Annotated in this window: 46 protein-coding genes and 2 pseudogenes (2 of these 48 only partly in view); 18 read left to right on the forward strand and 30 right to left on the reverse strand. The window is 56.2% G+C overall.

All coding sequences use genetic code 11. The features are described from left to right. The 3 genes from purC to dapA form a co-directional block, all read right to left on the reverse strand. Positions 1–148 carry the beginning of a phosphoribosylaminoimidazolesuccinocarboxamide synthase gene (gene purC, locus MKleb_RS20150; protein WP_004104417.1) on the reverse strand. The gene continues 566 nt to the left of window position 1, outside the view, so the window shows 148 of its 714 coding nt (coding positions 1–148); its start codon is at positions 146–148; the stop codon falls past the left edge of the window. A 108-nt stretch (positions 149–256) separates the two neighbouring features. Next, the gene (gene bamC, locus MKleb_RS20155; RefSeq protein WP_004853085.1) at positions 257–1,291 is read right to left on the reverse strand and encodes an outer membrane protein assembly factor BamC; all 1,035 of its coding nucleotides are present in this window, start codon (positions 1,289–1,291) and stop codon (positions 257–259) included. A gap of 16 nt (positions 1,292–1,307) precedes the next feature. Then, complete coding sequence (dapA, locus tag MKleb_RS20160; protein WP_004853086.1) at positions 1,308–2,186, reverse strand: 4-hydroxy-tetrahydrodipicolinate synthase; 879 nt, start codon at positions 2,184–2,186, stop codon at positions 1,308–1,310. 153 nt (positions 2,187–2,339) lie between these two features. Between dapA and MKleb_RS20165 the strand changes: the two genes are divergently transcribed. Next, complete coding sequence (locus MKleb_RS20165; protein ID WP_004123480.1) at positions 2,340–2,909, forward strand: glycine cleavage system transcriptional repressor; 570 nt, start codon at positions 2,340–2,342, stop codon at positions 2,907–2,909. A gap of 3 nt (positions 2,910–2,912) precedes the next feature. Further along, complete coding sequence (gene bcp / locus MKleb_RS20170) at positions 2,913–3,383, forward strand: thioredoxin-dependent thiol peroxidase (protein ID WP_004104423.1); 471 nt, start codon at positions 2,913–2,915, stop codon at positions 3,381–3,383. A 78-nt stretch (positions 3,384–3,461) separates the two neighbouring features. Here the strand turns inward: bcp and MKleb_RS20175 are convergent, their stop codons facing one another. Beyond that, a complete protein-coding gene (locus tag MKleb_RS20175) occupies positions 3,462–4,529 on the reverse strand; it encodes an AI-2E family transporter (RefSeq protein WP_004123481.1) in 1,068 nt (355 codons plus the stop codon). A gap of 229 nt (positions 4,530–4,758) precedes the next feature. On the opposite strand from MKleb_RS20175, the gene bepA reads away from it, so the two are divergent. After that, positions 4,759–6,222: a beta-barrel assembly-enhancing protease gene (gene bepA / locus MKleb_RS20180; RefSeq protein WP_004853093.1), complete on the forward strand. Its 1,464-nt coding sequence runs from the start codon at positions 4,759–4,761 to the stop codon at positions 6,220–6,222. A 9-nt stretch (positions 6,223–6,231) separates the two neighbouring features. After that, positions 6,232–6,591, forward strand: a complete 360-nt coding sequence (gene arsC / locus MKleb_RS20185) for an arsenate reductase (glutaredoxin) (protein WP_004853095.1) — start codon at positions 6,232–6,234, stop codon at positions 6,589–6,591. Between the two features lie 26 nt (positions 6,592–6,617). On the opposite strand, the gene MKleb_RS20190 is transcribed toward arsC, so the two are convergent. From MKleb_RS20190 to bglK, 5 genes are all read right to left on the reverse strand, one after another. Beyond that, positions 6,618–7,319 (reverse strand): DnaA inactivator Hda, encoded by a 702-nt coding sequence (locus MKleb_RS20190; RefSeq protein WP_211800913.1) that lies wholly within the window; start codon positions 7,317–7,319, stop codon positions 6,618–6,620. A gap of 95 nt (positions 7,320–7,414) precedes the next feature. Next, a complete protein-coding gene (gene uraA / locus MKleb_RS20195; protein WP_004853099.1) occupies positions 7,415–8,704 on the reverse strand; it encodes a uracil permease in 1,290 nt (429 codons plus the stop codon). A gap of 95 nt (positions 8,705–8,799) precedes the next feature. Further along, complete coding sequence (gene upp / locus MKleb_RS20200; protein ID WP_217076155.1) at positions 8,800–9,426, reverse strand: uracil phosphoribosyltransferase; 627 nt, start codon at positions 9,424–9,426, stop codon at positions 8,800–8,802. Between the two features lie 182 nt (positions 9,427–9,608). Next, positions 9,609–11,039: a 6-phospho-beta-glucosidase gene (locus MKleb_RS20205; protein ID WP_014230344.1), complete on the reverse strand. Its 1,431-nt coding sequence runs from the start codon at positions 11,037–11,039 to the stop codon at positions 9,609–9,611. Between the two features lie 9 nt (positions 11,040–11,048). Continuing rightward, entirely contained in the window at positions 11,049–11,942 is an 894-nt protein-coding gene (gene bglK, locus MKleb_RS20210; protein ID WP_217076156.1) for a beta-glucoside kinase BglK, read from the reverse strand. A 265-nt stretch (positions 11,943–12,207) separates the two neighbouring features. Here bglK and purM point away from each other — a divergent pair, with 265 nt between their 5' ends. Beyond that, a complete protein-coding gene (gene purM, locus MKleb_RS20215; protein WP_004853107.1) occupies positions 12,208–13,245 on the forward strand; it encodes a phosphoribosylformylglycinamidine cyclo-ligase in 1,038 nt (345 codons plus the stop codon). Next, complete coding sequence (purN, locus tag MKleb_RS20220; RefSeq protein ID WP_014230347.1) at positions 13,242–13,883, forward strand: phosphoribosylglycinamide formyltransferase; 642 nt, start codon at positions 13,242–13,244, stop codon at positions 13,881–13,883. The genes purM and purN overlap by 4 nt, the downstream gene beginning before the upstream one ends. A gap of 43 nt (positions 13,884–13,926) precedes the next feature. On the opposite strand, the pseudogene MKleb_RS20225 reads toward purN, so the two are convergent. Continuing rightward, a pseudogene (locus MKleb_RS20225) lies at positions 13,927–15,286 on the reverse strand (glycoside hydrolase family 28 protein). Between the two features lie 422 nt (positions 15,287–15,708). Here MKleb_RS20225 and MKleb_RS20230 point away from each other — a divergent pair. Together MKleb_RS20230 and MKleb_RS20235 are read left to right on the forward strand one after the other, a co-directional pair. Next, on the forward strand, positions 15,709–17,163 hold the full coding sequence (locus tag MKleb_RS20230) for an MFS transporter (protein ID WP_025106613.1): 1,455 nt from the start codon (positions 15,709–15,711) through the stop codon (positions 17,161–17,163). Beyond that, positions 17,138–18,235 carry a beta-galactosidase BglB gene (locus MKleb_RS20235; protein ID WP_025106612.1) on the forward strand — a complete coding sequence of 366 codons (1,098 nt, stop codon included), beginning with the start codon at positions 17,138–17,140 and terminating at the stop codon, positions 18,233–18,235. The genes MKleb_RS20230 and MKleb_RS20235 overlap by 26 nt, the downstream gene beginning before the upstream one ends. A gap of 3 nt (positions 18,236–18,238) precedes the next feature. Here MKleb_RS20235 and MKleb_RS20240 read toward each other — a convergent pair whose 3' ends face one another. Beyond that, on the reverse strand, positions 18,239–19,912 hold the full coding sequence (locus MKleb_RS20240; RefSeq protein WP_217076157.1) for a hypothetical protein: 1,674 nt from the start codon (positions 19,910–19,912) through the stop codon (positions 18,239–18,241). A gap of 177 nt (positions 19,913–20,089) precedes the next feature. Here MKleb_RS20240 and ppk1 point away from each other — a divergent pair, with 177 nt between their 5' ends. Together ppk1 and ppx are read left to right on the forward strand one after the other, a co-directional pair. Next, entirely contained in the window at positions 20,090–22,150 is a 2,061-nt protein-coding gene (ppk1, locus tag MKleb_RS20245) for a polyphosphate kinase 1 (RefSeq protein ID WP_217076159.1), read from the forward strand. Between the two features lie 3 nt (positions 22,151–22,153). Beyond that, positions 22,154–23,695: an exopolyphosphatase gene (ppx, locus tag MKleb_RS20250; protein ID WP_004853121.1), complete on the forward strand. Its 1,542-nt coding sequence runs from the start codon at positions 22,154–22,156 to the stop codon at positions 23,693–23,695. A gap of 39 nt (positions 23,696–23,734) precedes the next feature. Here the strand turns inward: ppx and MKleb_RS20255 are convergent, their stop codons facing one another. After that, the gene (locus tag MKleb_RS20255) at positions 23,735–25,954 is read right to left on the reverse strand and encodes an EAL domain-containing protein (RefSeq protein ID WP_025106610.1); all 2,220 of its coding nucleotides are present in this window, start codon (positions 25,952–25,954) and stop codon (positions 23,735–23,737) included. A gap of 370 nt (positions 25,955–26,324) precedes the next feature. On the opposite strand from MKleb_RS20255, the gene MKleb_RS20260 reads away from it, so the two are divergent. Next, positions 26,325–26,516, forward strand: a complete 192-nt coding sequence (locus MKleb_RS20260) for a YfgG family protein (RefSeq protein ID WP_009654356.1) — start codon at positions 26,325–26,327, stop codon at positions 26,514–26,516. 14 nt (positions 26,517–26,530) lie between these two features. Here the strand turns inward: MKleb_RS20260 and MKleb_RS20265 are convergent, their stop codons facing one another. Next, positions 26,531–27,418, reverse strand: coding sequence for a LysR family transcriptional regulator (locus tag MKleb_RS20265; protein ID WP_014230353.1), 888 nt, complete (start codon positions 27,416–27,418; stop codon positions 26,531–26,533). Positions 27,419–27,516: 98 nt separating this feature from the next. Between MKleb_RS20265 and MKleb_RS20270 the strand changes: the two genes are divergently transcribed. Beyond that, positions 27,517–28,713 (forward strand): MFS transporter, encoded by a 1,197-nt coding sequence (locus MKleb_RS20270; protein WP_025106609.1) that lies wholly within the window; start codon positions 27,517–27,519, stop codon positions 28,711–28,713. 136 nt (positions 28,714–28,849) lie between these two features. On the opposite strand, the gene guaA is transcribed toward MKleb_RS20270, so the two are convergent. Both guaA and guaB read right to left on the reverse strand, forming a co-directional pair. Then, positions 28,850–30,427 carry a glutamine-hydrolyzing GMP synthase gene (gene guaA / locus MKleb_RS20275; protein ID WP_004853173.1) on the reverse strand — a complete coding sequence of 526 codons (1,578 nt, stop codon included), beginning with the start codon at positions 30,425–30,427 and terminating at the stop codon, positions 28,850–28,852. A 68-nt stretch (positions 30,428–30,495) separates the two neighbouring features. Continuing rightward, a complete protein-coding gene (guaB, locus tag MKleb_RS20280; RefSeq protein ID WP_014230355.1) occupies positions 30,496–31,962 on the reverse strand; it encodes an IMP dehydrogenase in 1,467 nt (488 codons plus the stop codon). A gap of 158 nt (positions 31,963–32,120) precedes the next feature. On the opposite strand from guaB, the pseudogene xseA reads away from it, so the two are divergent. From xseA to MKleb_RS20295, 3 genes and pseudogenes are all read left to right on the forward strand, one after another. Then, positions 32,121–33,507 (forward strand): annotated as a pseudogene (gene xseA / locus MKleb_RS20285) (exodeoxyribonuclease VII large subunit); the annotation flags it as partial. A 68-nt stretch (positions 33,508–33,575) separates the two neighbouring features. Then, positions 33,576–34,604: a M4 family metallopeptidase gene (locus tag MKleb_RS20290; RefSeq protein WP_217076161.1), complete on the forward strand. Its 1,029-nt coding sequence runs from the start codon at positions 33,576–33,578 to the stop codon at positions 34,602–34,604. Further along, positions 34,601–34,945, forward strand: coding sequence for a protealysin inhibitor emfourin (locus tag MKleb_RS20295; RefSeq protein ID WP_009654386.1), 345 nt, complete (start codon positions 34,601–34,603; stop codon positions 34,943–34,945). Before MKleb_RS20290 ends, MKleb_RS20295 begins: the two co-directional genes overlap by 4 nt. Here the strand turns inward: MKleb_RS20295 and MKleb_RS20300 are convergent. The 13 genes from MKleb_RS20300 to MKleb_RS20360 form a co-directional block, all read right to left on the reverse strand. Beyond that, a complete protein-coding gene (locus MKleb_RS20300; protein WP_004853184.1) occupies positions 34,942–35,157 on the reverse strand; it encodes a zinc ribbon domain-containing protein in 216 nt (71 codons plus the stop codon). The two genes, MKleb_RS20295 and MKleb_RS20300, sit on opposite strands and share 4 nt — an antisense overlap. A 119-nt stretch (positions 35,158–35,276) precedes the next feature. Then, a complete protein-coding gene (locus MKleb_RS20305) occupies positions 35,277–35,669 on the reverse strand; it encodes a cell envelope integrity TolA C-terminal domain-containing protein (RefSeq protein WP_014839197.1) in 393 nt (130 codons plus the stop codon). A 58-nt stretch (positions 35,670–35,727) separates the two neighbouring features. Next, the gene (locus tag MKleb_RS20310; RefSeq protein ID WP_025106606.1) at positions 35,728–36,105 is read right to left on the reverse strand and encodes a TonB family protein; all 378 of its coding nucleotides are present in this window, start codon (positions 36,103–36,105) and stop codon (positions 35,728–35,730) included. Positions 36,106–36,263: 158 nt separating this feature from the next. Beyond that, positions 36,264–37,742 (reverse strand): ribosome biogenesis GTPase Der, encoded by a 1,479-nt coding sequence (gene der / locus MKleb_RS20315; protein WP_014230361.1) that lies wholly within the window; start codon positions 37,740–37,742, stop codon positions 36,264–36,266. A gap of 115 nt (positions 37,743–37,857) precedes the next feature. Then, the gene (bamB, locus tag MKleb_RS20320) at positions 37,858–39,036 is read right to left on the reverse strand and encodes an outer membrane protein assembly factor BamB (RefSeq protein WP_004104478.1); all 1,179 of its coding nucleotides are present in this window, start codon (positions 39,034–39,036) and stop codon (positions 37,858–37,860) included. Positions 39,037–39,046: 10 nt separating this feature from the next. Further along, positions 39,047–39,667: a YfgM family protein gene (locus tag MKleb_RS20325; RefSeq protein WP_025106605.1), complete on the reverse strand. Its 621-nt coding sequence runs from the start codon at positions 39,665–39,667 to the stop codon at positions 39,047–39,049. 34 nt (positions 39,668–39,701) lie between these two features. After that, positions 39,702–40,976: a histidine--tRNA ligase gene (gene hisS, locus MKleb_RS20330; protein ID WP_025106604.1), complete on the reverse strand. Its 1,275-nt coding sequence runs from the start codon at positions 40,974–40,976 to the stop codon at positions 39,702–39,704. Positions 40,977–41,067: 91 nt separating this feature from the next. Further along, entirely contained in the window at positions 41,068–42,189 is a 1,122-nt protein-coding gene (gene ispG, locus MKleb_RS20335; RefSeq protein ID WP_004104485.1) for a flavodoxin-dependent (E)-4-hydroxy-3-methylbut-2-enyl-diphosphate synthase, read from the reverse strand. Positions 42,190–42,215: 26 nt separating this feature from the next. Beyond that, positions 42,216–43,187: a cytoskeleton protein RodZ gene (gene rodZ, locus MKleb_RS20340; protein WP_025106603.1), complete on the reverse strand. Its 972-nt coding sequence runs from the start codon at positions 43,185–43,187 to the stop codon at positions 42,216–42,218. A gap of 277 nt (positions 43,188–43,464) precedes the next feature. Then, positions 43,465–44,631: a dual-specificity RNA methyltransferase RlmN gene (locus tag MKleb_RS20345; protein WP_004123586.1), complete on the reverse strand. Its 1,167-nt coding sequence runs from the start codon at positions 44,629–44,631 to the stop codon at positions 43,465–43,467. Positions 44,632–45,042: 411 nt separating this feature from the next. Beyond that, a complete protein-coding gene (ndk, locus tag MKleb_RS20350) occupies positions 45,043–45,474 on the reverse strand; it encodes a nucleoside-diphosphate kinase (protein WP_004114414.1) in 432 nt (143 codons plus the stop codon). A 170-nt stretch (positions 45,475–45,644) separates the two neighbouring features. Then, positions 45,645–47,969 (reverse strand): peptidoglycan glycosyltransferase PbpC, encoded by a 2,325-nt coding sequence (pbpC, locus tag MKleb_RS20355; protein WP_217076163.1) that lies wholly within the window; start codon positions 47,967–47,969, stop codon positions 45,645–45,647. Continuing rightward, positions 47,970–52,916, reverse strand: coding sequence for an alpha-2-macroglobulin family protein (locus MKleb_RS20360; protein ID WP_108703519.1), 4,947 nt, complete (start codon positions 52,914–52,916; stop codon positions 47,970–47,972). 400 nt (positions 52,917–53,316) lie between these two features. Here MKleb_RS20360 and MKleb_RS20365 point away from each other — a divergent pair, with 400 nt between their 5' ends. From MKleb_RS20365 to sseA, 3 genes are all read left to right on the forward strand, one after another. Next, positions 53,317–54,528, forward strand: a complete 1,212-nt coding sequence (locus MKleb_RS20365) for a hypothetical protein (RefSeq protein ID WP_025106600.1) — start codon at positions 53,317–53,319, stop codon at positions 54,526–54,528. 35 nt (positions 54,529–54,563) lie between these two features. Continuing rightward, positions 54,564–55,748, forward strand: coding sequence for a M20 family metallopeptidase (locus MKleb_RS20370; RefSeq protein WP_025106599.1), 1,185 nt, complete (start codon positions 54,564–54,566; stop codon positions 55,746–55,748). Positions 55,749–55,872: 124 nt separating this feature from the next. After that, entirely contained in the window at positions 55,873–56,718 is an 846-nt protein-coding gene (gene sseA, locus MKleb_RS20375; protein WP_014230369.1) for a 3-mercaptopyruvate sulfurtransferase, read from the forward strand. A gap of 39 nt (positions 56,719–56,757) precedes the next feature. Here sseA and sseB read toward each other — a convergent pair whose 3' ends face one another. Beyond that, complete coding sequence (gene sseB, locus MKleb_RS20380) at positions 56,758–57,534, reverse strand: enhanced serine sensitivity protein SseB (protein ID WP_025106598.1); 777 nt, start codon at positions 57,532–57,534, stop codon at positions 56,758–56,760. Between the two features lie 111 nt (positions 57,535–57,645). Then, positions 57,646–57,671, reverse strand: partial view of an aminopeptidase PepB gene (gene pepB, locus MKleb_RS20385; RefSeq protein WP_025106597.1) — the 3' portion only. It continues 1,261 nt past the right edge of the window; only the last 26 of its 1,287 coding nucleotides appear in the window; its start codon lies beyond the right edge, outside the window; it ends in the stop codon at positions 57,646–57,648.

Below are 57,671 nucleotides of genomic sequence, written 5' to 3' on the forward strand. Positions count from 1 at the left end.
TCACCATGCCTTTACGATCGAACTGCTCAATGCGAGCGCCGTCCCCTGCTGACGTATCGTTACGGAATTCGAGTATCAACAGATCCGGGTTTTCGGTGCTGTATACCGTCTTCGCTTTACCACGATACAACTCAGCTTGCTTTTGCATCTTTGTCACTCCAGTGATGATTAACGATAAAAATTTGTGCTTTTCTGCCGACGCACACGTTTGCGTCACTATACATTAAAAAGGGCCGGATTGCTCCAGCCCTGTTAATTACTTACTTAATGCGGCCTGGAATACGGCGACCAGGGCATCATTTTGCGACTGCGTCAGCGTATGGCCTTTCGGGTCGATGAACTGCAGACTGCTGCGGTTATCGAGGTCCCCGACCTGCAGTTTATAATCGCCGGAAACCAGCTGCGGGTCGCGGGCGCCCAGATCGGTCCAGCCGCTGTCGGAAAGCGGTTTGTAGGTGACGGAGAAGCTGCCCTGAGAACGAGAGCTATCGGTGACCTTCATGCCCACTTTTTCCAGCGCGCCCGGCAGGCGTTGCCACACCAGGTTAAACGGCGCGCGAACGATCAGCATCGGCAGGCCGGTATCATCAGCGCCGCTCTGCACGTCGAAGGTCGCCCCGGCGTTTTTCTGCGCGGCGTTCTGCGCGCTGGTGGCGTTCAGATCCAGACCTTCGGAGATGACGTTCAGCATGGCGGTACTGTAGCGCTGCAGCGAAGCCGGATCGGCAACAGGTTTACCCGCCTGCTCCAGATTCACCAGCTTCACGATCACCGCCTGCTGATAGCCCTGCTGCTTAACTGAGATTTGATAGCGACCACGATACTGCTGGTCTTCATCGAGGCGATTCCATTCGACCCAGTCGGTATTCAGCGTCTGGCTGGCATCGTCGCGTTTCGCGATAGTGTAGTTTTTCGACTGCACGATGCTTGCCACCTGCGCCCACAGCGAACCGCTGCGCCCGTTTTCCACCATCAGCGTCGCGGTATCACCGTTAAACTGCGTACGCGCGCCGCTGACCAGCGCCAGTGGCTGGGCCGGCGGACGAATGTCCAGGGCTTTGCCAGTGTTACCGGTGCTGGTCGCAACCGGAATATTATAATCACCCACCTGAATCGGCAGGATCATCCCTGCTGGCGCGTGAAGTTCACTAAGCGGCGTAGCCTGCAAATAGGCCTCGTCGCCGCTCACCTGACGCTTGTAGCGCGAGTCAGAACTACAGGCCGCGAGGAGTAGAACCAGCGAAACACCCGCAACCTTCGCCAGGCGCGACTTCTGTACTGAGTAAGCCATCAAATCTCCCTAAACTTTACAGCAAACCGGCATGCTTCAGCGCTGCGGTCACAACCTTAATACCGTTTTCGGTAATCGGGGTCATCGGCAGGCGTAGCGTATCGGTCGCCACAAGACCCAACGCCTTACAGGCCCATTTGACCGGAATAGGGTTGGGTTCGACAAATAATTTGGTATGCAATGGCATCAGACGCTGGTTAATCGCACGAGCTTCGGCAAATTGACCTGCTAGCGCCAGTCGGCACATCTCGGCCATTTCGCGCGCCGCAACGTTTGTCGTTACGGAAATCACGCCATGACCGCCAAGCTGCATAAAGTCCATTCCGGTCGCGTCATCGCCGCTCAGCAGAATAAAGTCATCTGAAACCAGCTCTTTGATCTGATGAACGCGGCTTAAGTTCCCCGTCGCTTCCTTAATACCGATAATATTTTTAATTTCCGCCAGACGACCAACGGTTTCAGGCAGCATATCGCAACCGGTACGGGACGGCACATTATACAGGATTTGCGGCAGGTCAGTATGTTCTGCGATAGCTTTAAAGTGTTGGAACAGCCCTTCCTGGGTCGGACGGTTGTAATACGGCGTTACCGTCAGGCAGCCAACCACGCCGCTATCGTTAAATCGCTTGGTCAGGCTAATCGCCTCTGCGGTTGCATTTGCACCGGTACCGGCAATGACCGGGATACGCCCGTCGGCCAGCTCCAGCGTCTGCATCACCACATCACCATGCTCTTCATGGCTCAATGTTGCGGACTCTCCGGTAGTCCCTACCGAAACGATCGCCGAGGTTCCGCTGGCGACATGATAATCAATCAGTTTTTTCAGGCTTGACCGGCAGACGTTGCCGTTTTCATCCATTGGCGTGACAAGCGCTACAATACTTCCCGTAAACATGGGCCATCCTCAGAGCATAAGTGGGACAAGATTCTCAATGTTACGTTTGGAGTCGTAATAAAAGCAAGAGACCCGATGCCATCAGGGATGTTGTATGCCGGTTTTTTTTATGCTTTCCTAACGTTACCTCACCTTTTTAAAGGAAGAACAGGTTTGACAGCCTCATTACAACACTATCTGGTTATTACCGCGTTGGGTGCTGACCGCCCAGGCATCGTGAATACGATCACTCGTCACGTCAGCAGCTGCGGCTGTAATATTGAAGACAGTCGGCTGGCCATGCTTGGCGATGAGTTTACGTTTATCATGCTGCTTTCCGGCTCGTGGAATGCAATTAACCTGATTGAATCCACTCTGCCGCTGAAAGGCGCCGAGCTGGATCTGCTTATCGTGATGAAGCGTACAACCGCGAGACCGCCTCAGGCGATGCAGAACACCGTCTGGGTTCAGGTTGAGGTGCCGGATTCGCCGCATATCATTGAGCGGTTTACGGCGCTGTGCGATACGTGGAAAATGAACATTGCCGAGCTGGTTTCCCGCACTCAGCCCGGAGCGAACGACGAGTCAGCACAGCTTTTTATTCAAATCACCGCCCACAGCCCGACTACGCAAAATGCATCAAATATCGAACAAGCGTTCAAAGCCCTATGTACAGAACTGAATGCACAAGGCAGTATTAACATTGTTAATTATTCACAGCATGATGAACAGGATGGAGTTTGAGTGATGAACCCACTGAAAGCCGGTGATATTGCACCGAAATTTAGCTTACCGGACCAGGACGGCGAGGAAGTAAATTTGACCGACTTCCAGGGACAGCGTGTTCTGGTTTATTTTTATCCGAAAGCCATGACCCCGGGCTGCACCGTACAGGCGTGCGGTTTACGCGATAATATGGACGACCTGAAAAAAGCAGGCGTTGAAGTACTGGGTATCAGTACGGATAAACCAGAAAAACTCTCCCGTTTCGCCGAAAAAGAGCTGCTGAACTTCACTCTGCTGTCTGATGAAGATCATCAGGTATGCGAGCAGTTTGGTATCTGGGGTGAAAAAACCTTTATGGGGAAAACCTACGACGGTATCCATCGTATTAGCTTCCTCATCGACGCCAACGGCAAAATCGAACATGTGTTTGATGATTTCAAAACCAGCAATCACCACGACGTGGTGCTGAACTGGCTGAAAGAAAACGCCTGACGCTAAGATAAACGCAAGACGCCGGGTCGTTCTCAACCACCCGGCGTCTTTTTTTAGGGCATTCCTTGCGGCTTAGCGCTAATGCTCGTCTTCCACTATCAGGCCATCCGGCCAGGCGTGCACCACCGCTTTGATGAGCGTCGCCAGCGGAATAGCGAAGAACACGCCCCAGAATCCCCACAGACCGCCAAAAATAACCACCGACAGAATAATCACCAGCGGATGCAGGTTAACGGCTTCCGAGAAGAGTACCGGCACCAGCAGGTTGCCATCCAGCGCCTGAATAATCAGGTACACCGCAAACAGGCTCCAGAACTCGGTTCCCGCGCCAAACTGGAACAGCGCCACGCCCACCACCGGAATGGTGACCACAAACGCGCCGATATAGGGGATTAATACCGAGAACCCTACCAGCACCGCCAGCAGCAGCGAATAGTTGAGGCCAAAAAGGATAAAGCCAATCCACGTCGCCACGCCGACGACGATCATTTCCAGCACCTTACCGCGAATATAGTTGGTAATTTGCTGGTTCATCTCTTTCCATACCTGCCCGGCCAGGCCGCGGTTGCGCGGCAGCACCCGGCGTACGGCGTTAAGCATCTGCTCTTTATCTTTCAGCAGAAAGAAAACCATCAGCGGCACCAGCACCAGATAGACCGCCAGGGTCAGCAGCCCGACCAGAGAGGCCAGCGAATATTTCACCACCGAGTCGCCGACGGTTAACATGCGGCTGCGCATATTCTCCGCCATCGCGTCGATAATGCCGGCATCCATGAGGGCCGGATAACGGCGCGGCACCGTGGCGGCGAAATCGGAAAGCTTATTCAGCATCCCGGGCATATCGCGAATCAGATAAATGCCCTGCTGCCAGGCAACCGGCATCACCACAAACGCCATCAGCAGCAGAATGCCGACGAACAGAATCAGAACGACCGAGGTGGCCCAGGTACGTGAAAACCCGATACGCTCCAGTCTGACGGTGGGCCACTCCAGCAGATAGGCCAGAACAATCGACACTAACAAAGGTGCCAGCAGGCCGCTGAAGAAAAACATAATGCCGAACCCAGCCAGCAAAATGACCAGCAGCGCTATCGCCTCCGGGTCGCTGAACCGACGACGGTACCACTGCATTAACATCTGGAGCATAAAACCCTTCCCTGAAGAGCGGAGCTGTAACAATCTCAGGAATTGTATCGAAATGTCACAAAAAAGACTTCGCTTTTTATGGGTAAAACCACAAACATTACTGGCCGGATGAATATCATATTTGCAACGCCGCGAACGACGGCTAAACTCGCTGGACCTGCTTGCGGTCAGGGAACATTACGCCGCACAATCGGTCAAACTGGCACACCTACATTACAGGACAGAGGTTATGTTCAGGCAGTTGAAGAAAACGCTGGTGGCGACCGTCATAGCGTCGCTGACGCTGGGTTCAATATTACCTGCTTTTGCCGATACCGCAGACACTCTGCCGGACATGGGCACCTCCGCAGGAAGCACGCTCTCCATCGGCCAGGAAATGCAGATGGGAGATTACTACGTGCGCCAGCTGCGCGGCAGCGCGCCGTTAATCAACGATCCGCTGCTGGTGCAGTATATTAACGGTTTAGGCATGCGCCTGGTGTCGCACGCCAATTCCGTTCGCACCCCGTTCCACTTTTATCTGATTAATAACGATCAAATAAACGCCTTTGCTTTCTTCGGCGGTAACGTCGTACTGCACTCGGCCCTGTTCCGCTACTCGGATAATGAAAGCGAGCTGGCGTCGGTAATGGCGCACGAAATTTCTCACGTCACCCAGCGCCATCTCGCCCGCGCGATGGAAGACCAAAAGCGTAACGCTCCGCTGACCTGGGTCGGCGCGCTGGGCTCGATTCTGCTGGCGATGGCCAGCCCGCAGGCCGGGATGGCCGCGCTGACCGGCACCCTGGCGGGCAGCCAGCAGGGGCTGATCAGCTTTACCCGTCAAAACGAAGAAGAGGCCGACCGCATTGGCATTCAGGTCCTTCAGCGCTCCGGGTTCGACCCGCAGGCGATGCCGGCGTTTATGGGTAAGCTGCTCGACGAGTCGCGCTACTCCACCCGGCCGCCGGAAATGCTGCTGACCCACCCCTTACCGGAAAGCCGTCTCGCCGACGCCCGCAACCGTGCGAACCAGATGCGCCCGGTTGTCGTGCAGTCCTCCGCTGACTTCTACCTGGCGAAGGCCAGAACGCTGGGCATGTACACCTCCGGCGACAATAAGCTGGGCAACGACCTGCTGAGCAGCTGGGAAAAAGGCAATATTCGCGAGCAGCACGCCGCCCAGTACGGCCGCGCGCTGCTGGCCATGGGCAATAACAATTACGATCTGGCGCGCAAAACGCTGCAGCCGCTGCTTAGCGCCGAACCGCAGAACGCCTGGTACCTTGACCTGGCGACCGATATCGATCTCGGGCAAAAGAGAGCCACAGACGCGATTAATCGCCTGAAGGGCGCCCGCGAGCTGCGTACTAATCCGGTGCTGCAGCTCAACCTCGCCAACGCACTGCTGGAAGGCGGGCAGCCGGGGGAAGCGGCGACGATCCTTAACCGCTATACCTTCAATAATAAAGATGACGTCAATGGTTGGGATTTGCTGGCGCAAGCGGAAGCTAAACTGGGAAATCGCGATCAGGAGCTGGCAGCCCGAGCGGAAGGCATGGCGCTGGTTGGCCGACTCGATCAGGCCATTACCCTGCTCAGCAGCGCCAGCTCACAGGTAAAATTAGGCAGCCTGCAGCAGGCCCGCTACGATGCGCGTATCGATCAGCTGCGTCAGCTGCAGGAACGCTTCAAACCGTACCAGAAAATGTAAGGAGACCTCATGTCCGATACGGTCAAAATCTATCACAACCCGCGCTGCTCCAAGAGTCGCGACACGCTGAGCCTGCTGAAGGCTAACGGCATCGACCCCGAAGTGGTGCTCTATCTGGAGACGCCGCCGGATGCCGCCACGCTGCGCCAGCTGCTGAAGATGTTGGGGATGGCCAGCGCGCGCGACTTAATGCGCCAGAAAGAAGATCTCTATAAATCCCTCGATCTCGCTAACCCGCAGCTGAGCGAAGATGCGCTGATCCAGGCGATGGTTGATAATCCAAAGCTGATTGAACGGCCTATCGTCGTTAGCCACGGCGAGGCCCGTATCGGTCGCCCGCCGGAGCAGGTTCTGGAAATCGTTAACTAAGTTGTTGATCCTCAGGCCGCGGCCCGCTAAAGCTTGAGGATCTCTTTCACGAAAGGAATGGTCAGCTTGCGCTGGGCGGTAATGGAAGCGCGATCGAGCTGATCGAGCGTCATAAACAGCGAACGCATTTCGCGATCCAGCCGCTTAAGCAGGAACCGACAGACGTCTTCCGGCATTTCGAAACCGCGCAGTCTGGCGCGAAGCTGAAGCGCCTGGAGTTTGTCTTCATCCGACAGCGGCTGCAGCTTGTAGATTTGCCCCCAGTCAAGACGCGAAGCCAGATCCGGCAGGCCAAGCTTGAGCTGGCGCGGCGGTCGGTCGCCGGTAATCAACAGCCGGGTTTTACCGGACTCGAGAATGCGGTTGTAGAGGTCGAAAATCGCCATTTCCCACAGTTCATCGCCCGCTACGCACTCAATATTATCGATACAAACCAGCGACAGGTGCTCCATCCCGTCCAGCACTTCAGGAACAAACCACGTCCGTTTATCCAGAGGTACGTAGCCCACCGCATCGCCGCGCTGAGAGAGCTCCGCGCAGGCCGCGTGCAGGAGATGGCTGCGCCCCGCCCCTTCGCGTGACCAGATGTAGATGTATCCGCTATGTTCCTGCCGCAGCACGTTCTGAAGGGCGGCAAGAAGAGAAGGGTTATCGCCCGGCCAGAAACTCGCGAAAGTTTCATCATCGGGAAGATACAGTGGCAAAGAGAGCTGTGCCGGTGCGTTCAGATGGACCTCAACATAGGCTTGCAGAAAAACGCGGAGAGTTTAGCACAGAAATACGCAAGGAGAGAACCGGGCAGGATCGCCGCCCGGTATAAGGATCAATGTTTTGCTTCTTCGCTATCCGCAGCGTCGAGAACCACCTCTTCCGGACGCAGCACGCTAATCAGTTTGAAGATCAGGCTCAGCCCGACGCCAACGATGGTCGCCAGCGCCATGCCTTTCAGCTCGGCGGCGCCGATATGCACTTTTGCCCCGCTGACGCCGATGATCAGGATAACGGAGGTCAGAATCAGGTTCTGCGCCTTGTTGTAATCAACTTTAGATTCGATCAGCACGCGGATACCCGAAGCGCCGATAACCCCGTACAGCAGCAGCGAGACGCCGCCCATTACCGGCAGCGGGATAATCTGGATCGCCGCCGCCAGCTTGCCGACGCAGGAGAGCAGAATCGCGATGATCGCCGCGCCGCCGATAACCCAGGTGCTGTAGACGCGGGTGATCGCCATCACGCCAATGTTCTCGCCGTAGGTGGTGTTTGGCGTGGAGCCAAAGAAGCCGGAGATCACCGTAGACAGGCCGTTGGCAAACATTGAACGATGCAGGCCCGGATCGCGGATCAGATCTTTTTTGACGATATTGGCCGTGACTACCAGATGTCCAACGTGCTCGGCGATCACCACCAGCGCGGCGGGGAGAATGGTGAAAATCGCAAACCATTCAAAGCGCGGGGTGTAGAAGGTCGGCAGCGCGAACCAGTGGGCCTCGGCGATGGGCGTGGTATCGACGACGCCCATCACGAAGGAGAGCGCGTAGCCGACCAGGACGCCGATTAAAATCGGGATAATCGCCAGGAAACCGCGGAACAGCACCGAACCGAAAACCGTCACCGCCAGCGTCACCATCGAAATAATAATGGTTTTGCTGTCCGGCGATTGCCCGTCAGCGGGCAGCAGACCGGCCATATTCGCCGCCACGCCCGCCAGCTCCAGGCCGATAACCGCGACAATCGCGCCCATCGCTGCCGGTGGGAACATCACGTCCAGCCAGCCGGTTCCGGCCTTTTTGACAATAAAGGAGACGATGCAAAACAGCACGCCGCACATGATAAAGCCGCCGAGAGCGACTTCGTAGCCCAGCGGCAGCAGAAGCAGCACCGGGGAGATAAACGCAAAGCTCGATCCGAGATAAGCCGGAATTTTGCCTTTGCAGATGAAAAGATATAACAGCGTTCCGATGCCGTTAAACAGCAGTACCGTGGCCGGGTTGATATGGAACAGAACGGGCACCAGTACCGTTGCGCCAAACATGGCGAACAGATGTTGCAAACTAAGCGGGATTGTCTGTAAAAGCGGCGGTCTTTCACTCACCCCGATAGCACGGCGCGTCATGGCATTTTCCTCTGAGAGTCGTTTGTTGATTGCTGTTGGTGTGTTTTATTCAAAAAAAAGCCGACTCTCAAAGTCGGCTTTTTCTACTTCATCATTTATTTCGTACCAAAAATCTTATCGCCGGCGTCGCCGAGCCCCGGAATAATGTATCCGTGCTCGTTCAGGCCCTGGTCGATGGACGCGGTGTACAGCTCAACGTCCGGATGCGCTTTCTCCAGCGCGGCGATGCCTTCCGGCGCCGCCACCAGAACCAGCACCTTAATGCTGGAGCAGCCCGCTTTTTTCAGCAGGTCGATGGTGGCGATCATGGAGCCGCCGGTCGCCAGCATCGGGTCAACCACCAGCGCCATGCGTTCGTCGATGTTGGATACCAGCTTCTGGAAGTAAGGCACCGGCTCAAGGGTCTCTTCGTTACGATAGATGCCCACCACGCTGATACGCGCGCTCGGCACGTGCTCAAGCACGCCTTCCATCATCCCCAGACCCGCGCGCAGAATCGGCACTACGGTAATTTTCTTGCCTTTGATCTGCTCAATTTCTCCCGGGCCGTTCCAGCCTTCGATGGTGACTTTTTCGGTCGCCAGATCGGAAGTAGCTTCATAAGTCAGTAAGCTGCCAACTTCTGAGGCGAGTTCACGGAAGCGTTTGGTGCTGATGTCGTGCTCACGCATCAGGCCCAGCTTGTGTTTGACGAGTGGGTGTTTCACTTCCACGATCTTCATTCTCTTTCTCCTCTGAGGGGCAGCCACAAAAAAAATCGCCGGATTATACCGCCTTTTTCCTTTTACGCCATAGCCGATATGTTTGACCGGGATCAACCAAAATGCTTTACGCTGCCTGAGCCAGTATAAGACAAAATAAAAAAACCCCGCGAAGGCGGGGCTGAATGGGGCTTTACGGCCGTTTATAGCTTTTCGCCGTTGCTGCCGATAACCTGCTGATACCAGGCAAAAGATTTCTTACGGCTACGCGCCAGCGTGCCGTTGCCCTCATTATCTTTATCCACGTAGATAAAGCCGTAGCGTTTTTTCATCTCACCGGTTCCCGCGGAAACCAGGTCGATACAGCCCCACGGGGTATAGCCCATCAGGTCGACGCCATCCTCAACAACCGCTTTTTTCATTTCGGCGATATGGGCGGAAAGGTAGTCAATACGATACTGGTCATCCACCGAGCCGTCCGCTTCGCGCACGTCGATGGCGCCAAAGCCGTTCTCCACAATAAACAGCGGCAGCTGGTAATGATCCCAGAACCAGTTCAGGGAGTAGCGCAGCCCGACCGGATCAATCTGCCAGCCCCAGTCTGACTTCTGCACGTACGGGTTGGAAACCAGGCTCTTGCTTTCATCGTAATCCAGCTGCGGATTATCATCCGTTGCTTTCGTGGCGAACGACATATAGTAGCTAAAGCCGATATAGTCGACGCAGCCCTGAGTCAGCGCCACGCGGTCTTCTTCGGTGATGTCCAGCGCAAAACCGCGACGCTCGAAGTAGTTCAGCAGGTGCTGCGGATAGCGGCCGCGCACGTGAACGTCGGTAAACCAGTAGCGGCGATGCATGGCGTTCATCGCCATCATCATATCGTTGGGCGCGCAGCTCAGCGGGTAAATCGGACACATGGCTATCATGCAGCCAATCTGCAATGACGGGTTAATTTCGCGGGCGGCTTTAACCGCCAGCGCGCTGGCGACCAGCTCATAGTGCGCCGCCTGAAACATGACCGGCTCGCGGTCCTCCCCCGGCAGATATTTCAGTCCGGAGTTGGTGAACGGCGCAAAATCTTCGTGGAAGTTGGCCTGGTTATTGATCTCATTGAAGGTCATCCAGTACTTCACTTTGTGCTGGTAGCGGGTAAATACCACCCGGGCAAAGCGGACGAAGAAATCAATCAGTTTACGGTTACGCCAGCCGCCGTACTCCGTCACCAGATGGTACGGCATTTCGAAGTGGGAGAGCGTAATCACCGGCTCAATACCGTGCTTCAGGCACTCATCGAACAGGTCGTCGTAAAACTGCAGCCCGGCCTCGTTAGGTTCTTGCTCATCGCCCAGCGGAAAGATGCGCGTCCAGGCAATAGAGGTGCGGAAGCATTTGAAGCCCATTTCGGCAAACAGCCGAATGTCGTCTTTATAGCGATGATAAAAATCGATCGCTTCGTGGTTGGGGTAGTTTTTCCCCGGCAGCACGCCATCGGTGATTTCGCGCGGTACGCCGTGCGCGCCTGCGGTCATCACGTCGGCGACGCTCACCCCTTTACCGCCCTCTTTCCAGCCGCCTTCCAGCTGATGCGCCGCCACCGCGCCGCCCCACAGAAAACCTTCTTTAAATCCGGACATGTTCTCTCCCTATGCGCAGTCGCCGCTCTGCGACCGGTAATGCTGATTGAAATGGTAAACCGCGCCTACCAGCCCGGCATCGTTGCCGTGGCTGACGGTGTCGATATATTCCGCAATGCCAAACCAGGCCAGATGTTCGCGCAGCAGCGCCAGAAAGCCCGGTCGTTCCACAATCCCGCCGCCGATCAAAATCGTTTGCGGGTCGAATAAGTTGACGAGGTTGTAAAGCCCGGTACCCAGGCCGTTAAAGAATTCAGCGACCAGACGTCGACAGGTGGCGTCGCCCGCATCGTAGCGGTCAAAAATCTCTTCGCCAGTGACGTCATCCAGCGCCTTGCCGATATGTTCAGCGTAGCGATGGCGCAGCACGCGCAGCGTGCAGTTTTCGTTCATCGAATAGCGCCGCACATCGCGGGTGCCCGGACGCGCGGTTTGCATATAGCCGAACTCGCCGGCGCGGAAGCGCGCGCCGTGGACCAGCTGGTTATTACAAAAAATCGCCCCGCCGATGCCGGTGCCGATGGTCAGGACCAGAAAGTTGCTCATGTCGGCGGCTTTACCCCGCCAGCGCTCGGCCAGCAGCACGCAGTTAGCATCATTCTCAATGGCCACGGGCAGCCGCACCTGCTGCTCAAGCCAGCGCTTGATGGCGAAGTTATCGAATTTACGGATGGCGCCGCCCATTTCGATAAAGCCGGTGTGCGGGTTAACGTAGCCGGGCGCGCTGATTGCCACCCCTTCACACGCCGGGTGAGCGGCGATCCACGCCAGCATCGCCTGCAGGATTTGGTCGCCGTCGCTGTCGACGATGTTCTGCTTTCCTTTCTCCAGCAGCGTGCCTTCGCGCGTCATTACCCCCATTTTTAACGCCGTGCCACCGATATCAAATGCGGCAATGTTCATCCTCAGCTTTCCTCCAGAATCCATCACATTCGCGGTTTATCTCTCCAGGAATCAGGAAAGAAACCGGTTTCACTGGCATGATGATTATTCCCGACAACGCTGGCAAGCAGAAGAATGTACCCGGTTTCATTTTCGTGAACAGTATCAAATTTGCGCACTTAACGGCCGTTTTACATCGGCTGCAAAGCAGGCTCGCAAACGTTTGCTATCCCTGTTAGAATTGCGCCGTTTTTTATTGCTACCGCAAACGCGTGGAGACTTCGCAGTGACCGATAAAACCTCTCTCAGCTATAAAGATGCCGGCGTGGATATTGATGCAGGCAACGCTCTCGTCGACCGTATTAAGGGCGTGGTGAAGAAAACCCGCCGCCCGGAAGTGATGGGTGGACTGGGCGGATTCGGCGCGCTGTGCGCGCTGCCGCAGAAGTATCGCGAACCGGTTCTGGTCTCCGGCACCGACGGCGTCGGCACCAAGCTGCGTCTGGCGATGGACCTCAAGCGTCACGACACTATCGGTATCGACCTGGTCGCTATGTGCGTAAACGACCTCGTGGTTCAGGGCGCAGAGCCGCTGTTCTTCCTTGATTACTACGCGACCGGCAAACTGGATGTCGATACTGCGTCGAGCGTAATCAGCGGCATTGCCGAAGGTTGTCTGCAGTCAGGCTGCGCGCTGGTGGGCGGCGAGACGGCGGAAATGCCGGGCATGTACCACGGCGAAGATTATGACGTGGCCGGTTTCTGCGTTGGGGTGGTAGAAAAATCAGAAATTATCGACGGCAGCAAAGTGGCCGATGGCGACGTGCTGGTGGCGCTGGCTTCCAGCGGCCCGCACTCTAACGGCTACTCTCTGGTGCGCAAAATTATCGAAGTCAGCGGCGTTGACCCGCAAACCACCGATCTCAACGGTAAGCCGCTGGCCGACCATCTGCTGGCGCCGACCCGCATTTATGTGAAATCCGTACTCGACCTGATCGCCAACGTTGACGTGCACGCCATCGCCCACCTGACCGGCGGCGGCTTCTGGGAAAACATCCCGCGCGTGCTGCCGGACAACACCCAGGCGGTCATTGATGAATCCTCCTGGCAGTGGCCGGACGTGTTCAACTGGCTGCAAACCGCGGGTAACGTTAGCAGCCACGAAATGTATCGCACCTTTAACTGCGGCGTCGGCATGGTCATCGCGCTGCCGGCGGAAGCGGCGGATAAAGCCATTGCCTTCCTGAACGACAAAGGTGAAAGCGCGTGGAAAATAGGGTATATCAAAGCCTCTGATTCCGAACAGCGTGTGGTCATTGAATGAAAAACATCGTGGTGCTGATTTCCGGTAACGGTAGCAACCTGCAGGCGATTATTGACGCCTGCGCCCGGAAAAAAATCAACGGCACCCTGCGTGCAGTCTTCAGCAACAAGGCCGACGCGTTCGGCCTTGAGCGCGCACGCGCGGCCAATATTCCGGCTCACGCGCTCGCCGCCAGCCAGTTTGCCAACCGGGAAGCTTTCGACCGAGAGCTGATGCACGAGATCGATGCTTACGCGCCGGATCTGGTGGTTCTCGCCGGCTACATGCGTATTCTTAGCCCGGCTTTTGTCGCCCACTACCAGGGGCGCATGCTGAATATCCACCCTTCCCTGCTGCCAAAATATCCGGGGCTGCACACCCATCGTCAGGCGCTGGAAAATGGCGATGAGGAGCACGGGACGTCGGTGCATTTTGTGACCGATGAGCTGGACGGAGGTCCGGTGGTTCTGCAGGCAAAGGTACCGGTTTTCGCTGAAGATACCGAGGACGACATTACCGCCCGCGTACAGGCGCAGGAACACGATATCTATCCCCTTGCTATCAGCTGGTTTGTCGACGGCCGCCTGCGCGCGGAAGGAAACGAAGCCTGGCTTGATGATGTTCCTCTTCCACCGCAGGGATATGCGGCAGAAGAGTAAACTTCCCCGCCTCTGGCGTCCGCTGGAGGCGTTTTTCATTAGCTCAGGTTTCCCGCACGGATGACCGCTCGCATTTTTCCAGACACAGCGCTTGCGTATTCCAGCCTGCCGGTAGGGGAACTGGACGCTGCCAATCAAGTTCTGTGATGACTAAATCGGAAACCCCCTGCGCAAACAGGACGGGTAGCCCTCCGGGATAGGGTTCGACTCCCCAGGCCTTTCCCGTTTCTGGGTTGAGGCACCAGGCGTTATCGATACCCATTCCTGTTGGCGAAAAAGGATTACACGGCGGACGAATATCATAATTCCCCTGCCAACCGTGGCAATGCAGTCGCTGGGTAAGCTGAATACTCTCGAGTCGTATTCGGTTGATCATGGAAGGGGTTTCACTGTGCATATTGATGGCGCCTTCACATTCTCCGCAAAGCCCACGAAACTGGATTTGCGTAATCTCACCGGGCTCGATCTGCGGATTCCTGCGGCGCGCGGAGAGGAAAATCGGGTCCGCCTCCCCCCAGTGACAGGCTGGCGCCGCCACACACTCAAAAGTCATGCTGGTAAAGAGCATTCTTCGTAGCCGACCGCCATCTCGTGAAATCAGGCCGATACCGCGATTCGAATCATAGATAGTGCAGTTGCTGACCACAATATCTTCAATATCTTGCCAGGTTTCCGTGCCGATTTTAAAAGCACAGCTTTTTGAGCGCAGGGTACAATTGACGATCGTCACCTGACGTAGAGGACGTTGGATAGCCGCCGGTTTATCGGTGGTTTTCAGACAAATTGCATCGTCCGCCGCACTAAAAAAACTATTAGCAACGTGTACCTGCTGACAGCTATCGATATCCAGCGCATCAGTATTTGCCATTGTCAGATCGTTATCGACGGTAATGCCATCAATCACCACCTGTGAACATGAAACAAGATGAATTGTCCACATCGGCGCATGGTGTATACAGATATTTTCCAGCCTGACCCGCTGGCAATTTTCCAGAAGAATCATGCGCGGCCGCTGTTCGGCGGGCGTGCGATAGCCCATATCATCAACCGATGAGGAGAACCAACCATCGGCATTACCGTAAATAGTACCGCCCCCACAAATCGAGATATTTTCGGCATCCTGGGCATAGAGGAAAGCCCGGTCTGAGCACTCTGCGCGGCTTAAGGCCACCGCCTGGGTGAAGTCAGCATAATTATCGCTGACGATGAGTTCTGCACCGGGTGACAACCACAGGCAGGTGTTTGACCCCATGCGTAACCCGCCAAGGTAATATTTTCCACTTTCCACCACCAGCGTACCGCCGCCCGCTTGCGATAAGGTATCCAGCGCTTTTTGAAAAAATCTCAGTGTCGCGAGTAATACCATCTGCGTGCGGGCGCCAGTTTGAAAGAAAAATGTTCATAGGATTTCCTGAGATGAAATGGGAATGCTATCTGAACACAGTCATTATCGATCGCCGTAGGGCAAAACAGCATCGACATAAGTAATCTGTCGCCGTTCTCACAACGTCCTTTTTTCCCGCAGTTCATCTGTGATTTCGGACACATTTCTTCTCGCTCCTTCCGCAGAAATAGCGATGGCTATCACATTTCATTTTTTCGCCCGTCCTAATACTGCCGGCCATATCACGCTATTTATTTCATTTAATCCGCTTTCTCCGCCCCGCTCTCAGTTCTTAACAAAAGCGCCTTAATGACGATTCCGCAAAATTTTCACCTCTTTTACTGTGCTACTTCCTCTTTACTGACAGAAGAGACAGGAAAAATGACGAGGACAGTAACGGCACCACGGGAAGTAAAAACACGCAATATTCTCTGCTGGGGGATGGGCGATATCTTCGGCAGCGGGGCAATGACGATCACCGGGCTTTGGCTGCTTTATTTTTATATTGAAGTGGCGGGCCTTTCTCCCGCCGCCGCCGCATCCATCTTTGCGATCGCCAAAATTTGGGATGGCATCACCGACCCGATCATGGGTTATATCACCGACAATATTCGCACGCGCTGGGGGCGACGCCGAATATTCTTTATTATCGGCGCGCCGCTCTCCTTTTGCTTTGCCCTGATGTGGGTAAGCGGTTTTGGCTATTCCTGGTATCTTGGTACTTATTTGTTATTCAGCACCGTTTTTACCCTCTTGATGGTGCCCTACGATACGCTGCCTGCGGAGATGACCTCGCGTTACGATCTGCGTTCAAAAATGTCTGGCGCGCGGATGCTATTTGCCCAGGCGACAGCGTTTTTATCTGCACTTATCCCAGGACAAATTTTGGCGCACGTCGCCGATAAATCGCAGGCATTTTTATATATCGGCCTGGTCTTTTCCGTACTCTTCGCCCTACCGTGGATCTTCGTTTGGCGGGGAACCTGGGAACGGGAGAATCTCCCGCCGCCTTCGACTCAGCGCGGGATGGGGAAAACAATTATTTCGCTGTATCGAGAAATGGCTTCAACTTTCCGTTTACGTACTTTTCGCATTCACATCATGATGTACGTTGGCGGAGCCGTCGCCCTGGATATTTTCGGCTCGCTGTTTATGCACTATCTTACATATGTACTTCAGGTCGGCGCATCCTTAGCTTCCCAGGCAATGAGCCTGATGACGCTATTTCAATTTTTTGCCATCCCTTTCTTTACCTGGCTTTGTATTCGCATCGGCAACGGCAACGCCTACAAACTGGCAATTGCACTGATTATGTGCGCTCTACTGTGGTTCAGCCAGCTTTCCGCCTCCATTAGCCATTTATCAGGGTTCTTATTCGGCGGGGCCATCGTGATGGGCATCGCACGCGGCGGAACCTATCTTATCCCATGGAACGTCTACAACTTTTTACCTGATGTGGATGAAGCTTATACCGGCGTCAGACGTGAAGGCATTTACGCGGGCGTCATGATGCTAACGCGCAAATTTTCCCAGGCCCTGGCCCTGTTTATTGTTGGACTGGCGCTGGAGGCGTTTGGCTTTACCAAAGGCGCAGAGTCGCAAGATGCCGCCGCGCTAAACGGCATCTGGTGGGTATTCCTTATCGGACCGGGTTTACTCACTCTGCTGGCGATGTACGGCGCGTTTCGCTTTCGTCTAAGCCAGGAGTGTCATAAGACGCTTACCTTCGAGCTAGAGCGTCTGCGGTCTGGCGGTAAACCCGAAGATGCATCAACGCAGGTACGACAAACCGTAGAGTTACTTACCGGGCATCCGCATATGAATACCCACTGGCAGCATACAGCTGAAACGACAGCGCAAAGGAATCACTATGTCGCAGAAAATAAGCCATCCTGAAATCATCCGTCTTATCGAAAAACTGATCGATAGCCTCACCGCAATTCAGGATGACAATGGTCAATTCCTGCAGCGCCTGCCTGACGGGCGCGTGATTGATACAAAAGGCTGGGCTGGATGGGAATGGACACATGGTATCGGCTTGTTTGGTCTCTACCGCTACCATGAACTTACCGGCTCATCTCGCGCCAGGCAGATTATTGACGACTGGTTCAGCGCCCGTTTCGCCGAAGGAACGCCGGAGAAGAATATTAATACCGCGATCCCTTTTTTGACGCTTTCCAGTCGCTACCAGCAGGACGCTCGTCACGAATGGCGCGCGTATCTGGAAGTGTGGGGTGATGCGCTTTATCGTCAGATTCCGCGCACTGATGAAGGCTGCATGCAGCATGTCACCTACGAAAACGCGCATTATCAGCAAATCTGGGATGACACCTTGATGATGGCGGTCCTGCCTCTGGCCAGGATTGGGCTTTTATTGCAAAAACCTTACTGGGTAGAAGAAGCAAAATTTCAATTTCTACAGCACATTCACTACCTTACGGATAGAAAAAGTGGTTTATGGTTTCACGGCTGGAATTTCGACGGCAGGCATCATTTTGCCGGTGCCCGATGGGCTCGTGGCAATAGCTGGATAACACTGGCGATTCCTGAACTACTGGAAATGCTCAATCTTGATGAGCATGACGCCTTCTATCGCCAGCTCTGTAACATCCTGCAGGGCCAGGTATCCGCCCTCGCCCGCTGTCAATGTGAAAACGGGCTATGGCCGACGCTATTAGATGATGCAACAAGCTACGCTGAAGCCTCAGCAACAGGGGGATTTGCAGCCGGTATCCTGAAAGCGATACGTCTCGGCTACCTGGACGACAGCTATCTACCCGTTGCCGAACGAGCAATCGCAGGCATTATTGAGCATATCTCGCCGGAGGGAGAATTAACCCAGGTTTCATTTGGCACGGCAATGGGACACGACCTTGACCATTACCGACGAATCCCCCTAACTGCGATGCCATATGGCCAGGCGCTGGCGATGCTCAGCCTGGTCGAGGCTTTATACCGCACGCGTTAATACCTAATGCCTGAGTGCCGATAGTTCGCTACTCAGGCTATCAGCCAGGCTACGAACCCGACCCGCATCGAACATGATATAAAACCCAGGCGATGCTTCGTTCATCTGCTGGCAAAGCATCTCCATTTCGGATGCCCCCTGATACAACGCCTGCACGTTGATATGGCAGATTTCTCTCATACTCCAGCTATTCTCCACCTCACGAGCAAAATGCAGCGTAAAAAAAGCTTTCTGTGCATGCGTGAACAGCTGACAGTAGAGTGCGAGCCCCCGCCATTCATTCTGCCAGAGCCGATAGAGCGCCGTGGGAAACGCGGCATTCTCGGCAAACTCCAGCGCCTGCGCGCATAGCTTCAGGGCATCTGCCGCTACCTCATCCTTCTCTTGCGCAATTCGCGTGAGGTTTTCCATCGATATTTGCGGATTGTCACGCGTGAAGTGGATATCCTGGGCCGACCCCGGCAGCCAGTGATTACGCGCCAGCTGGCTGTACAAACTCCTTACTGCCTGACCATAGCTTTCCGGTAGCTGACTATGGCGGTGAAAAACGTGATCGCGAACATAAATCGCCTGGTAAAGCACCTCCGTTGCCTGCTCAAGTAGCTGCTGAAAACGGCGGGCGACTGTAACATCGGGGCACCAGCCGTAACGCTCAGCCAGCCAGAGATCCAACAGCTGCTCCTGGGTCTTTCCCGCACCATGACCTAACAGCTGGCTACAGGCAAACAGATTGCATTCGCTTAACGTTTCCGGTATCCAGTGGTTATCAACGCTCTCCCAACTGGTTTTGCATATCGCACCGGTGATTCTGGGATTCGCGCTTTGGCACCACAGCAGTCGGCCTTTTAACTCATCAATGCGCAAGAAAGGCATAACGCCCCAGCCCACCTCTTCGCCTGCTAAATCAATATCAACCCAGACGTCTCGCATAGTGACCTGAAGCAGTGCGGGATTATTTGGAAATGCTGGCCAGAAACGTTCTGGCGTTAACTTGATCGATACCGAAACGCTTGGCGGAAGCGGCTCGATAGCATCGAGAACGGTACCAAGATCATCATTACTTGCAGGGAAAACCCGCAAAACCAGATGTTTATTTTGTGCGGTAACCACCTGGCTGAGCGCTTGAAAACAACGGCGATAGAGCACAAAGCTTTGCGACGGTTGCCGGGTATTTTCAGGCTCATCCCTGGCGTTTATATCCCATTTAGGGCGCGTAATCGGCAATAAACCATCGGTGCTGGAAAGCGCAATAATTAGCCCTGTTAAAGCTGGAATTCCCTGACAAACGCCGCGAATTTTGTCTGTCAGCCAGCGGCTCCAGAAATCCACATCAAAAAGGATCCCTTGCTGGTTATCCAGTAGATACTTATGCGACAACAGCAATTCCGTTGGGAAATCCAGCTCTTTTGCCTGTAAATAAAATCGCAGCCCCTGTTCGCGGCAATACATGGCGAGACGATTAAGGTAGATACAGCGCGCTCTCTGCTGGCTGGAAACGCTATCGTTATAGTGAAAAGGCGTATATCCCTTCGGGGACACCAGCTTACCGAAGAGATCTGCCTGCCCCACCACGATAGTATTAAAGCCATGCTGAGAGGCATACCTGACCAGATTGCATACCGATGACCAGTTCCATATATCCTGATTATTCAGTTCTAACGCTCGCGTCTCCCACATGGTTTTGCTCCTGAATCTCACCTTGCCTTGAACATAACGTAAGTCGCGAAAATCGTCTGTTTTTCTTCGCTATATACTGAAAGAAAACAGTCATACTTCTTTGACATAATTGGACATTCAGTGGCAAAGCTCGCCATAATGAAATAGCAACATACATCTACCGGAGTGTGAGCTGTAATGGGCCAGGAAAAGCTATACATCGAAAAAGAACTCAGCTGGTTATCCTTTAACGAGCGAGTACTTCAGGAAGCGGCGGACAAAAGCAACCCGCTGATCGGGCGCATGCGCTTTTTAGGGATTTACTCCAATAACCTCGATGAATTTTATAAAGTGCGCTTTGCCGAGCTGAAGCGCCGCATCATCATCAGCGAAGAACAAGGCAGTACCGCACACTCTCGCCATCTGCTGGGCAAAATTCAGGCCCGCGTGCTCAAGGCCGATCAGGAGTTTGACGGCTTATACAACGAGCTGCTGTTGGAAATGGCGCGTAACCAGATTTTCCTGATCAACGAACGCCAGCTCTCCGTCAACCAGCAGTCCTGGCTGCGTAACTACTTCAAGCTGTATCTTCGTCAGCACATCACGCCAATCCTGATTAACCGCGAAACGGATCTGGTGCAGTTCCTGAAGGATGATTACACCTACCTGGCCGTCGAGATTATTCGCGGGGATACCATCAATTACGCGCTGCTTGAAATTCCGTCAGACAAGGTGCCGCGTTTTGTGAACCTGCCGCCGGAAGCGCCTCGCCGCCGCAAGCCGATGATTCTGTTAGATAATATCCTGCGCTACTGCCTGGATGATATCTTCAAGGGCTTTTTTGATTACGACGCGCTGAACGCCTACTCGATGAAAATGACCCGTGACGCCGAATACGATCTGGTGCACGAGATGGAATCGAGCCTGATGGAGCTGATGTCCTCCAGCCTGAAACAGCGCCTGACCGCCGAGCCGGTGCGCTTCGTTTATCAGCGCGATATGCCCGACGCGATGGTCGAAATGCTGCGCGATAAGCTCTCCATCTCCAACTACGATTCAATGCTGCCGGGCGGTCGTTACCACAACTTTAAAGACTTTATCGGCTTCCCGAACGTCGGCAAAGCCAATCTGGTCAACAAACCGATGCCGCGTCTGCGTCATCTGTGGTTTGATAAATTCCGCAACGGCTTTGACGCAATCCGCGAACGCGACGTGCTGCTTTACTACCCGTACCATACGTTTGAACACGTCCTTGAGCTGCTGCGCCAGGCCTCTTTCGACCCAAGCGTGCTGGCTATCAAAATCAACATCTACCGCGTCGCGAAAGATTCACGGATTATCGACTCGATGATTCACGCCGCCCACAACGGTAAGAAAGTGACGGTGGTCGTGGAGCTGCAGGCGCGTTTCGATGAAGAAGCCAATATTCATTGGGCTAAACGCCTGACCGAAGCTGGCGTGCACGTTATCTTCTCCGCGCCGGGCCTCAAGATCCACGCCAAGCTGTTCCTGGTTTCGCGCAAAGAGGGCGATGAAGTCGTGCGCTATGCGCATATCGGCACCGGCAACTTCAACGAAAAAACCGCGCGTCTTTACACCGACTACTCGCTGCTGACCGCCGATGCGCGCATCACCAATGAAGTCCGCCGGGTATTTAACTTTATCGAAAACCCCTACCGCCCGGTCAGCTTCGATTATCTGCTGGTGTCGCCGCAAAACTCGCGTCGCCTGCTTTATGAGATGATCGATCGTGAAATCGCCAACGCGCAAAATGGTCAGCCGTCGGGCATTATGCTGAAGCTGAACAACCTGGTCGATAAGGGGCTGGTAGACCGTCTCTACGCCGCTTCCAGCTCCGGCGTGCCGGTTAATTTGCTTATTCGCGGTATGTGCTCGCTGATCCCCGGTCTGGAAGGAATCAGCGAAAATATTCGCGTGACCAGCATTGTTGACCGTTTCCTTGAGCATGACCGCGTTTATTGCTTTGAAAACGGCGGCGATAAGCAGGTTTGGCTATCGTCCGCGGACTGGATGACGCGCAATATTGACTATCGTATCGAAGTGGCCGCGCCGCTGCTGGATCCGCGCCTGAAACAGCGGGTGCTGGATATTTTCGATCTCCTCTTCAACGATACGGTGAAAGCACGCTATCTTGATAAAGAACTGAGTAATCGCTACGTGCCGCGCGGCAATCGCCGCAAAGTGCGCGCACAGATGGCGATATACGACTACCTCAAATCACTTGAACAGCCCGATTAACCTATGCCAATAAACGAAAATGCCCCTCGGCCGCAGGAGTTCGCTGCGGTCGACCTCGGTTCGAACAGTTTTCATATGGTGATCGCCCGTGTCGTTGACGGGGCAATGCAGATCATCGGTCGTCTGAAGCAGCGCGTACATCTGGCCGACGGCCTGGATGAAAACTCTGTACTGAGCGAAGAGGCTATTGCGCGCGGGCTGAACTGCCTGTCGCTGTTCGCCGAGCGCCTGCAGGGTTTTGACCCATCAAGCGTCTGTATCGTCGGCACGCACACGCTGCGCCAGGCGACAAACGCCGCAGAGTTCCTCAAGCGCGCGGAGCAGGTCATCCCCTACCCGATCGAAATCATTCCCGGCAACGAAGAAGCGCGTCTGATTTTTATGGGCGTGGAGCACACGCAGCCGGAGCGAGGCCGTAAGCTGGTCATCGATATCGGCGGCGGCTCTACCGAGCTGGTTATCGGCGAGGATTTCGAGCCTCGTCTGGTGGAAAGCCGCCGTATGGGCTGCGTGAGCTTCTCTCAGGCCTACTTTGCTGGCGGCGTCATCAACAAAGAGAATTTCCAGCGCGCGCGTCTTTCCGCCGTGCAGAAGCTGGAAACTCTGGCCTGGCAGTTCCGCATCCAGGGGTGGAACGTCGCTCTGGGCGCATCGGGCACCATTAAAGCCGCTCACGAAGTGCTGGTGGCCATGGGCGAGAAAGACGGCTTCATCACTCCCGAGCGCCTCGAGATGCTGGTCGAAGAGCTGCTGAAGTATAAAAACTTCGACTCGCTAAGCCTGCCCGGGCTGTCTGAAGATCGGAAAGCCGTTTTTGCGCCCGGTCTGGCTATCCTGTGCGGGGTGTTTGACGCGCTGGCGATTAAAGAGCTGCGCTTGTCCGACGGCGCGCTGCGCGAAGGCGTACTGTACGAGATGGAAGGACGTTTCCGTCACCAGGATATCCGTAGCCGCACCGCGCAGAGCCTGGCGAACCAGTACAATATCGATCGCGAGCAGGCGCGTCGGGTGCTGGAGACCACCACGCATATTTATGAGCAATGGCAGGAGCAGAATCCCAAGCTCGCGAACCCCCATCTGGCGGCGCTGCTGAAATGGGCGACCATGCTGCATGAAGTCGGCTTGAATATTAACCACAGCGGCATGCACCGTCATTCGGCTTATATCCTGCAAAACAGCGATCTGCCGGGCTTTAATCAGGAACAGCAGATGCTGATGGCCACCTTAGTTCGCTATCACCGTAAAGCGATTAAGCTGGATGATTTACCGCGTTTCACGCTGTTTAAGAAGAAGCAGTTTCTGCCGTTAATTCAGCTGCTGCGCCTTGGCGTGCTGCTGAATAACCAGCGTCAGGCAACGACAACGCCGCCGAGCCTTACGCTGAAAACCGAGGCAAACCACTGGACGCTGACCTTCCCGCACGACTGGTTTAGCCAGAATGCGCTGGTGCTGCTCGACCTGGAAAAAGAGCAGGAATACTGGGAAGGGGTACCTGACTGGTGGCTGAAAATCAGCGAAGAAGAGAAGCCTGACGCGGCAAGCTAGTTTCGCGCATATGGGCCGGACGTCCGGCCCATTCGCTTATCAATCCTCAACCAGCGCCTCAAGCGGGGCCGGTTTGCCGATATCATAGCCCTGCATATAATCAATCCCCAGCGAAACCACAGCCTGCCGAATCTCGGGCGTTTCGACATATTCGGCCACCACCTGCATATTTTTCATCCTCGCCAGAAGGCAAATAGAGGCAACGGCCTGATAGTCCAGACTGCTGGTCACCAGATTACGAATAAAACTACCGTCGATTTTCAGCAGATCCGCATTCATCGTTTTCAGCCGCGCGTAGCTGGCATAGCCGGTGCCAAAGTCATCAATCGCTACCCGACAGCCCAGGTCCTGAAGCTGCGCCAGGGTTTTCCGCGCCTGCTCGGGATTGGTCAGTGAATGGTTCTCCGTCAGCTCAAAAATAATCTGCCAGGGCTCAATGTCATAATGCTCCAGCAGCGTTTTTACCTGCTGATGAAAATAGCTGTTACTCACTGAAAACGGCGAGATATTTATCGCCAGGCGCATTCCAGGAAGCTTTTTGCGCCGCTTGTCCATAAAGATCAGCGTATGTTCGAGGACCCAGCTATCGATACGCGCCGACAGTCCAAACTCGTGCGCCACCGGTAAAAAGACATCCGGCATGATGATTTCATCGTTGTCGTTCAGCATTCTCAGCAGAACTTCATGATAGCTATCCCCCCGGATGCCGACGATCGGTTGTGCCATCAGAACGAAGCGATCGTGCTCCAGCGCCTTCACCAGCTGATTCATTATCATGACTTTGTCTTTCAGCTCCTGCTGCGTATTAATGGCGCCGCGACGCTGTAAATTTTCAGGACTTCCGGTCGCCAGGGAAAGGTCAGCCGCGCCGCTGAGTTCTCCAAGCAGTAAATGCAGATGCATCACCGGAGAGCGAACGTTGCAATAGCTGAATCCCACGGGCGGCTGCAGCGGCATACCGTTCCAGACAAAGCGAAACTTTTTGAGATGGTCAAACAGCAGGGGGACTCGCTGCTGATGGTCTTCACTGTGCAGATGGATAACCAGCTCGTGCCCGGCCATCTGATAGATATCCTCCCCGGGCTGCAATAGATCGCCAAGCGACTCGGCCAGCAGCTGCTTGTACTGAATGCGCAACAGAACGCCGTAATGGCGGCCCAATATTTCCAGCTCGGGAATGCGTAAGAAGCACAGTACTGACCAGGAGGATTTATTTAACGCCCGGCTCAGCGCGCGGATATTGGGCAAGCGTACAACCGGATCAATGAAGGCCATCCGCCGCATACGCGCATAAAAAATTCTCTGCTGCGTCGCCAGCATCGCCATATAGGCGATAATAAATGAAAACACCAGATAGCTTGAGGAGATAATAGCCAGCTGATTACTGTAAATCGGTGAATGCGGGAGATATTGATAATGAAAGTGGATAATAACAATTAATATAGGGGACCAGACCAATGAAATGAAGCGATAGCCAAAACGCATCGCCCCCCACAGCATCACCGGCATAAGCAAGGACAAGGTATAATTTGTACTAAAAATAGTGCTCGTACTACTTAGCGGCATTAATAGCAAAACTAATAAAATTAACAGCACTACCGCCCATAAAATAAACTCAAAGTACTTTATTTTCGGATCGATCTGCAGGCGAATCTGAGAAACAAAACCCCGAATATAGAGCGGGTTGCGGATAATTCGAATCAGAAAGTAGCATAGCGGCACGCCGGTCAGGCATCCGGCCATCAGGGCCTGAAAGGTGATAAGCGAACGCAAACTTAAGGGGTTGACCCCGATCAACCCGGTCGCGCGAGGATGGATCCCCAAATACTCGGCGAGCTGGGAAAGGATAAGAAAGATCAGCGATGGCAGCAACATTTGCCAGAACAATCGCTGAGGCATCAGTCGCACATTGCCATGCGAGATTTGCTGTCTTCGCGGGACAAAAACGCGATACCCGCCCCAGCAAAGGACGGTCGGAATAAGAAAATGGAAAATCACGCCGATGGAATCTTCCAGCGCCATGCCGCGCGTAATGGAAAGCAGCAAACCGACAACGATCCCCGGTAAAGCAGCCCAGCCGAAAAACAGCATCAGGCTCAGCACTAACGCCAGAGGTAAATAGTAAAGATAAACTTCATTACCATTCAGTACAGCAACGGTGTTCGCCCATCTTGCCAGGGGGAGTAAAAGGATGGGTAAGATGAGCGGCAGCGACCACCATTTATCCCGATATCGTCTGTAAAGTTTAATAATGTTCATAGATGCTCTACGGATAACCCTAAATCCTGCAGGGTATATTCAGGCAGGCATCCAACCAACCGTCATAATCGCGCAAGGAATAACAACGCGGAACTGGCTGGTGATTTTAGTTGTCGGTGAGAATAGACGATTGATATAAATCAAAAAATCACGTCGCTAATATTAATAATGTCTTTTTTTTAACATCAATTTGCGATAAGCAGAAAGCATGTAAATACGAGGATTATCTTATATAACATTAATTAATGTTTTACCCCTGGGATTTTTACATCCTCATCAATTGACCCTTCCGCGTTACTGTGCCTTAATACGCACATCGCCCATCCTTTGGGTATACTTTAAGGAACCTTTTGTGAGTCAGGCACCCAGTATGCGTAAACGACATCGATTTAACCGTCGCATGACCCGTATCGTACTGCTTATCAGCTTTATCTTCTTCTTTGGACGCTTTGTCTACTCCTCCATCGGTGCCTGGTACCATCATCAGGACAAAAAGCAATCGCAGCAATCCACTATCACCGTTGAACCTTCAGATCCGCTAAAAACGCCGGTACAAAAATAAGCGCGGTACGCTGTTCAGCAACCGGCCTGAGAGAGCAAACGCAGCACTTCAGCGATGCCTTTGCTGATGATTTTATCCTGCCGCATGACGATGCCTAACTGCCGATACAGGCGCGGAGTCAACGATTGCACGTTCAGGCCGACGCGATCCTGCGGATCCTCTACCGCCATACGCGGCACGATGCTGTATCCCAGCCCCGCTCGCACCATGCGCTTAATCGCCTCAATGCTGCCTAACTGCATGACTGGCACGACCATCAGTCCATTATGGCGAAACCAGCCGTCAATCAGATCCCGGGTTCCGCTCCCCGCTTCAAAAGCAATTAGCGGCAATGATTGCAGAACCTCTGGCGTCAGCGGCGAGGGCAGGTCGTCCTGAGCATCGCTAAAAATACCGACAAACTCTTCATCTAAAACTGGCGTCACCGCCAGGCTGCGTCCGTTCGCCGGAAGCGTACAAAGGCCCAGATCAAGCCGGTTCTCCTCGATAGCCCGAACCACTTCCAGGGTATTGCCAACCGTGACCCTCACCGTCAGCAGAGGGTGATCCTGATGCAGCTTCTGCAGCAGCGGCGGTAACAGGTGGATACAGGCGGTCGCCCCGGTACCCAACGTTATCGAGCCGCTGATTTCTCGATTGAATTCGCTAACCGATTGCACTGCCGCGCCCACCGCCAGTTCAATCCGCTCGCTGTGCGCAAGCAGGGCGATGCCGGCCGCCGTCGCTTTGATGCCTCGTCCTGTTCGCTCAAGCAGTCTGGTTTGGAGAAATTGTTCCAGCTGACGTACCTGCAGACTTACCGCAGGCTGCGACAGCCCCAGCAGGTCAGCTGCGGCGGAAAAGCTTCCGCGCTGTACCACCAGGCGGAACGTCGCCAGATTTCCCAGATTGAGCGTCATCATCACAAAGTTTCTCTTATAAGGGTCATAAATGGACCGGCCTGCCTCCACAATAGCGTGCAGGGTATGCTGCCGACAACAGCGTAACAAAATGGACGATCATGAAAACATCTGCAAAACCACTCTCCGCGCCGGGCGCTGTCACGCTTGCCGCCGGGTGCAACCAGCTAATAAACTGGGGAATCTCATTTTATATGCCCGGCACTTTCGCCAGAGCTATTGCTCAGGAGACCGGCTGGGCCGCAACGGAAATCTACTTTGGCCTGACTATCGCCATGCTGATGATGGCGATGCTCTCCCCGTTTGTCGCCCGGCTACTGGCCCGCTTTGGGGGCCAACGGGTGGTGGTCACGGGTACGCTAATGATTTCAGCGGGCTGCCTGGTAATGGCTTACGTCCAGAGTCTGCCGGGCTGGTTCGCCGCCTGGGTTCTGACCGGCGCCGGGATGCGTCTGGCGCTCTACGACGCGCTGTTCGCCGCGCTGGTGAATATCTATGGGCAAAGCGCCAGATTAACTATCTCGCGCGTGACGCTGGCCGGCGGCCTGGCTTCGGCTCTGTTCTGGCCGCTCGGCGCCGGGTTGTTGACGCAGATGGACTGGCGGCATGCGCTGCTGATTTATGCCCTGTTTGGCCTGCTTAGCGCGATGCTGCTGTGGAAAATGCCAAATCACAGACTGCCGTCACCGAAACGGATAATGCAACGCCAGCGGCTCTCCCACCGCGATAAACGCCCTGCCCTCCTGTACGCGTCGCTGATTGCGCTGGTAACCTTTGTTTCCAACGGTACCTCGACGCATCTCCCCGAGTATATCGCCAGCGTCGGGCTTCCTGTCGCGGTGGGAATGCTGTGGGGGATTGGGCAAACCGGCGCGCGCTTTCTCGAAGTGGCATCCGGTTCTGTCCTTACGCCGTTGCGGCTAACGATACTGACCACCCTGTTGATGCCGCTCTGCTTTGCGCTCGGCCTGAGCGGGCCATATCTGTCGTGGGCGGCCGGCGGATTTGTGCTGGGTTACGGCGCGATCAACGGCCTGACGACCGTATTTAAAGCCACTCTGCCGCTGCAGCTTTTTGCCGCCGAGGATTATGCCCGGCGAACCGGTATTCTGTTGATTCCCGCGCAGCTGCTGGCCGCCGCCTCGCCGTTTGCCTACGCGTGGCTGAATGATCATCTCGGGATAAGGGGCAGTTTAGCGGTTTCCGCCGCGCTGGCCCTGGTGGTGGCAGCTCTGGCGATGGCCATTGCATGGTGTCAGCGGGAGAATACGCCAGCGGCGATTGAAGAACGGGGTTGACAGTAGAAACCCGGTGTATCGGTATTCATCGTCTCAGGGAATGCCGTAATCCGGCGATATTGTTAAGAAAAATGCCATTAATGACGTCAATCATTAATGGCATTATTTTTTATTCAATTAACGCAAAGAATAAAGTTTATTCCCACTCAATGGTCGCCGGCGGCTTACCGCTGATGTCGTACACCACGCGGGAAATACCGTTGACTTCATTGATGATACGGTTGGATACGCGGCCGAGGAAATCGTACGGCAGATGCGCCCAGTGAGCGGTCATAAAGTCGATGGTTTCAACCGCACGCAGGGAAACAACCCAGTCGTACTTACGGCCATCGCCCATGACGCCGACGGAACGGACCGGCAGGAACACGGTGAACGCCTGGCTCACTTTGTTGTACAGGTCGGCTTTGTGCAGCTCTTCAATGAAGATTGCGTCCGCGCGGCGCAGCAGGTCGCAGTACTCTTTCTTCACTTCACCCAGCACGCGCACGCCCAGACCCGGCCCCGGGAACGGGTGGCGGTACAGCATATCGTACGGCAGACCCAGTTCGAGGCCAATCTTACGCACTTCATCTTTGAACAGCTCGCGCAGCGGTTCAACGAGGCCCATCTTCATCTCTTTCGGCAGGCCGCCCACGTTGTGGTGAGATTTGATGACGTGCGCTTTACCGGTTGCGGAAGCCGCGGACTCGATGACGTCAGGGTAGATGGTCCCTTGCGCCAGCCATTTTACGTCTTCCAGCTTCAGCGCTTCTTCGTCAAACACTTCAACGAACACGCGGCCGATGATTTTACGCTTCGCTTCCGGATCGTTTTCGCCCGCCAGCGCAGCCAGGAAACGCGCCTCGCCTTCGACGTGAACGATGTTCAGGCCGAAGCGATCGCCAAACATATCCATAACCTGCTGGGCTTCATTCAGACGCAGCAGACCGTTATCCACAAAGACGCAGGTCAGGTTTTTACCGATGGCGCGGTGCAGCAGCATGGCGGTCACGGAGGAATCCACGCCGCCGGACAGGCCGAGGATCACTTTATCGTCGCCAACCTGCTGACGAATGCGCTCGATGGCATCGTCGATAATTTTGGCCGGGGTCCACAGCGCTTCACACTGGCAGATATCGCGTACGAAACGCTCCAGCATGCGCAGACCCTGACGGGTATGTGTGACTTCCGGGTGGAACTGTACGCCGTAGAAGCGCTTCTCTTCGTTAGCCATAATGGCGAACGGGCAGGTTTCGGTGCTGGCAACGGTGACGAAGTCAGACGGGATGGCGGTGACTTTGTCGCCGTGGCTCATCCAGACGTCCAGCATCGGCTTACCATCCGCGCTCAGCGCATCTTCGATACCGTGAATCAGGGCGCTATCGGTCTGCACTTCAACCTGCGCATAGCCAAACTCACGTTCATTAGAGGCTTCAACGTGGCCACCCAGCTGCATCGCCATGGTCTGCATGCCGTAGCATACGCCGAATACCGGCACGCCGGCTTCAAAGACATACTGCGGCGCGCGCGGGCTGTTATCTTCGGTGGTGCTTTCCGGACCGCCGGAAAGAATAATGCCGTTAGGATTAAACTCACGAATTTGAGCTTCAGTCACGTCCCATGCCCACAGTTCACAGTAGACACCTAATTCACGAACGCGACGCGCAACCAGCTGGGTGTACTGAGAACCGAAGTCCAGGATAAGAATACGATGTTTATGAATGTTATCCGTCATTGACGATAATTCCGAGGCAAGTGATACAGGTTAAATAAATCGCCCGGCGCGTGGCCGGGCGATGAAAATCAGGAGCCCATGCGGTAGTTCGGGGATTCCTTGGTGATAGTCACGTCGTGAACGTGGCTCTCCTGGATACCCGCGCCGCTGATGCGCACGAATTCCGCTTTGGTCCGCAGGGTGTCGATGGTACCACAACCGGTCAGGCCCATACAGGAGCGCAGGCCGCCCATCTGCTGGTGAATGATCTCTTTCAGGCGGCCTTTATAGGCGACGCGGCCTTCGATACCTTCCGGTACCAGTTTGTCGGCGGCGTTATCGGTCTGGAAGTAGCGATCGGAGGAACCTTTAGACATCGCGCCAAGGGAACCCATACCACGGTAAGATTTGTACGAACGGCCCTGATAGAGTTCGATTTCACCCGGGGACTCTTCGGTACCGGCCAGCATTGAGCCAACCATGACGGCGGCTGCGCCTGCGGCAATCGCTTTCGCGATATCGCCGGAGAAACGAATACCGCCGTCGGCGATAACCGGGATACCGGTGCCTTCCAGCGCTTCAACCGCGTCAGAAACGGCGGTGATCTGCGGAACGCCCACGCCGGTCACGATACGAGTCGTACAGATGGAGCCAGGACCGATACCCACTTTCACCGCGCTGCAGCCGGCTTCCGCCAGCGCACGTGCGCCCGCGCCGGTCGCCACGTTGCCGCCGATGATTTGCAGGTCAGGATATTTCGCACGGGTATCGCGGATACGCTGCAATACGCCTTCAGAGTGGCCGTGAGAGGAGTCGATCAGCAGAATATCTACGCCCGCGGCAACCAGCGCATCCACGCGCTCTTCGTTACCGGCGCCCGCACCCACCGCCGCACCGACGCGCAGGCGACCCTGCTCATCTTTACAGGCGTTTGGTTTACGCTCCGCTTTCTGGAAATCTTTAACAGTGATCATGCCGAGAAGATGGAAGCTGTCATCAACAACCAGCGCTTTCTCAACGCGTTTTTCATGCATTTTGGCAAAAACCACTTCGCGGCTTTCGCCTTCGCGAACGGTCACCAGACGCTCTTTCGGCGTCATATAAACGCTCACCGGCTGATTCAGGTCGGTGACGAAACGCACGTCGCGACCGGTGATGATGCCGACCAGCTCGTTGTCTTCGGTCACCACCGGATAGCCAGCAAAACCGTTGCGTTCAGTCAGCTCTTTCACTTCGCGCAGAGTGGTGGTCGGCAGGACGGTCTGCGGGTCGGTAACCACGCCGGACTCATGCTTCTTCACGCGCTTAACTTCTTCCGCCTGGCGCTCGATGGACATGTTTTTATGAATAAAGCCGATGCCGCCTTCCTGTGCCAGGGCAATTGCCAGACGCGCTTCCGTCACGGTATCCATTGCAGCAGAGAGCATTGGAATATTCAGACGAATGGTTTTCGTCAGCTGAGTGCTGAGATCGGCGGTATTTGGCAGAACGGTTGAATGAGCGGGAACGAGGAGGACGTCGTCAAACGTCAGGGCTTCTTTAGCGATACGTAGCATGGGCAATATCTCGACCAGGGTGGATAAATATTGCCGTGGCATTATACAGAGCGTAACCGATTGCATCTACCCTTTTTTGCAAATAATACTTGCGATCCCCTCCCAGCAGGTTACTATCGACTGAATAACCTGCTGATTTAGAATTTGATCTTGCTCACATGTTGCCATCTCAATCCCCCTCAATTTACACGGTTAGCCGCCTCAATCAGTCGGTTCGACTGCTGCTCGAACGTGAAATGGGTCAGGTATGGATCAGCGGCGAGATTTCCAATTTCAGCCAGCCCGCTTCCGGCCACTGGTACTTCACCCTAAAAGACGATAACGCCCAGGTGCGCTGCGCGATGTTCCGCAACAGCAACCGCCGCGTGACGTTCCGTCCGCAGCACGGGCAGCAGGTGCTGGTCCGCGCTAATATCACGCTGTACGAGCCGCGCGGCGATTATCAGATCATCGTGGAAAGCATGCAGCCTGCGGGCGAAGGTCTGCTTCAGCAGAAGTATGAACAGCTCAAGACCGCGCTGGCGGCGGAAGGCTTGTTCGATCAGCAGCATAAAAAAACGCTCCCCTCTCCCGCGCACTGCGTTGGCGTCATCACCTCAAAAACCGGTGCTGCGCTGCACGATATTTTACACGTGCTCAAGCGCCGCGATCCTTCCCTGCCGGTGATTATTTACCCGACCGCCGTCCAGGGGGAAGATGCGCCGGGGCAGATCGTTCGCGCGATTGAGCTGGCCAACGCGCGCCAGGAGTGCGACGTGCTGATTGTCGGGCGCGGCGGCGGTTCGCTGGAAGATTTATGGAGCTTTAACGATGAGCGAGTGGCGCGGGCGATTTTTGCCAGCCCTATTGCCATCGTCAGCGCCGTAGGCCATGAGACTGACGTCACTATCGCCGATTTTGTCGCCGACCTGCGCGCCCCGACGCCTTCCGCGGCGGCGGAAATGGTCAGCCGCAACCAGCAGGAGCTGCTGCGCCAGCTCCAGTCCGTGCAGCAGCGCCTTGAAATGGCGATGGACTACTTCCTTGCCAACCGCCATCGTCGCTTTACCCAGGTTTTTCACCGCCTGCAGCAACAGCATCCTCAGCTGCGGCTGGCCCGTCAGCAAACGGAGCTTGAAAGATTGCGTCAGCGCATGCGTTCCGCTCTTGAGACGCAAATAAAGCGCGCCGACCAGCGCCAGCAGCGCGCCGCGCAGCGCCTGAATCAACAAAACCCACAGCCGCGAATTCACCGCGCCCAGAGCCGTATTCAACAGCTGGAATACCGGCTGGCGGAAAACATCCGCGCGCGTCTTGGCGAACAACGTGAACGCTTCGGTAATATGGTCACGCACCTGGAAGCCGTCAGCCCGCTGGCGACGCTGGCCCGCGGCTATAGCGTCACTTCTGCCAGCGACGGCAAGGTGCTGAAACAAACGAAACAGGTGCGCGAGGGAGACATCCTCACTACCCGTTTGAACGATGGCTGGGTAGAGAGCGAAGTGAAGAACATCACGCCGGTGAAGAAAACCCGTTCCCGCAAAAAAGCCGGATAAGCCTGCCATTTCGACCGAGGATAACTATACTGCTGTCATGCCCTTTTTAAACGGTTCTATCCGGCTAAGGAGCGTGATATGCCAGATGCTTATCCTCGTTTTGTAATTCCGCCCTACATTTTACGCCGCATTGTCGATCGTGGTTCCCTTCAGCAGCAGCGCTGCGCGCAGAATACCCTCAGCCACGTTCAGACCCTGATGGCGCACGTTCCGGGGCGCCCTGCCGCGCCCCACGTCACCACGCCGGGCCTGCTTGAACGCGATATTTATGATGCCGGGCAGACCCAGGATCTACCGGGTACTCAGGTCCGTTTTGAGGGACAGCCCTCCAACGGCGACGTTGCCGTTGATGAAGCCTATGACTATCTCGGCATCACCCATGATTTCTTCTGGAAGAACTACCAGCGCGATTCGCTGGATAACCGCGGATTGAAGCTCACCGGCAGCGTCCACTATGGTCACGAATATCAAAACGCATTCTGGAACGGCCAACAAATGGTGTTTGGCGACGGGGATGGCGAGATTTTTAATCGTTTTACTATCGCCATTGACGTAGTGGCGCACGAACTAAGCCACGGCGTGACGGAGAGCGAAGCCGGTCTCATCTATTTCGAACAATCCGGCGCGCTGAACGAATCGCTTTCCGATGTTTTCGGTTCGCTGGTCAAACAGTATCAGCGCCAGCAGACGGCAGACAAAGCGGACTGGATCATTGGCGAGGGACTACTCGCGAAAGGCATCCACGGCAAAGGTCTGCGCTCAATGTCGCAGCCGGGTACCGCATACGATGACCCTGTCCTTGGCAAAGATCCGCAACCCGCCCATATGAAAGATTTTGTTCATACCCAGCAGGATAACGGCGGCGTGCATATCAACTCCAGCATTCCTAATCACGCCTTTTATCTCGCCGCCAGCGCCCTCGGCGGTTTTGCATGGGAGAAAGCGGGATACGCCTGGTACGACGCGGTGTGCGATCAATCTCTGGCAAAAGACGCCGATTTCTCAGCCTTTGCCAGGCTGACGATTCGCCACGGCGAGAAACGCTCTGGCAAAGAGACCGCAGAGGCGATTACTCAGGCCTGGGAGCGGGTCGGAGTGGTGCTATGAACCTTGCCGATCTTAGCGATGACGCGGTGATTGAGCTGGCGCGCGAGGGCGGCGTTGCCTGGATCCCGGCGCTCAGCGGGATGCGTAAGATCGTCGTGGCGAAGCTCAACGAGCAACAGAAGCAGCGGATTGCGACGATTCTCCAACAGTCGCTACCGCTGGGCAAGCCGCCGGGCCAGCCCGACTCGCCTGGACGGGGCGACCAGCGTTTTTTTCGCATCCAGATCGTCAGCGAGCAGCACTACCACAGCCTGATTATTCTCATTCCGGAGGATCGTGCGCCAGATTCACTGGTTGAACTCTGGCGCGACGGCGAAGGCTGCGTCAGCGATAAAGATTAAATCGGCACAAACTCGACGCGTTTTTTCGAAATCAGCCCGTGGCCATTCTGGCAAAAATAATCCACCGCGCCGCAGGCTTTTAACACCTCCAGCGGCTTGTGGCAGTCCGGGCAGCGGGCTTCGACAACATACTCTTTCGCACAACGCTCGCAGCGGGCGCTATTGCCCTGCACAGCAAGCTGCGCATGGCACACGGGGCAATCAAATTCCATGGTGACTCCTGACGACGGGTATATCGCTTTATTTTATCACGGTTGCACAATCTGTGGCTGCTGCCAGTCATTATCCTTCAGCAGGTTACTCGCCCCCAGGCGGTCCGCCACCTTTAATTTTATTCACCCTGCATACTGAATCGGGACTGAGCAAAAGCATCATAGACCTGCTTATCGGTAAACGGCGGAAAAGTGGCCCGTTTAGCGGCATCAACCAGCGCGGCGCAATAGGCTTTATGACCTTCACTCGTTGTCACGCTATTCAGTTTCCCCTCATCGCTAAATCTCAGATGTATTGTGCATTTTTTTCCCGTCCAGCCGTAGCGATTGGATAACCGGGAATCAATAGACTCTTTTATCGCTCTCGCCTGTTTGCCATATTTATCGTCATCGCTGAAGCGTCCGGAGCTACAGCTCCCAAGCGCTGATGTTTTATGACAGTCAGAAGGATGAAACGGCGTACAGCTGCTGGCTAAAATAACCAAACCGACCATCACTATTGTTTTTTTCATATCCCTGCCCCCATCGTTTGACACGATTCTCCCTACGCTCATTTACCTGCGTTCTACTTTAGCGAAAAGGAACGCCGCTGCTTTGAATACTGCCGGGCTGGTTTGGCGCTGGCACCTCTACGCAAGGCGGCCCCGGCTTGAAATGAATGGTAATGATGTTATTGCTGGAAGGCTTCCCTTTGATGTATCGCCATTTTTCCATTGCGGCCCTGACTTCATTATCAAACATTCCGGAAGGATCTGAGCTTAATAACCGAACGTGAGTCACCCTCCCATTCTCATCAACGTCAAATTGCGCTTTAACCTGACCCGGTATCCCTTTTTTTTCGGCTTTCGCGGGATAAGCAGGCTTAACGCGCGGTTCAATCGGTTGTGATTCAGCGGCACAGGCTATGGGAATAAGAAACAGCATCAGGAGAGTTAAAAGGCTTTTCATTCTGACCTCATTGTCACAAAAATATTTATCCTCCCTGGTTTTTCTCACATTTATAACCCGGCCTCAAGCGAGTTTATTATTATTCTGCGCATGTACAATGGCGATAATAAAAAAGCCCGGCGGATGCGGGCTTTAGGTTTTTGATGCTGGCGGATAGCTTATTTGCTTTTCTTGATGTGCTTAATCAAGCGTTTACGCTTACGCATCTGGTTCGGCGTCAGGGTATTGCGTTTGTTGGCAAACGGGTTTTCCCCTTCCTTGAACTGAATACGAATCGGCGTGCCCATCACTTCCAGCGATTTACGGAAGTAGTTCATCAGGTAGCGTTTATAAGAATCCGGCAGATCTTTAACCTGGTTACCGTGAATAACCACGATCGGCGGGTTATAACCACCGGCGTGGGCATATTTCAGCTTCACGCGACGGCCGCGCACCAGCGGCGGCTGATGGTCTTCAGCAGCCATGGTCATGATGCGGGTCAGCATAGCGGTACCCACGCGACGGGTTGCGCTGTCGTACGCCTCGCGCACGGATTCAAACAGATTGCCTACGCCGCTGCCGTGCAGCGCGGAGATAAAGTGCACGCGGGCAAAGTCGATAAAGCCCAGACGGAAGTCGAGGGTCTCTTTCACCTGCTCTTTTACTTCCTGGCTCAGGCCGTCCCATTTATTGACGACAATCACCAGCGAACGACCGCTGTTGAGGATAAAGCCCAGCAGGGAGAGATCCTGATCGGAAATCCCTTCGCGCGCATCAATCACCAGCAGCACCACGTTGGCGTCTTCAATCGCCTGCAGCGTTTTGATCACCGAGAATTTTTCGACGACATCGGTAATTTTGCCGCGCTTGCGCACGCCTGCGGTATCGATAAGGACGTATTCACGCTCATCGCGCTGCATCGGGATGTAGATGCTGTCGCGAGTGGTTCCCGGCATATCGTAAACCACCACACGATCTTCACCCAGGATACGGTTGGTGAGCGTTGATTTACCCACGTTCGGGCGGCCCACAATCGCCAGCTTAATCGGCAGATCCTGCGGGTTAAAATCATCTTCCGGCTCTTCAAGCGCTTCGCCGTTCTGCTCGGCTTCGAACTGCGCCCAGTATGCCGCGTCTTCGTCCACTTCTTCCGGCGGGTTCACCTCGTCAACCCACGGCAGCAGCACGTGCTCGAGCAGGCTGGTGACGCCGCGGCCATGGGAAGCGGCGATAGGATAAATCTCGCCTAACCCCAGCGACCAAAAATCGGCAATCGCCTGATCGGCATCGATACCGTCAGTTTTGTTTGCCACCAGGAAAGTCGGTTTCTCACGGGAGCGCAGATGTTTCGCAATTGCCGAATCCGCCGGCATCAGGCCCGCACGCGCATCGACCATAAACAGCACCACGTCCGCTTCTTCAATCGCCAGCAGCGACTGTTCCGCCATTCGCGTTTCTACGCCATCTTCGGTACCGTCGATCCCGCCGGTATCGATACAGATAAATTCGCGGCCTTCCACTTCAGCACGACCGTACTTACGGTCACGAGTCAGCCCCGGGAAATCCGCGACCAACGCATCGCGAGTGCGCGTTAAGCGGTTAAAGAGCGTGGATTTTCCAACGTTAGGGCGCCCGACAAGCGCGACCACAGGTATCATGTTAAATGCCTCATACAAAAATCGATACAACGCCCGTTTTCACGGCGTTTTTAAAAAAGCCAAAACGGCCCCTGTCTGCCAGGGGCCGTTTCTCAAAAATAGACTACCGCTGTTGTTAACGCGTAATCGCGTACAGCGTGCCGTCTTTCGCCTGAATCAGCAGTTTGCCGTCAGCAACAACCGGATCGGTCAGGAAGCCTGAGCTGTCCACCTTCTGCTGAGCCACAAAGTGACCATCTTCAGGGTTGACCCAGTGCATATAGCCTTCGCTATCGCCAACAACCAGATTGCCATTATACAGCACAGGCGCCGTCAGCAGACGGTGCAGCAGATCGCTTTGCGTCCACAGCGTCACGCCGCCGTCGGTGGTGAGCGCCAGCAGACGGTCATTCTGGTCAACCAGGTAAATACGGTTGCCGTCGACAATGAAATCGTTCACTGAACCCAGCTCGCGTTTCCACATAATCTGGCCGCTGCGCAGATCCAGCGCCGTCAGGTTGCCGTTGTACGCCAGCGCGTAAATCACGCCGTTCACGATAACCGGCGTCGTGTCGACGTCGTTAAGACGGTCGATTTCCGTCGGACCGGTCGCGGTAGAGATACGCTGCTGCCAAATCATCTGGCCCTGCTGCATCAGCACCGCGCTGACGCGACCGTTGTCGCCGCCTACAATAGCTGCGCCGTAGGCGGTAGCCGGAGCGGATTCGCCGCGCAGGGAGAGCGCTGGCATATCAAGGTTAACGGTCCATTTCACCGCGCCATCGGCTTCGTTCAGCGCCTGAAGCTGACCGTTAGTGGTATGGATCAGCACCATGCCGTCGCTGACGACCGGACGAGAAATCGCTTCACCCGCCACGCTCGCTTCCCACGCGACGGTGCCGTCGCTGGTGTTCAGCGCATAAACTTTCGCTTTTTCGCTACCGATATAAACGTGGCCGCCGGAGACGGTCACACCGCCGGAGAGCAGCGCAGGCGCGCGGGAGAACCAGCCGTCTTTCTCTGCCAGATTAACCGACCACACCTCTTTGCCGTCGCCTGAATTAAGGGCTTTAACGGTACCTTTACGATCGGCGGCGTACACGACGCCATCAGCAAAAGCCGGGTGCAGGTTAGAGTAGAATTCGCCAATACCGCCGCCAACGGAGGTGCTCCAGGAGGTGGACGGCGTAAACTGGTTTTCCACCGTCGGCAGTGGCGACATTTTCACCACATCTTCTTCGCTGTTAAACAGCGAACAGCCGCTCAATAAGGTAACGGAAAGCAGCCCTGGCAGAAGTAATTTACGCAATTGCATCGAGTCCCTCTCAGATGGACAAATTATTTATTTTCATACGCATCATTTCGCTGAGCGCCGGTGAGGCATCGCTTTTCGCGCCCGCTTCCCATGCTGCTTTCGCCCCTTGCTTATCGCCTTTGCTCAGCAGGATCTCGCCGCGCAGGTCAGCGACAATCGCGGTCCAGCCTTCGCCTTTCACGGCATCCAGGGTTTTCAGCGCGGCATCAGGCTGCTTAAGCTGCAGCTGGACGCGAGCAAGACGCATATTGATAACCGATTTCAGGTTATCATCAGAAGCGGCCGTAAGCCCCTGCTGAAGCTGCTTTTCAGCGTTCTGCAGGTCGTTTTTCTCAACAAACTGCTGCGCCAGCTCAAGAGAAGCAAACGCACCATAGGTGTTTTTGCTGTCGGCGGCAAATTTCTGCGCAGCGTTCAGCGCTTCTGGTTTATCCGATTTGAGGGCGGAAATCGCATTTTCATAAGCCAGAGACGAGCCTCTGGCGGTATCCAACTGATGGGAGGTCCAGTAGCGCCAGCCAACCAGCGCGCCAACACCCAAAATCACCCCAACGGCCAGCGCCTTGCCATTTTCAGCAAAGAAACGCTTCAGCGCGTCGACCTGATCGTTTTCGTTATTGTAAAGTTCCACGCAGTCCTTCTCCTGACTAATGATTCCCGGGAGATTAACCCAGAAGTGTGCGCAAATGCGCGGCAACGCTATCCTGCGTTACGGTAGTTTGCTCTCCTGAGCGTAAATCTTTCACTACCACGTTTCCGTCAGCGATTTCTGACTCGCCCAGCACCAGCGCAACGCGAGCGCCCCATTTATCAGCGCGCGCAAACTGCTTCTTAAAGTTGCCGCCGCCGTGGTTGGTCATCAGCTTAACGCCGGGTAACGCATCGCGTACCTGTTCAGCCAGACGCATTGCTGCGGACTGGGTGTCAGTTCCGGAGGCTACCAGGTATATATCGACAACAGGATCGGCTTTAAATTCCGGATTCACTGCCTGAACCAGTAAAACAAGACGTTCCAGCCCCATCGCAAAGCCGACGCCAGGGGTTGCGCGACCGCCAAGCTGCTCAACCAGACCATCGTAACGGCCGCCGGCGCAGACGGTGCCCTGGGAACCGAGGCTGGTGGTGACCCACTCAAACACGGTGCGGTTGTAATAGTCGAGACCGCGCACCAGACGCTGATTCACGGTATAGCGGATACCGGCATCATCCAGCAGCGCGCAAAGTCCCGCAAAATGCGCTTTGGACTCTTCATCAAGATAGTCGCCCAGCGTCGGGGCGTCGTTCAGCAGCGCCTGGACGTCCGGGTTTTTAGAATCCAGCACGCGCAGCGGGTTAGTGTACATGCGGCGTTTGCAGTCTTCGTCCAGCTTATCTTTATACTGCTCAAGATAGGCCACCAGCGCGTCGCGATAGTTAGCGCGAGCCTCCAGCGAACCGATAGAGTTCAGCTCCAGCGCAACGTGGCTGGAGATGCCCAGCTCGCGCCACCAGCGGGCGGTCAGCATAATCAGCTCGGCATCAATATCCGGCCCCTGCAGACCGAACGCTTCCGCGCCAATCTGGTGGAACTGGCGATAACGCCCTTTTTGCGGACGTTCGTGGCGGAACATCGGCCCGATATACCACAGGCGCTGTTCTTGATTGTACAGGAGACCATGTTCGATGCCGGCGCGTACGCAGCCAGCGGTACCTTCCGGACGCAGAGTCAGGCTATCGCCGTTACGGTCCTCAAAGGTGTACATCTCTTTTTCAACCACGTCGGTCACTTCGCCGATAGCGCGTTTGAATAACGGGGTCTGCTCTACAATCGGCAAACGGATTTCGCTGTAACCGTAGCTACCAAGCACCTGCTTCAGTGAGCCTTCAATGCGCTGCCAGAGAGCGGTTTCGCCCGGCAGATAATCGTTCATGCCACGGATGGCTTGAATGTTCTTTGCCACGTTTATTCTCTTTATATATACAAAAATGAACCCCGGCGCCTCGCGCCCGCAGGTTCAATCATACACGGGAAGCGTATCGCTTCCCAACACGTTATTTCGCTTCAACCTGCTGAATATCGATGCGACGCGCCTCATCAAGCATCGATGCTTTAGCGCGAATACGCGCTTCCAGCTGATCGATCATATCGTCGTTATCCAGTCTGTCTTTACGTACGCCGTCTTCGTACAGGCCGCTTTTCTTGTTGCCGCCGGTCACGCCGAGGGTGGAAACCAGCGCCTCGCCGGGACCGTTTACCACGCAGCCAATGATCGAAATATCCATCGGCGTAATGATATCTTCCAGCCGCTGCTCCAGCGCGTTAACGGTACCGATAACGTCAAACTCCTGACGTGAACATGTCGGACAGGCAATGAAGTTGATCCCGCGAGAGCGAATGCGCAGCGACTTGAGAATATCGAAGCCCACTTTGATCTCTTCAACCGGATCCGCCGCCAGAGAAACGCGCAGCGTATCGCCGATCCCTTCAGACAGCAGCAGGCCGAGGCCGATCGCGGACTTCACCGCGCCGCTGCGCGCCCCGCCCGCTTCGGTGATCCCGAGGTGCAGAGGCTGATCGATCTGTTTCGCCAGCAGGCGGTAGGATTCAACCGCCAGGAACACATCGGAAGCTTTCACGCTGACTTTAAACTGATCGAAGTTGAGACGATCGAGGTGATCGACATGGCGCATTGCCGATTCCAGCAGCGCCTGCGGGGTGGGTTCACCGTATTTTTCCTGGAGATCTTTTTCCAGAGAACCGGCGTTTACCCCGATACGGATAGGGATGTTTTTATCGCGAGCGCAGTCCACCACCATGCGGATACGCTCTTCGTTGCCGATATTGCCCGGGTTAATGCGCAGGCAATCAACGCCGTATTCCGCTACCTTCAGGGCAATGCGGTAATCGAAGTGGATATCGGCAACCAGCGGTACGCTAACCTGCTGTTTGATAAGCTTGAACGCTTCCGCCGCGTCCATCGTTGGTACCGAAACGCGCACGATATCCGCGCCAACGCGCTCAAGGGCTTTAATTTGATTTACCGTCGCCGCCACATCGGTGGTGCGCGTGTTTGTCATCGACTGTACGGCGATGGGAGCGCCATCGCCAATCGGCACATTCCCAACGTAAATTCGCTTTGATTTTCTACGTTGAATCGGAGCCTGGTTATGCATGAAAAATCTCCCGCGTTACCCGTCTGTTACTGCGCCGGTGATTGTTCGGCATTGAGGGTCAGACGTGCAACCTGGTTAGTTCTGATAAAACGACTCAAATCGACTGGTTTACCCAGATACTGTATCTGTACCGCCGCCGGGGCACCGATTTTCAGCTTATAAGGCGCCTGGCCGCTCAGATTGAGGTTACCGCCTTTACGCTGTAAACCGCTGAACAGCTTTTTACCGGTCGCATCGCTCACTTCCAGCCAGCAGTCGGCGGTAAAATTCAGCACCAGATCCTGGGCGGAGGCCGCCGCAGCGGTCACGTTTGCCTGGTCGGTCGGTAACGGCGAAGTTGCCGGCGCTGCCGCCGTATCGACGTTGGCCTGAGAAGGCGCGACAACGGCGTTATTCTCGGCCGGAGCCGGGGCCGGAGTCGACGCCGCTGGCGCCGGAGACGTTTCTACAGGCGCGCTGTTGGCGGCGGTATCCGGTGCAGAATTCGCCGATTGATTATCCAGAGGGATGCTTTGGCTGTTGCTATCGCCCGCATTCAGTTCGGCGGAGGATTGATCGGCCATTGTGGAGATCTCGTCCTGCTGCGCTTTGTGGTCCTGCCACCACCAGGCGCCGCTGAGGCCAATCACCACGAACAGCACCAGCCAGGTAAAGCTCATTAGCCAGCCGTCGCGCTTTTTACGGCGTTTACCCAGCGAGAAGCTCTGCATGGGGGCAACTTTCGCCGCCCGGATCGGAGCCTGCTTGGCCATCATCGGCAGCAGCTCTTCTTCAGGAATGTGCACAAGGCGGGCATAAGAGCGGATATAGCCGCGCAGGAAGGTTGAAGCAAGATCGGCGGGTGCCTTATCGTCTTCAATATCACGAACCGTGGAAACCTTCAGGCATAAGCGTTCAGCCACCGCCTGCTGGCTGAGCCCGAGTTGTTCGCGGGCATTACGCAGACGCGCGCCCGTGGTGTTTGCTTCTTGATGGTCTTGAGTGGCTTCAGTATTCATTCGCTACAACTACTGGTACGTGAAATTTAAAATTCAGCGCCGGTGACCCCGCGCCGCGAGACATCTGCTCAACGTCAGACAAACAGTATAAGTCCGTATGACCTGGTATCACAGAGACTTATCAATATTGAATGCTAAGCGGTTGTTGTACCGCTACATACTGCCTCAAAGTCGACAAAAACGCACCGTAATTATTAACCACAACAGCGTATTTCGCCCGGCGATTCCACATAAATATGCAGCGCACCGCCAGGGCTGTGCGCTGCATCATTTATTATCAGACCGCCTTCACGTCGATGGCTTCGCCCTGCATACGTTTACGCAGCGTACGCTTGGTACGGTCGATAACGTCGCCGGCCAGCTGACCGCAGGCGGCATCAATATCGTCGCCGCGGGTTTTACGCACGATCGTGGTGAAACCATACTCCATTAACACCTTGGAGAAACGGTCGATACGGCTGTTGGAGCTACGGCCATACGGCGCGCCCGGGAAGGGGTTCCATGGGATCAGGTTGATCTTGCACGGCGTATCTTTCAGCAGCGCGGCCAGCTCGTGCGCATGCTCGGTTCCGTCGTTGACGTGATCCAGCATGACGTATTCGATAGTGACGCGTCCCTGGTTGGCGTTGGACTTCGAAATATAGCCACGCACCGAGTTCAGGAAGGTCTCAATATTGTATTTCTTGTTGATCGGCACGATTTCATCACGAATGGTATCGTTCGGCGCGTGCAGAGAGATGGCCAGCGCGACGTCAATCATATCGCCAAGCTTATCGAGCGCCGGCACCACGCCGGAAGTGGAGAGCGTGACGCGACGTTTAGAGAGACCAAAGCCGAAGTCGTCGAGCATGATCTCCATGGCCGGCACCACGTTAGTCAGGTTCAGCAGCGGCTCGCCCATCCCCATCATCACCACGTTGGTAATCGGACGTACGCCGGTGGTCTTCACCGCGCCGACGATTTTCGCCGCGCGCCAGACCTGGCCGATAATTTCCGAAACCCGCAGGTTGCGGTTAAAGCCCTGCTGGGCCGTAGAGCAGAATTTACACTCCAGCGCGCAGCCCACCTGGGAAGAAACGCACAGGGTGGCGCGATCGTCTTCCGGGATATACACGGTTTCGACGCGCTGATCGCCAACGGCAATCGCCCACTTAATGGTACCGTCGCTGGAGCGCTGCTCTTCAACGACTTCCGGGGCGCGAATCTCCGCGACTTCCTTTAATTTGCCGCGCAGAACTTTGTTGATATCGGTCATCTCATCAAAGTTATCGCAGCAGTAGTGATACATCCATTTCATCACCTGATCGGCGCGGAAAGGCTTTTCGCCCATGTTTTTGAAAAACTCGCGCAGCTGCTGACGATTCAAATCCAGCAGGTTGATTTTGGCATCTTTGTTCGGCACCGTCAGAGCGGCGCTATCAGGTGTGACTATTTGTTCAGACATAATTGATTCCGGCCTCGTTATTACACGTTATGGCCCCTGGAGGGTTAAAAAGAAACGCCCCGGGAGCGACTGCTCATCCGGGGCGCTGTATTCTACAAATTCTGGTCCATCAATACCACGTTTGCACGCAGCAATGATGAAAAAATCTGTAACTGCCTGGCAGATCCTCTAAGGATTTTCGATTGTCGCAAGGCGGTAAGCAAGCGAAGCCCCGGGAGCAAAGATAAGCGACCGGGGTGAACGCGCGCAGCCAACACCGCAATAGTCGAAAAGACGACGAGGATGGGTATCTCCAAAGTATTTTACGTCACGGCGAGGCGGCGAATTCGCAAATCCCGGGAGCATAGATAACTATGTGACCGGGGTGCGCGAATGAAGCCAACAAAGCGGTGGCGTGAAAGACGCGGGAGATTAGCGGGTGCGCGGGCAAACCTCGCCTTCAGCAAAGAAAAACGCGATCTCGCGCGCAGCGGATTCAACGGAATCGGAACCGTGGGTGCCGTTCTCGGTGAAGCTGTCAGCGTAGTCTGCGCGCAGGGTACCCGCCAGCGCGTTCGCCGGGTTGGTTGCGCCCAGCAGGTCACGATGACGCTGAACCGCATTTTCGCCTTCCAGCACGGAAACCACGATCGGGCCGGAAGTCATGAATTCAACCAGACCGTCAAAGAACGGGCGACCTTCGTGCTCAGCATAGAAGCCGCGAGCCTGCTCAACGGTCAGATGCAGCATTTTGGTGCCAACAATTTTGAACCCTGCAGCTTCAAAGCGAGAAAAGATGCCGCCAATAACGTTTTTTGCCACCGCGTTTGGTTTGATGATGGAAAAAGTACGTTCAATAGCCATGATAACCTCTTTATATATGTTGTTCTGTTTTGCAGATGAGCAGATGAGACCGATAAATACGGCGCGAATTATAATCATCATCTAAGGCGATTGCCTATGTGTTTAGGTAACATTTTTTTAAAAAAAAGCGACCTTAAACAACAAATCCCGCCAATTAAGGCACGTTACGTTTATTGCACGGTGAAGTTCGCGGCAACAATTTGCCCCGCCTCGTCCATCACTACCAGCTGATAACGGTCAGGGCGATCGATGTTAAGGGTCGCGCCGGCGCCTTCCGCCTGCAGAGGCTCACCGTTAAGAAACCACCAGCGGCGCCCCTCCCCGCCGGTCGTTTGCAGCGGCAGCATCACCTTTTGCTCGCCGGGCAGCCGTTTAACCACCGCGCCTTCACGAAGACCGGAGAGCACCAGCGGAGCGGCATCCGCGGTTTGCACCGGCGGACACGCCGCCGAAACCGCAGGCAGCCTGACGCGACGCCGTTCGCCTGCGGGTAGCCAGGGTTCAAGCGGCAGCGGCCAGACGTCGAGTCTTTTCTCTACCGCGCCGGGGCAATCTGCCGCCACCCGCAGCCCTTTCTCATTCAGCCACACCGGGAAGCGAATCCCGCGAATACCTTCCTGGCCGGGCAGCAGCAGGGTCGGCGGCTGGCTCTCATCGAGCAGCCAGGTGGCCAGCCGTCGGCGGCAGTTCGCGTCGCCCGCGGGTAAATTCTGCCCGCCGGGCCAGCAAACCGTCCCGGCGCTGACCGACGACGGGCGAGGGTCGGCCGGCAATCCGCCGCGGCTCATCGCCGGGCGCGCCAGCAGCATATTATTCACCTGGTTCAGCAGCGGCACCGCGCTGGCGAAGCCAAACTGCCCGACGACCGGCGTGCCGTCGGGTCGTCCGGTCCAGATACCTATCAGATAGCGGGCGTTCACGCCGATCGCCCAGGCATCGCGGTAGCCGTAGCTGGTTCCGGTTTTCCACGCCAGCGGCACCACCTGCACCAGCGACGCATCGGGCACCGGCTGCGCTTCGCCGGCCAGTATGCGCCGCACGATCCACGCGGCGCCCGGCGACAGCAGCGGCCTCTCAACCAGCGGTGAGTCTGGCGTGATGCGCAATTGTCCCGCCTTACCATGGCGGGCGAACGCGCTGTACGCCGCCACGATATTCGCCAGACGCGCGCCGCCGCCGCCGAGGATCAGCGACAGATTCGGCTCCGCGCCGGCGGGCAGCATCAGCGGCAATCCGGCATTGCGTAGCCTGGCGGCAAAACGCTTCGGCCCGTAGGCCTCCAGCACCTGCACTGCCGGAAGGTTCAGCGAGCGAACCAGCGCGTCGCTGGCGCTCACCGGCCCGTGAAAACCGCTGTCAAAATTCCCCGGCCGGTAGTCGCTAAACCGTCGCGGCACATCCTGTAACAACGAAGCCGGATGGATCAGCCCCTCATCCAGCGCCATACCATAAACAAACGGCTTCAGAACCGAGCCCGGGGAGCGGACCGCCGAGACCATATCAATATGACCAAAGCGGCTATCATCGTTGATATCCACCGACCCTACCCAACCGCGCACCTTCATATTGGTATGGTCGACCACGATCATCGCTAAAGAGCTGCGCGGCGGCAGGCGCGATTTCCAGTTCAGTGCCAGGTCTTCCAGCTGCCGCTGCAGTACGGCATCCAGCGTCGTTACCACCTTCTCTGCGCGGCTGCTCGCCAGCGCGCGGCGGGCAAAAAGCGGCGCCAGCTGCGGCATCTGCCGCGGAAAGAGCCAGACGGGCTCCTCGATAGCTTCTCGTACCGGCTGCGATGGCCACACGCCCTGATTTTCCATCCGCAGCAGCACCTTATCGCGCGCCGCCTGTGCTCGCTCCGGCCAGCGATCCGGACGCAGCCTGCTCGGCGCCTGCGGCAGTACCGCCAGCAGCGCCGCTTCGCCATAGCTGAGCTGCGCGGGCGGTTTACCGAGATAGGCCCAGCTGGCTGCGCCGATGCCCTGCAGCGTACCGCCGAACGGCGCCCGGTTGAGGTAGAGCGTGAGGATCTCGCTTTTTGACAGATGCCACTCCAGCTGCAGCGCGCGCCATAGCTGACGCAGCTTGCCGCCGAAGGTTCGGGGATGCGGATCGAGCAGACGCGCCACCTGCATGGTCAGGGTGCTGCCCCCGGAGATCACCCGCCCGGAAGTGAGATCCTGCCAGGCGGCGCGAACGATCGAGAACGGATTAACGCCGGGGTGATCCCAGAACCAGCGATCTTCATACTGGATCAACGCCTGTAAATAGCGCGGCGAAACGTCTGCCAGGGTCACCGGATAGCGCCAGACGCCCTGCGCGTCGGCGAAACGCCACAGCGGCGTTCCGTCTACCGCCACCACCACTCGGGCAGGCGTCACCTCGCGCAGCGGCAGCGGCCACAGGCGATCGGCGGCCAGCAGCAGCAGCCACAGCAAAAAAATAAACGCCGCCAGCCAGCGCCAGCGGCGTTTAATGCGCTTCAGTGCCCGCATTTAGGGTGCAACGGTGAGCGGTCCGCTGGCCGCGCCGGTTGCCCGCCACTGCGGCACGTACATTGACTCGACCTGCGGCTGCGGTACCTGATAGGTGCCCGGCGTCACCGCGCGCGCCAGATAAACCAGCGTCACCGGCTGGCCTTCATTGATAGCCACCGCGGCGACGAAGCGATCGTCGCGAAACTCAATGTGCTGAATATCGGCCTGCTGCATCTGGTTAAGCAGATTCTGCACCACCTCGCCGTTCTCCTGCAGGCTGGCGCTGCTGTTGGCCAGATTCTGGTTTTCCAGCTCCAGCCCCGCCGGGAGTAAATCCACCACCAGCGCGTCCGGGACGTTACGCTTAGCCGTCACTTCCAGCTTCACCAACACCAGTTCGCCGCTGCGCAGCGAAGAGAGCGATTTCTGCTGGCCCTGGGTATCGAAAATTTGCCGTTCAATGCCAAGCACGTTGCCCCCCGGCTGCGGCGCGTTCTGCGGATAGCCGCTGCTGTCGAGACGGAGCCACAGCGGCTGCTGGCCGGTATTGGTCACCTGCAAGGCCGCCAGCTGGTCGCCGGTCAGGTTGCGGGTTTGCGCTTTCTCGCCGGAGAGCGGTTCGGCCTGCACGGAGGTTTGCGCCTGCCAGCTGCCGGGGAGATCCTGCAGCGTACGCCCGGCCAGGAACAGGGCGTTACTCTCCTGCGTCGAGAGCCAGCGCTGGCCGTAGGCTTCGTCCGCCAGATGGCTGAGCAGCGTATTTTGCGCTTCCGGCAGCAGTTTGTTCTCCTCCAGCAACGCCAGCTTCAGCGCATCGTCGCGCAGCTCGCTGCCATAATCGCCGAGCCAGCGATTCGCGTCCTGCCGCGGCGTCGTCAGCGCCAGCTTCAGGGCTTCGTCGCCGCGCGGCGCATCGCCCATCAATTTCAGGGCCACGCCCAGCTGCAGCAGCGGCAGACCGGAACGCGCCTGGTCGTGACGGCTCCAGATTTCGCGCAGCGCGCCGAGCGGCGCTTTCTGCTGCCGGGCCAGTACCAGCGCGGCGTAGGCCTGAGCGGCAAAGCGGCTGGCCTGGGCATCATCGCTATAGCGGACGGTCATCAGCCCCGGCTCCTGTAAATAACGCAGCAGGCGCTGGTTGCCGTTATTGACGGCGTTCGTTGGTACGCTGTAGCCCTGCTCGCCCGCCCGGACGAGGAAGTCCATCGCGTAGGCGCTCAACCAGTACTCCTCCGGCCCTTCTTTATCCCACAGGGCGAAACCGCCATCATCGCGCTGCATCTGCAGCAGACGAGAAATGCCGATATCCACCGCCGCGCGTCGCTTTTCATCGCTATCGCCGCCGATCCCCAGGGCTTTAAGCTGGGCGGCGTTGGTATAGAGCGACGGGAACAGCCCGCTGGTGGTCTGCTCCAGGCAGCCGTAAGGATAGGCTTTCAGGTCGCGTATATAGCGCGCCAGGTTCAGCGGCGGCTTGCCGCTGAACACCAGCTGCCCCTGCAACGTGGCCGGCGAGAAGCCCTCGCTTTGCGCCGCCGGAGCCTGCCAGCTTTCACCCGGCTGGAGGACAGCGCCGGAATTCACGGTTTGCGCCGGGAAAGCCGGACGCACGCCCAGCTGCCACTGCTTCTGCATCGGCGCGAAGGTTTCACCCGGCAGGTTCAGGCCGCTGATGGTGGCATTCACCTGACCATCGCCAAAGCCTTGCTGCGCGCGAACCGGCACAAACAGGGTGCTGCGCGCGCCGGGAGCCAGATGCACCGGCGGTATTTCTCCCCCTTCAAGCTGCAGCAGACCGCTGGCGGCCAGCGCAACGTTGAGGGTCTGCGGCTTATCGGTCAGATTGCTGAGATCCAGCGCCAGGCGAGTGGTATCTCCGCTGGCGAGGAAGCGCGGCATATTCAGCTCGGCAATAACCGGCGCCGCCACGATCGTTTTTCCTTCGCTGCTGCCAAAATCCTCTGCGCTCCACGCCTGGGCCATAACCCGCAGTTCGCCGTTAAAGTCGCCAATCGGCAAAGTCACCGTCCCTTCGCCTTTCTCATCCAGCACCACCGGCTGCGCCTGCTGAGCGATAATCGTCACGTGATTAACCGGCGGTTTGCCGCCGCGTTTGAGTTCATCACCGTCGCCGCCGAAGCGCAGGCTGGCGAGTCTCCCCTGCCCTTCGATCACCTGACCATAGATATCGTAAATATCGGCGCCGTAGCGTTTCTGGCCAAAGAAGGCGTTCCACGGATCCGGCGTTGCATAGTCGGTGATATTGAGTACGCCGCTATCGACGGCGGAGAGCAGCACGTTAACCTGTTTCGGCGTCTCGCCTTCTTTGACGCTGGCCTTAACGTTGACCTTCAGCGGCTGGTTGGGGCGCATTTTATCCGGCGCTTCCAGCGTCAGGTTCAGACGGCGATTTTCATCGCCAAGCGGCAGATGCAGCAGACCCACCGCCCGTTTTGGCGTCGCGGACTGGGATTTATCCCCCGGACGAATCACCAGGGTGCTGAGGTACAGGTCGTGACGATTCCACGCTTTATCCACCGGGATCGATAGCTCCATCCCTTCCGCCGGGACGTCAATCTCCTGCCACCACAGCGGCCCTTCGCTTGATTCCACCAGCGCGTAGCCTTTACCGGCTGCCGGAGCGGCGATATGCAGCTTGATCGTATCGCCCGGTTTATAGGCCGGTTTGTCCAGCTTCATGGTGACGCGATCCGGACGCGCCGCCCCCTGGCCATCGCTGTTATCCTGCCAGCTGTATCCGGCCCAGAAGCGCACGCTGCTGACCGCATCATCCGGCCCTTTAACTTCCAGGCGATAAGAACCCCACTCGACCGGGAAGCTCACTTTCGCCGTTTGTCCGGCTGAAATATCCAGCGACTCCTCGCCTTCCTGAAGATCTTTTTGATCGAACTGCGACTGCCAGCCTTCGCTCTCGGACCAGTTCCAGTAGTAGTCGCGGCGTTCGCGAATCAACCGAACCTGCAGCCCGGAGACCGCTTTCTTCTCACCTTTGGCGTCGGCATACACAATCTCAAACGCGGCGGTGCCGTTTTCATCCACCACCGGCTGCTTGATAGTGCTGTCGGTGCGATAGTCGTAAACCTCTTTCAGGGCAAATTCCGGTCGGATACCCGGCAGCGTTTCGGCCGGCCAGATCGGCTGCCTGACGGTGCGCGTGACCGGTCTGCCGCCGGACTCCAGCAGGCTGGCCTGCAGGATCACCTGCAGCGGCGAGCGGCTCTCCTGCCACTGGCTGGCGGCGGTGACTTCCGCATGTCCGCGATCGTCCAGGGTGGTCTGCACTTCATCCAGGCTGCGGGAAAGGTTCTCTTCGGCAATGTCGCCAAACTGGAAGCCCGGCAGCGCAGGCACCGCATCGCGCAGCGGACGCAGGAACAGTTTACCCTGCAGCGAGTTGCCGCTGGCCGGCGCGCCGTACAGATACGCCCCGCTCACGGCAAAGCTGACATCCGCAGCCGGCGAAACCGGGGCATTTTGCGCCGTGAGATTCAGCGCCATGCGCTCAGGCATAAAATCTTCAACGTGAAAATCCCACTCGCGCGGCTGGTTGTCGCCGGTGCTGGCGCGAATGTGCCACATCCCGGTCGCCGCGCCGCTATCGAGCGGATAAGTCAACTGATACAGGCCGTTAACCGGTTTGCTGACCGTCGAACGAATAACCTGGCCATCCGGCTGCACGACTTCCAGCTTCACCGGCTGCTCGGGGAGCGGTTTACCGTCACTATCGCGCAGTAGCGCGTTGAGAATAACCGTTTCGCCCGGACGATAGAGATCCCGTGGGCCAAACATAAATAGCTGCTTGCTGAAGCCCGGCGCGCCGGCGATGGAAAATTCAGCCAGGTCCAGCGCCGGAAGTTTGAGATCCAGCAGAGTGGTTTGCCCGTCCTTACGCGCCAGCAGCAGCGCCGCTTCTTTGTCCGTTTGCAGCGTCACGTGCCCCTGAGCGTCGCTCTTCGCCTGCGCCAGGGTTTGCCCTTTGGCGTTCAGCAGCTGCACATCGATACCGGACTGCGCCGCGCCGTTCTCCAGGCTCTGGGTAAAGACATCCAGCCGGTTGTGGTAGCGGTGCGCGGATACGCCGATATCGCTGAGGGTGAACAGCGTCGCGGCGTTGCTATAGCTGTAGCGGCCCGCCTGGTTCATCACCGCGATATAGACGCCCGGCTCCTGCAACGGCTTGATATCCGCCAGCGGCAGCAGCAGTTTTTCGCGCGTATTGCGCGCCGGGTTAAGGTCAAAACGGCCGGTGTAGACCAGATCGGCCATCTTCAGCAGCTCGTCCGACTCCCAGTTGCTCAGGGAATTGCGGTATTCCCATTGGCTGACGAAGGCGGAGAGCGATTCAGGTTTGATGCGGAAAAAATTGACGTCGATGTTATCGACATTCAGCGCCATCACCGGCAGTCCGGCCACCACTTTCCCCGGCAGCAGCGAGCCGCGGCTGGCAAAGCCGATGCTCGGGGCGATATCGCGGGTGGTAATGGTTTTTTCTACGCTGCTGTCTAAAGTCGCTTTATTCAGCGCGGTCAGGGTGGGGTCGAGCGAAACGATCAGCTCGCGTTTTGGCTCAAGATGGCGTAGACGCAGCTCTTTAAGGTTGGGCGCCAGCTCCCATGCCCCATCGACTTTGCCGCTTTTTTTGTCGACCAGATGCACGCTGCGAGAGAAATCCTGATCCGGCTGCAGAGGAATAGAGAAGGTCAGCACCAGCGTCGCCGCGCCGTCGAGCTGAACTTCAGAAGCATCCAGTAGCGTTAACGCTTTGCCTTTGCTTTTTTCAGCCAGCGCCGCCAGCTGGGCGCTGTCCGGCTTCGCGGGCGCGCTATCTGCCGCCGCGGATGGCGCCGACGTGACCGCCTGCGGTTTGCCGCTGTCGTCACAGGCGGTCAACGATAGTGCGGTAAGTAGCGCCAGAGATAGCGCCGCCAAACGAAATGGTTTCATCCTTCTAACCCCTCGGCCCGCAGGCCAGATAATTTCAGTGAACACATTATTATGCGTTAGCGGCAGAATTACCAATAGCGCGCTAGCAAGCAATATTGGTAGGGATCACGGATAGCTGGAGTGGATTAATTTAACGGATATACCGCGCTACGATTTTTCTTATATCAACTTTTAATATCCTCAGCTATCGATACTTTTTATTCTGAAATCCCACTCTCTCTGCCCATATAAATTGACAAGGCGCGCGCTTTCTATTTATTGTTCGGGATATCATTGCCTTTAAAATATAAATTATTACGCCGGCGATGATATTGACTGTACGTTCCAGCGTTTATCAGATAACACAACATCAACCCATCTCATATAAATATATATGGGATTAATAATATGGAAGTTATTTATGTCTCAGATGGTCGCACTGTCGATTATTATTTTAATTCTTTATATCGGCGACGTTGTTTCAACCCGCACAAAAGCCTGGATTCCCTCCGTATTTGTCTGTGCGGTCCTGTTTTTAATCGGGTACTGGACATTTTTCCCGGCAGATATTATCAGCCGGGCCGGAATCGGCACGCCGGTTGCCATAATGCTGATGTATCTGTTAATCACCAATATGGGCACCCTGCTGTCGCTAAAAGAGCTGGCGCAGCAGTGGAAGACCGTGGTCATCTCCCTCGCCGGCATTGCCGGGATCGCGGCGGCGGTCTTTGCGGTGAGCCTGGCGCTGTTCGACCGCAACACCGCGCTGGTCACCATTCCTCCGCTGGTCGGCGGTATCGTCTCATCGCTGATTATGTCGCAGGGCGCGAGCAGCGCCGGCCTGGTCGACCTGTCGGTTTTTGCCATTTTGATTTACGTGATGCAGGGGTTTGCCGGATATCCGCTCACCGCCATCATGCTGCAGCGCGAAGGTAAAACGCTGCTTGCCCGCTACCGCAGCGGCGAGCACCGACCCGATGACATCGCCGATGAGCACGCGATGCTCACCGTTGGCGAGGAGAAAATGCCGCGCCTGTTCAGTAAAATCCCCGTTAGCTACAACAGCAACTACTTTAAATTCCTGCGGCTGGCGCTGGTCGGCTGTCTGGCCTGGTTTGTCGCCGACCTCGCGAAGCCGATCGTGAATATCAGCCCCTTCGTGCTGTGCCTGTTTTTTGGCGTGGTGTTTACCTCGTTAGGCTTTCTTGAAAAACATATGCTGCATAAGGCGAACGGCTTTGGCTTCGCCATTATGGCATTGATGCTATTTATCTTTGATACCTTAAACAAAGCCACGCCGGAGATGCTGCTGCGCCTGCTTTTCCCGATGGTGGTGTTAATCGCCACGGCGGCGATCGGGATGTTTGTTGTCTCCTGGCTGGTCGGGAAACTGCTTGGCGTCAGCGGCCCGATGGCTTTCGCCATCTCATTGACCGCGCTGTACGGTTTCCCCGCCGACTATATTATTACCAACGAGGCCATCAACGCCCTCACCCACGATGAAAAAGAGCGCCAGATGCTGACCCACCATATGCTGGGCCCGATGCTGGTCGGCGGATTCGTCTCCGTCACCATGGTGTCGGTGGTGTTAGCCGGAATTCTGGTCGGCTATCTGACCCCCGCTGTCGGCTGAGCACGTTGAATTTTTAGCAAATGATGGAGCCATTGATGATTAACCCTGACATCACCGCGATTATCGCCAGAGAAGAACAGGCGATGATCGCTTTTCGTCGCGACCTGCACGCCCATCCGGAACTTCCCTGGGAGGAGAAGCGCACCACGGATCGCGTCGCCGCCGGACTGGAGGCCATCGGTATCCCTTACCGCCGGACGCATCCCACCGGAATCATCGCCGACATCGCCGGCGGCCAGCCGGGTAAAACCGTGGCTCTGCGCGCCGATATGGATGCGTTACCGGTGGTGGAGCTTAACGACCCGCTCGACTATAAATCACAAACCCCCGGGAAAATGCACGCCTGCGGCCATGACGCCCATACCGCCATGCTGCTGACCGCCGCCCGTGCGTTATATGACGTCCGCGAGCAGCTGGCGGGCAACGTCCGGCTGATCTTTCAGCCTGCGGAAGAGATTGCCGAAGGGGCGAAGGCGATGATTCAGCAGGGGGCTATCGATAACGTGGATAACGTTTTCGGGATGCATATCTGGTCCGGCACGCCGTCCGGCAAAATCTCCTGCAACGTCGGTTCCTCCTTTGCCTCAGCCGATTTGCTGAAAGTGACCTTCCGCGGCCGCGGCGGCCACGGTTCGATGCCGGAGGCCTGCGTCGATGCGGCGGTGGTCGCTTCCGCTTTCGTGATGAATCTGCAGGCTATTGTGGCGCGAGAAACCTCCCCGCTGGAGTCCGCGGTAGTCACCATCGGCAAAATGGATGTCGGCACGCGCTTTAACGTCATTGCCGAGAACGCCGTTCTTGACGGTACCGTGCGCTGCTTCAGCCTGGAAGCGCGCCAGCGCCTGGAAACGGCCATTACCCGCTATGCCGAGCATACCGCCGCGGTATATGGGGCGACCGCTCAGGTTGACTACTGCTACGGTACGCTACCGGTGATCAACGAAGAGCGCAGCGCGCTGCTGGCGCAGTCGGTTATCCGCGACGCATTCGGCGATGGCGTCCTTTTCAATGAAAAACCGACCACCGGCGGAGAAGATTTTAGTTTTTATATGCAAAATATCCCCGGCGCCTTTGCGCTGCTCGGCTCGGGCAATAAAGAGAAAGGCAGCGACTACGCGCACCATCACGGCTGCTTTAATATCGACGAGCAGGTGATGAAAAGCGGCGCTGAACTGTACGCGCAGTACGCCTGGCGCTACCTGCAGCAAAACGCGTTTTAAGCCAACTCTCCCCCGACGCCGCTCGGGGGAATATCACATTCCCGCCGCCTCTCCTTGAAAATGCCTTGTCGATATCGCAAAAAACAACAACAATCACTCTATTGTTGATGACACGGAGGCACTCATGTCTACCTCGTTTTTTGTCGCTGCCGACTGGCTGGCAGAGCATATTGATGACCCTGAAATCCAGATTATCGACGCGCGGATGGCCCCCCCGGGACAGGAAGAGCGCGATCTTAACGCTGAGTATCAGGCAGGCCATATTCCCGGCGCCGTCTTTTTCGATATCGAAGCCCTCTCTGACCACACCAGCCCGCTGCCGCACATGATGCCGCGCGCGGAGGCGTTTGCCGTCGCCATGCGCGAACTTGGCGTCAGCAGCGATAAGCATCTGGTGGTATACGATGAAGGCAATCTCTTCTCCGCGCCGCGCGCCTGGTGGATGCTGCGCACGTTCGGCGTTGAAAAGGTGTCGATTGTCGCCGGTGGGCTGGAGGGCTGGCGCCGCGATGGGCTACCGCTGGAGCAGGGCCTCCCCGAACTGCCGGAAGGTGATTTTGACGGCCGGGTCGATCCGCTGGCGATCAAGCGCCTGACGGATGTGCTGCTGGTCAGCCACGAAGGATCGGCGCAGATCGTCGATGCGCGCCCGGCAGGACGCTTTAATGGCCAGGTGGCAGAGCCGCGACCGGGACTGCGCAGCGGGCATATTCCCGGCGCGCTAAACGTACCGTGGACGGAGCTGGTGATTAACGGCGAACTGAAAACCACCGATGAACTCAACGAGATCTTCGCGCGTCAGGGCGTCGATTTTGAACGGCCGATTATTGCCAGCTGCGGCTCCGGCGTAACGGCGGCGGTCGTCGTGCTGGCGCTCACCACCCTCGGCGTTAACGGCGTTAGCCTGTACGATGGCTCATGGAGCGAATGGGGCGCGCGGACGGATTTGCCGATTGAACCGGCGCAGTAGGCCGTAAAGAGAACAACGGGGGCCTGAGCCCCCGTTGAGTTAAATAATCCGATTGTGCTTAAAGTCGCGCAGGAAGCTGCCCCAGCGCTTTTCATAAAACGGCGTGATGTGGGCGATCATAAAGTGGCTAATCCCCTTTTCCCCCTCCACCACCTGACAGATATCAATCGGCTCGTCGCCGGGAAGCGTATCGGTCGCCACGCTGCCGGTCGCCTGAATAACCTCCTCAATATCGCCTTCCGCTTCAATGCCAATCAGCAGGTTGGCTGGCGCATCGGCGCTGTCTTTGATAGAGCATAAAAACGCGCGCTTCACCGTTTTCAGGGTCTTAAACAGCGCGGTCAGCGAGTCCACCATCTGCGCGGGCGGCTCGGCAACCTCAGACAGCAGCAGCGACTCTCCGCCTTCAAGCACGGTCTGGGTGCTGAGCGGGCTGCCCTCTTCCCCCAGCAGATGGCTAATCTCACGCGGCGCAAACTCTTTGCCGGTGGCGAGTTTGGCATTGAGATAGAGCGTTTCGCCGAGGGTCATGGCGAACAGCGTGCGCACCGGCATCACCACAAAAGACTGTTCGTCCTCAACGGCCTGCTGCAGCGCTTCCAGCGAGGTGAAAAAAGGAATGACCGATGTGCCATCATCTTTTTCCCAGTGCTGCAGATCCAGCACGCTGTCTTCAACGACCTGCTCGCCCTGAGCGGCGGCTCCGGGTACCCACACGGTAGCTTCCAGCAGCGTACGGAAAAACGCCGGACGATGGCCTGGCTCGGTAGCCGCCTTCTCCAGCAGGGTTTCTAGCTCATTTTTAGTTTCGGACATAGTAGTTCCACAACGAAAATCCCCTCACCCCGGCTCTCTCCACGAAGGAAGCGGGAGAAAGCCGAACGTGACCTCCCCCTGAAACATCAGGGGGAGGGTCAGGGGAAAGGGTTATTCCGCGGTCAGCAAATTAGCAA

Source organism: Klebsiella sp. PL-2018 (assembly GCF_019048985.1).
In the GTDB taxonomy this organism is placed as follows: Bacteria; Pseudomonadota; Gammaproteobacteria; order Enterobacterales; family Enterobacteriaceae; genus Klebsiella; species Klebsiella michiganensis.

Coding starts and splice junctions, on each gene's coding strand:
- bamC (WP_004853085.1), bottom strand. CDS start 1,291: ATGGCTTACTCAGTACAGAAGTCGCGCCTGGCGAAGGTTGCGGGTGTT.
- dapA (WP_004853086.1), bottom strand. CDS start 2,186: ATGTTTACGGGAAGTATTGTAGCGCTTGTCACGCCAATGGATGAAAAC.
- bcp (WP_004104423.1), top strand. CDS start 2,913: ATGAACCCACTGAAAGCCGGTGATATTGCACCGAAATTTAGCTTACCG.
- MKleb_RS20175 (WP_004123481.1), bottom strand. CDS start 4,529: ATGCTCCAGATGTTAATGCAGTGGTACCGTCGTCGGTTCAGCGACCCG.
- bepA (WP_004853093.1), top strand. CDS start 4,759: ATGTTCAGGCAGTTGAAGAAAACGCTGGTGGCGACCGTCATAGCGTCG.
- arsC (WP_004853095.1), top strand. CDS start 6,232: ATGTCCGATACGGTCAAAATCTATCACAACCCGCGCTGCTCCAAGAGT.
- uraA (WP_004853099.1), bottom strand. CDS start 8,704: ATGACGCGCCGTGCTATCGGGGTGAGTGAAAGACCGCCGCTTTTACAG.
- upp (WP_217076155.1), bottom strand. CDS start 9,426: ATGAAGATCGTGGAAGTGAAACACCCACTCGTCAAACACAAGCTGGGC.
- MKleb_RS20205 (WP_014230344.1), bottom strand. CDS start 11,039: ATGTCCGGATTTAAAGAAGGTTTTCTGTGGGGCGGCGCGGTGGCGGCG.
- bglK (WP_217076156.1), bottom strand. CDS start 11,942: ATGAACATTGCCGCATTTGATATCGGTGGCACGGCGTTAAAAATGGGG.
- purN (WP_014230347.1), top strand. CDS start 13,242: ATGAAAAACATCGTGGTGCTGATTTCCGGTAACGGTAGCAACCTGCAG.
- MKleb_RS20230 (WP_025106613.1), top strand. CDS start 15,709: ATGGGCGATATCTTCGGCAGCGGGGCAATGACGATCACCGGGCTTTGG.
- MKleb_RS20235 (WP_025106612.1), top strand. CDS start 17,138: ATGTCGCAGAAAATAAGCCATCCTGAAATCATCCGTCTTATCGAAAAA.
- MKleb_RS20240 (WP_217076157.1), bottom strand. CDS start 19,912: ATGTGGGAGACGCGAGCGTTAGAACTGAATAATCAGGATATATGGAAC.
- ppk1 (WP_217076159.1), top strand. CDS start 20,090: ATGGGCCAGGAAAAGCTATACATCGAAAAAGAACTCAGCTGGTTATCC.
- ppx (WP_004853121.1), top strand. CDS start 22,154: ATGCCAATAAACGAAAATGCCCCTCGGCCGCAGGAGTTCGCTGCGGTC.
- MKleb_RS20255 (WP_025106610.1), bottom strand. CDS start 25,954: ATGAACATTATTAAACTTTACAGACGATATCGGGATAAATGGTGGTCG.
- MKleb_RS20260 (WP_009654356.1), top strand. CDS start 26,325: ATGCGTAAACGACATCGATTTAACCGTCGCATGACCCGTATCGTACTG.
- MKleb_RS20265 (WP_014230353.1), bottom strand. CDS start 27,418: ATGATGACGCTCAATCTGGGAAATCTGGCGACGTTCCGCCTGGTGGTA.
- MKleb_RS20270 (WP_025106609.1), top strand. CDS start 27,517: ATGAAAACATCTGCAAAACCACTCTCCGCGCCGGGCGCTGTCACGCTT.
- guaA (WP_004853173.1), bottom strand. CDS start 30,427: ATGACGGATAACATTCATAAACATCGTATTCTTATCCTGGACTTCGGT.
- guaB (WP_014230355.1), bottom strand. CDS start 31,962: ATGCTACGTATCGCTAAAGAAGCCCTGACGTTTGACGACGTCCTCCTC.
- MKleb_RS20290 (WP_217076161.1), top strand. CDS start 33,576: ATGCCAGATGCTTATCCTCGTTTTGTAATTCCGCCCTACATTTTACGC.
- MKleb_RS20295 (WP_009654386.1), top strand. CDS start 34,601: ATGAACCTTGCCGATCTTAGCGATGACGCGGTGATTGAGCTGGCGCGC.
- MKleb_RS20300 (WP_004853184.1), bottom strand. CDS start 35,157: ATGGAATTTGATTGCCCCGTGTGCCATGCGCAGCTTGCTGTGCAGGGC.
- MKleb_RS20305 (WP_014839197.1), bottom strand. CDS start 35,669: ATGAAAAAAACAATAGTGATGGTCGGTTTGGTTATTTTAGCCAGCAGC.
- MKleb_RS20310 (WP_025106606.1), bottom strand. CDS start 36,105: ATGAAAAGCCTTTTAACTCTCCTGATGCTGTTTCTTATTCCCATAGCC.
- der (WP_014230361.1), bottom strand. CDS start 37,742: ATGATACCTGTGGTCGCGCTTGTCGGGCGCCCTAACGTTGGAAAATCC.
- bamB (WP_004104478.1), bottom strand. CDS start 39,036: ATGCAATTGCGTAAATTACTTCTGCCAGGGCTGCTTTCCGTTACCTTA.
- ispG (WP_004104485.1), bottom strand. CDS start 42,189: ATGCATAACCAGGCTCCGATTCAACGTAGAAAATCAAAGCGAATTTAC.
- rodZ (WP_025106603.1), bottom strand. CDS start 43,187: ATGAATACTGAAGCCACTCAAGACCATCAAGAAGCAAACACCACGGGC.
- MKleb_RS20345 (WP_004123586.1), bottom strand. CDS start 44,631: ATGTCTGAACAAATAGTCACACCTGATAGCGCCGCTCTGACGGTGCCG.
- ndk (WP_004114414.1), bottom strand. CDS start 45,474: ATGGCTATTGAACGTACTTTTTCCATCATCAAACCAAACGCGGTGGCA.
- pbpC (WP_217076163.1), bottom strand. CDS start 47,969: ATGCGGGCACTGAAGCGCATTAAACGCCGCTGGCGCTGGCTGGCGGCG.
- MKleb_RS20360 (WP_108703519.1), bottom strand. CDS start 52,916: ATGAAACCATTTCGTTTGGCGGCGCTATCTCTGGCGCTACTTACCGCA.
- MKleb_RS20365 (WP_025106600.1), top strand. CDS start 53,317: ATGTCTCAGATGGTCGCACTGTCGATTATTATTTTAATTCTTTATATC.
- MKleb_RS20370 (WP_025106599.1), top strand. CDS start 54,564: ATGATTAACCCTGACATCACCGCGATTATCGCCAGAGAAGAACAGGCG.
- sseA (WP_014230369.1), top strand. CDS start 55,873: ATGTCTACCTCGTTTTTTGTCGCTGCCGACTGGCTGGCAGAGCATATT.
- sseB (WP_025106598.1), bottom strand. CDS start 57,534: ATGTCCGAAACTAAAAATGAGCTAGAAACCCTGCTGGAGAAGGCGGCT.